We start from the raw sequence: 54441 nt of genomic DNA on the forward strand, positions 1-54441 counted from the left end.
GATGCCGGTCGGCTCCGTCAGCTCGCGGACCTCGTAGTCGCGCCCGTGCGACTCGGCCAGCGGCGCCAACTCCGCTTCGAGGTCGCGCTCGCGCCGGTCGAACGGGCGGACGTACCGGTCGACGTGGCGGGTCTCCGGCGCCAGCTCGTCGGAGGTGAGACCGACGGTGACGTCACCCAGCTCGAACGCCCGCTCGAACAGCTTGCGGTGGCCGTCGTGAACGGGGTCGAACGTACCTCCCAGCGCGACGTTCATGCCTCTCCGTTGCGCGGGTCAAACTTAAAACGTCCCGAACCGCGTCCCGGCCCGGTGAAGTCGGGCGGCGGGGCCGAGTCGTCGACCGGCTCAGTTCTCCGTCTCGTCGTCCGTTCCGTCGCCCTCCGCGCCGTCGTCGGCTTCGCTCACGCTGGCGTCGCCGCCCTCGTCCCCGCCGTCGCCCTCGGCGTCGACGGATATCTGGACGGGTTCGGTGTCGCCGTCGGGCGACTCGCCGCCGAGCCGCCGGTCGAGATTGAAGACGGCGTTCAGCTCCGCCTGAACGTCGCCGACGACGCCGCGGACCAGCTCGCTCGGCGCGATGGCCTCGTACTCGTAGGGGTTGTTGCCCGCCCCCTCCGCCTTTCGCTTGCCGCGCTCGACGGTCCCCTCGTCGTGGAGTTCGGCGAGCGCCTCGCGGACGGTGCTGGGGTAGAGGCCGGTCCCGTCCGCGACCTCGTCGCTCGTGCTGTGGGGGTTATCGCGCAGGTAGACGTAGATGCGCGCCCGAGTCTCGGTGTCGAGCAGCCACGCGAGCAGGTCGACGACGTTGTCGTCGAACCCCTTCACCGCCTGGTCGGCGCCCTCGCTGAGCCGCTCTTTCGTCTTCCGAAGCTCCTCCCGCGTCCGGTCCGTCGGCGACTCCTCCGGGTCGTCGACCGGCTCGGCGGCTGTGTCGTCCGTGGTCATATCCGAAACAGGGGCCCACGCGGGCAAAAGGGTTTCTCGTCGCTTTCGTTCCGACGAAACGCTTCGACGCCGATCGTCCTGAGCGTCGTCAGGGTCTCACGAGGAGGTCCGAACACAGCGCGTCCACGCCCGACTCCTCGCGGATCCGGCGCTGGCGCGCGGCGCCGCTCTCCGCCTCGTACACCTCGCGGATCCCCGAAATCCCGAGTCGGTCGCACTCGGCGTCGACGACCTCGCCGAGCGCGGTCGTTTCCTCGCCGTCGCGGTCGACGAACGCGGCGTCGTGGCCGTGACGGATCGCGCGCCACTTGTTCTCGTCGAGGAGTTCGCGGCGCAGGGAGCGGGGCGACTCACCGTCCTCGTACCGCTCGGCGTAGTCGACGACCAGCGCACGGACGTACTCCGCGAGCGCGAGGGTGATCGCCGGGTCGCGTTGTACATCGGGCGCGCGGACCTCCACGGTCCCGTGCCCGGTGTGGGGGCGCACGTCGAACCACAGCTCGCCGCGGTCCGCGATGGACTCCGTCTCGACCATCCGGCGCTCGTACCGCTGGAAGGCGTCGAAGTCCTCGAAGGCGGAGGGGATCCCGGTGTTCGGGAGGTTCTCGAACACCTTGGCGCGGGCCGAGGCGAGCCCGGTGTCGAACCCGTTCCAGAACGGGGAGTTGGCCGACAGCGCGAGCAGCACCGGGCAGTGCCACCGTAGCCGGTTCGCGACCCAGACCGCCTTGTCCGCGTCGTCGACGCCGACGTGGACGTGGAGCCCCGCGGTCACGTTGCGGTGCTGGGGATACTGGATGCGGTCCAGCTGCGCCTGATACCGCGGCTTCTGGACGTGGTCGAGCTCGCGCCACTTCGCTGTCGGGTGGAGCCCCGCGGCCGCGATCTGGTAGCCGTCGGCGGCGGCGTGGTCGACGAGCGCCTCGCGGACCGTCGCGAGCGCCTCGGCGGGGTCGTCACCCTCCTCGATCGTTTCGGTCTGGGCCTCTATCGTACACTCGAACAGCTCGTGGTCGAACCCCTCCGGCACCGCCGCGGGCGGGTCGCGACCGTACACGAGGTCGTCGGTCCCGGACGTCGGGCGGCCCTCGGCATCGACGATGTAGAACTCCTCCTCGATGCCGAGCGTCCCCATCCGGGAGAACGCGTCCCGTGAACCGAGTTCCATTACCGCTCCGTACCGGTCGCTCGCTCTTATAAGGATTGGAAGGCGGAAGGCGCGGCGCCGTCGCTCTCCGACGAGCGCTCGGGCAGGTGAATCGAGTGGGAAGATAGAATCGGCCGAACCGCACTCCGCGCGTCGAAAACGAGTCGGCGGCGCGCGTTCGCGCGCTGGGGGCTGCGACGCTCGGTCCCGCGTCCCGTTCAGCCGAGGACGTACCGGAGCGCCGGGACCTTCTCGACGAGCGCCTGCCCGCCGACCTGAATCTGCTCGATGTAGGCGTCGAGGCCGAGGACACGGCCCGCGCCGAACGCGGCCACGGTGAGGAACACCATCGCGTACACCAGCGTCGAGTCGAACAGTGCGAGGAAGTCGCCGCTCCACCCGCCGAGGTAGAACAGCGTCATCTGTATCGCCCCGCCCAGCGCGGCCAGGCGGACGAACGCGCCGAGGATCAGCGCCGTGCCGATCAGCAGCTGCGTCGCGGGCACGAACACGTTCGCGAACTCGACGAACCACGGCGTCGACCCCATCGCGGCGTACAGGCCGCTGACCGGGCTCGCCGCGTCGGGCGCGTGGACGAGGTAGCCGCTGGCGTCGAACGGCCACTCCGAGACCTTTCCGAGGCCCGCGAACAGGATCATCCCGCCGATGGTCGCCCGCAGCAGGACGATGAACAGCGCCGACAGCGAGTGCGCCTTCCCCAGTAACGTGATTCCGCCGAACTCGCCGCCGAACTCGTTTGTGGTCTTCGTGGACATTGTGTCTCTCCTCACTTGCGAATACGCCGGACGAGTATATAAACCGGAAAGCGGGTTCCCCTTCGCCGAGACGAATTCGACCTGGCCCCCTATCTGTCGGGTCTTTAAATACAATCCCCGAACTTCATCGGATCGGACCGCTTCTCCGGGCTCACCACGCCTCGCCGCTGGCGAGGTCGACCTCGGCGTCCCCCTTCTCTGAGGGACAGATGTCGGCGAGCACGCAGTCGGCGCAGTCGGGGTTGATCGCGGTACAGGTCGCGCGCCCGTGGTCGATCATGAGGTGAGTGAACTGCTGCCAGTCGCTCTCGGGGACGACGTCCAGCAGGTCCTGTTCGATCGCCTCTGGCCGTTCCTCCTCGGTGACCCCCAGCCGCCGCGTGAGCCGCTGGACGTGGGTGTCGACGACGATCCCCTCGACCACGTCGTGGCCGTGCTGGAGGACGACGTTCGCGGTCTTGCGACCCACGCCCGCGAGGTCCGTCAGCTCGGACATCGTGTCCGGCACTTCGCCGTCGTGCTCCTCCGCGATGTCCGCGCACGCGGAGCGGATGTACTTCGCCTTGTTGTTGTAGTAGGTGATCGAGTTGATCGCCTCGGCCATCTCCTCTTGGGGCGCGTTCGCGTACTCCTCGGGCGTCTCGTACGTCTCGAACAGGTCTGCGCACACCTTGTTCACGCGCTCGTCCGTACACTGCGCGGAGAGGATCACCGCGATGAGCAGCTCCAGCCGATTCGAGTAGTTGAGCGAGATTGTCGAGTCAGGGTACTCCTCGTACAGCCGGTCGAGGACCTCGGCGACCTGCTCCTCACGCGGATCGAGTGGCGTTCCCATACGAATCCCTCCGTCCGGGCGACATTGAACGATCCGACTGTGCGCCCCGCCGCGACGGATCGGCACGCTGCCCGCCCCGCCGAGTAGTAAGACAGTTACCACGCGGCGCGCTGGTGAGCGTATGGACGTACTCGACGTCGCGGCCCGCGCGACAGAGACCGGGCCGGTGTGCGACGCCTGCCTCGGCCGGCTCGTCGCCGACCGGAGCTTCGGGTTGTCGAACGCCGACCGGGGCTCGGCGCTCCGCGTGTCGCTGGCGTTGCGCGACGACGAGGACCACGAAGCGGTCGACACCGCGGACTGCTGGGTGTGCGAGGGTCGCTGCGCCGCGTTCGACGACTGGGCCGACCGCGCCGCCGAGGCGGTCGAGGGCGTCGAGTTCGCCACCTACAACGTCGGCACGCGCCCGCCACCGCTGATCGAGGAGAACGAGGCGCTGCTCCGCGCCGACGCCGGCCTCGACGAGGACGCGGGCGAGCCGTTCAAGTCGGAGTTCAACCGCGAGGTCGGCAAGCGGTTCGGGCGGCTCACGGGCGTCGAGGTCTCCTTCGACCGCCCCGACGTCCAGTTCACGATCGACTTGGCCGAAGACGAGATCGACGCGAAGGTGAACTCCACGTTCGTCTACGGCCGCTACAGGAAACTGGAGCGGGACATCCCCCAGACCGAGTGGCCCTGTCGCGAGTGTAAGGGCTCCGGGCGGCAAGGGGCCGACCCCTGCGACCACTGCGGCGGCTCCGGCTACCTGTACGACGACAGCGTCGAGGAGTACACCGCGCCGGTCGTCGAGGACGTGATGGACGGGACGGAGGCGACGTTCCACGGCGCGGGCCGCGAGGACGTCGACGCGCTCATGCTCGGCACCGGCCGCCCGTTCGTGGTCGAAGTGGAGGAGCCGCGCCGTCGCCGGGTCGACACCGACCGCCTCCAGTCGGACATCAACGCCTTCGCCGACGGCGCGGTCGAGGTGGAGGGGCTCCGCCTCGCGACCTACGAGATGGTCGAGCGCGTCAAGGAGCACGACGCCGCGAAGCGGTACCGCGCCGCGGTGACGTTCGACGCCGACGTGGACGCCGACGCCCTCGCGGACGCGGTCGCCACGCTAGAGGGGGCGACCGTCGAGCAGTACACGCCGAACCGGGTCGACCACCGCCGCGCGAGCATCACGCGCGAGCGCGACGTGTACGAAGCGACGGCCGACCTCGACGACGCGCGTCACGCGACCGTCGAGATCCGCGGCGAGGGGGGCCTCTACATCAAGGAGCTGATCTCCGGCGACGAGGGCCGGACCGAGCCGAGCCTCGCGGGCCTGCTCGGCGTCGGCGCCGAGGTGACCGCGCTCGACGTCCTCGCGGTGGAGGGCGAAGACGAGCCGTTCGAGCGCGACGAGTTCTTCCGGGAGTAGCGCGCTCCGAGGCCCGGCCGATGCCGTCGCATCTCGTCCGGTCCGGTCGATCCGATCCGGCGCCGCCCGCTCCGGTCGGAGGCCCCGACGCACCGTACCGAGCCGGCCGCGGACGCGGAATCAACGGGATTTATCTGACGAGCGTCAGACGTTCGAATATGAACGGGAGCGACGCCGACGGCGGAAACGCCCGAGAGGGTGGCACCCGAAACGGCGCCCCCGGCGGCGAGTCGAACGGTTCGACCGCGGCCGGCGACGCCGGTCGCGCGGGCTCGCCCGCGGTGGGCGACCCCGTGATCCGCCCCGCCGTCGACGACGCGGGGGCGGTTCCGACCGCCGCCGACGTATCGCTGAACGGTGCCGACCGCGCGGAGCGACCCGACCGGGTCTCTTCGGTCCTCGTCGCCGTCGGGGCCGGGCCGCACTCCGGAGCCACCGTCGACGTCGCCCGGGAGATCGCGGACGCCACGGACGCGTGGCTCGAACTGTTCCACGTCGTGCCCTCCGACGCGGCGCTCGCCGACGCGGCACCCGACGACGACGCCTCCGGGACCGTCGCCCCCGCCGGCGCGGCCGACCCCGACTACGCCGCGGCGGGGGAACGACTCCTCGACGGGGCCGAGGACCGGCTCACCGGGTTCGACCGCGCCGACCGGTGGCTCGTCGAGGACCGGACCGCGGCGGGCGCGGTCGTCGAGCAGTCCGCGTACTACGACCTGGTCGTCGTGGGCGCGCCGACGACGGGTACTGTCGGCCGGTTCGTGTTCGGCTCCACGACCGACACGGTCGTCGGCGACGCCGAGGTCCCCGTCGTCGTCGTCGAGGCCGACGGGTCGACCGCCCTCGACGCGGAGTAGGCGCCGACCGCCGTCGTTGCTACGACAAAGGCCCGTTTTCGCCGTTCTCGGCCCCGTTGACTGCGTGTTACCGTCTCACGTCTCGGCGACAGCGTTAAAACAGTGTACATACTTGTACATCATAACGCGGAATACTACATCGGTGGACACAATGAATCTCAACGACACGGTCGAGCGCGTGACGGACGGGGAGGATCTGACCGTAGAGGAGGCGCGCGAGGCCGCGCGGCTCGTCTTCGAGGAGGCGACGGAGGCCCAGATCGGGGCGCTGCTCGCCGCGCTCCGGGCGAAGGGCGAGACCGAGGCCGAGATCGCCGGGTTCGCGCAGGGGATGCGCGACGCGGCGCGCACGATCGAGCCCGACCGCGAGCCGCTCGTCGACACCTGCGGCACCGGCGGCGACGACCACGACACGATCAACGTGTCGACGACCGCCGCCGTCGTCGCCGCTGGCGCGGGCGTCCCGATCGCCAAGCACGGCAACTACTCGGTCTCCTCCTCCTCGGGCAGCGCGGACGTGCTGGAGGTCGCGGGGGCCGACGTCGAGGCGGAGCCGCCAGCCGTCGAGGCGGCGATCGAGGACGACGGGATCGGCTTCATGCTCGCGCCCGTCTTCCACCCGGCGATGAAGGCCGTCATCGGTCCGCGCAAGGAACTGGGGATGCGGACGATCTTCAACGTCCTCGGCCCGCTCACCAATCCCGCCGGCGCCGACGCGCAGGTGCTCGGCGTGTACGACCCCGACCTCGTCCCCGTCATCGCGCGGTCGCTGGCGCACATGCCCGTCGAGCGCGCGCTCGTCGTCCACGGCGCGGGCATGGATGAGATCGGAATCCATTCCGAGACGGTCGCGGCCGAGGTCGACGGCGAGGACGTGACGGAGTTCACGATCGAGCCCGCCGACCTCGGGCTCGACCGCGCCCCGATCGAGGCGGTCGCCGGCGGGACGCCCGCGGAGAACGCCGCGGACCTGCGTGGGATCGTCGACGGCTCGGTCACCGGTCCGAAGCGCGACCTGATCCTCGCGAACGCGGGCGCGGCCGTCTACGTCGCTGGCGAGGCCGAGACCCTCGCCGCGGGCGTCGAGCGCGCCGCGGAGGCGATCGACTCCGGCGCGGCCGCCGAGAAGTTCGCGGCCCTCTGCGACGGCGACGAGGCGCCCCCGGCTGACGCGGGGACGAGCGGAGCGGCGGACGGCGCGACGACCGCGGAGGACGACGACTGATGGCGCGGGTGAAGATCTGCGGGATCACGCGCGAGGCCGACCTCCGCGCCGCGGTCGACGCGGGGGCCGACGCGGTGGGCGTGATCACGGAGGTGCCGGTCGACTCGCCGCGCGAGGTCGACCCCGCCGAGGCGGCGGAGCTGCTCGCGGACGTGCCCGCGTTCGTCACCGCGACGCTCGTGACGATGCCCGAGTCCGCCGAGCGCGCGGTCGAGCTCGCCCGCACGACCGCGCCCGACGCGATCCAGCTCCACGGCGAGTGGACCGTTGACGAGCTCCGCTACATCCGCGCGGAGACGGAGCGCAAGGTGCTGCTCACGGTCGACGCCGACGACCCGGCCCGCGCCGAGGAGTTCGACGGCGCGGTCGACGCCTTCGTCGTCGACTCCACGGACGACTCGGGCGCGGGCGGCACCGGCGAGACGCACGACTGGCGCGCGACCGGCGAGCTCGCCGAGCGACTCACCACGCCCGTCGTGCTCGCTGGCGGGCTCACGGCAGACACCGTCGCCGAGGCGGTCCGCGTCGCCGACCCGTTCGCGGTCGACGTGGCGTCGGGCGTCGAGATCGAGGGCGGCCGGAAGGACCACAACGCGGTGGCCCGCTTCGTCGCCAACGCGGGCCGGGAGATGGAGCTGGCATGAGCGACGCGGCCCCCTCGCTCGACCGCTCGAAGGCCGAGTTCGTCGATCTGGCCGCCGATGCCGAGAAGCCGGTCGTCGTCCGCGCGTCCGCGTCGCTCGACGCCGACGTGACCCCGCTCGGCGCGTACGCGACCCTCGTCGGCGAGGGGCCGTACGGGTTCCTCCTGGAGTCCGGCGAGAAGGTCGCCTCCAGCGACCCTGACGGCGCGTTCACGAACGGCGGGAAGGCGGACCGGCACGCCCGCTACTCGTTCGTCGGCTACGACCCGGAGGCGGTCGTCTCCGTCCACCCGGATCGCACGGAGGTGACCGAGCTCGGCCCGGCGGCCGAGTTCCTCGGCGACGGGCTCGACGGCGACGCGGGGGCCGCGACGACCGTGCCCGGCCTCGGCCCGGACGAAGGCGACGCGGTCGACCGCGTCCGCGCCGCGTTCCCCGACGTGGCCCTGCGCGGCTTCCCCGACACCGACCGCCAGATCCTCTCGGGCGGGTTCGTCGGCTTCCTCGCGTACGAGGCGGTCTACGACCTCTGGTTAGAGGAGGTCGGTGTCGACCGCCCCGAGACCGAGTTCCCGGACGCGGAGTTCGCCCTCACGACCCGGACCGTCGTGTTCGACGAGCGGGAGGGCGGCGCCGAACTCGTGTTCACCCCGGTGATCGGCGTCGACGACGACCCGGCCGCGGTGTACGACGACCTCCTCGCGGAGGCCGAGCGCGTCGCCGCCGAACTGCGAGAGGCCGCCCCGCCAGACCCCGACGGCGTGCGCGTCCGCGAGGAGTCCGCGGACCCGCGCGGGGAGTACGAGGAGGCCGTCCGCACGGCCAAGCGACACGTCCTCGACGGCGACATCTACCAGGGCGTGATCTCGCGCAGCCGCGAACTCCGCGGCGAGGTGGACTCGCTCGGCCTGTACGCGGCGCTGCGCGACGTGAACCCCTCGCCGTACATGTACGTGCTGCGCCACGACGACCGGAGCGTCGTCGGCGCGAGCCCCGAGACGCTCGTCTCCGTCCAGGGCGACCGCGTCGTCTCGAACCCGATCGCGGGGACCTGTCCGCGCGGGACCAGCCCGGTCGAGGACCGCCGGCTCGCGGGCGAGATGCTCGCCGACGGGAAGGAGCGCGCCGAGCACACGATGCTCGTCGACCTCGCGCGCAACGACGTGCGGCGCGTCTCGGAGCCCGGCTCCGTCCGGGTCGAGGAGTTCATGAACGTGCTGAAGTACAGTCACGTCCAGCACATCGAGTCGACCGTGACCGGGACGCTCGCGGCCGACGCCGACGCGTTCGACGCGACGCGCGCGACGTTCCCCGCGGGCACGCTCACCGGCGCGCCGAAGGTGCGCGCGATGGAGATCATCGACGACTTAGAGACGACGCCGCGGGAGGCGTACGGCGGCGGCGTCGGCTACTACTCGTGGACCGGCGACGCCGACTTCGCGATCGTGATCCGGACCGCGACGCTCGACGAGTCGGGCGACGAGTCGGTCGTGGGCGTCCGGGCGGGCGCGGGGCTCGTCGCCGACTCCGACCCGGCCGCGGAGTACGAGGAGACAGAACAGAAAATGGACGGCGTGTTGACCGCGATCGACCGGATCCGCGAGGACGCAGCCGACGAGGGCGGCAACGCCGACCGGGAGCCCGGCGACGCCGACCCGATCGCCACCGGCTCGGAGGCGGAGCGATGAAGGTCGTCGTCGTCGACAACTTCGACTCGTTTACCTACAACCTCGTCGAGTACGTCTCCGACCAGACGATCGACGGCGAGCCGGTCGGCGTCGAGGTGTTCAAGAACACCGCGTCGCTCGCCGAGGTCGAGGCCGCGGATCCGGACGCGGTGATCCTCAGTCCCGGGCCGGGCCACCCGAAGAACGACCGCGACGTGGGCGTGACGATGCCGGTGTTGCGCGACCTCTCGCCGACGGTGCCGACGCTGGGCGTGTGCCTCGGTCTGGAGGCCGCCGTGTACGAGTACGGCGGGACCGTCGGGCACGCGCCGGAACCGGTTCACGGCAAGGCGTTCCCCGTCGACCACGACGGCGAGGGCGTGTTCCGCGGGCTCGACCAGGGGTTCCGGGGCGGCCGCTACCACTCGCTCGCGGCGACCGAGGTCACCGACGCGTTCGCGGTGACGGCCACCACGGACCACGACGGCGAGTCGATCGTGATGGGGATCCGTCACCGCGAACACCCGATCGAGGCGGTCCAGTTCCACCCGGAGAGCGTGTTGACCGGGTCGGGCCACGACCTCGTCCGGAACTTCCTCACTTCGGTCTGAGGGTCCGGGCGTCAGGCCCCGTCGCTCGGCGAATCTTCGTCGCCGTCGGCTTCCCCGTCGGCGTCTTTCTCGTTACCTTCCTCGTCGAGGCCCCGCCCGGCGAGGCCGACGAGGTGGCCGACCTCGGCGAGTATGATCTCGTCGACGCCGAGCTGAACCGCGTTCTCCGAGCCCGGCAGACAGAACACCGGCGTGGCGGAGACGACCCCGGCGGTCGCGCGCGACCCGATCGTCCGCGTGCCGACCGCCTCGTGAGAGAGCCGGCGGAACAGCTCGCCGAACCCGGGGAGCCGCTTCGCGAACAGCCCTCGCACGGCCTCCGGCGTGACGTCGTCCGGCGTGACGCCCGTCCCGCCGGTGGTCACCACCGCGTCGGTGTCCTTCCGGCGGGCGAGGCGGTCGACGGTGCCTTGGACGCTGTCGTAGTCGTCGGGGATCAGCTCGCGGACAGCCACCTCGTGGCCCGCCTCCTCGAACGCGGCCGCGACGTAGTCGCCCGCCGGGTCCTCGTCCGCTGACCGCGAGGAGGACACGGTGACGACCGCGACCGCGACCGACTCGGCGTCGTGGTGGTGATGGTGGTCGCGGCCGTGGTCGTGGTCATGACCGTGACCGTGATCCTCTCGGTCGTCGTGGCTGTGGCCGTGGTCGTCGTGGTCGCTCATGGACCGACGTTCGGCGCCCGCGTGAAAACATCTCCCGGTCGGCGAGCCGCGCATGGCCGTTCCGGGCGACCGCCGGAGGGCCGGAGTCCGCTCGGAGACCCGTCGCCGCTCAGGGCCAGTCGTCTCGGGCCTGCTCTTCCGGCGCCTCGTCGGTCTCGTCCTCGGTCGCGAGCGTCCACTCCGCGGCCTCGGCGGCGTCCTCGACGTGAAGGAACTCCCAGTCGGTCGCCTCGGCGACCGCCTCGTCCTCGTCGTCGATCCCGACGAAGACGTGGCGGTCCGTGTCGAACTGGCCGCTGATGTTCTCTAAGCTCTCCTCGACGCCGCGCGGCCCGGAGAAGAAGTCCTGTCGCACGCGGTGTTTCCGCGTGAAGTTCGTGACGACGTAGGTCGGCTTCTCGCTGACGACGCCGACGTACTCCGTCCACTGTCGGGCGTTGTTGAACACCGCGTTGGGGTCCGCGAGCGCTTTCAGCGCCTTCAGCTCGAACGCCAGCGTCATGTCTGTGGATCCGCCGCTGTCCATGCGCCAGGTTACCCCCGCCCGGCGAAAACAACTTCGCTTCCGCGCAGCCACCCCCTCCGCCGCTCACCGACCGGTCGCGGTCCTCTCGGCGGCCGCGGGGGTCTCACCGCGCTCGCACCCGATAGTAATCGGTGAACTTCACCACGTCGCCGTCGTCGAGGTCGCCGGTCTCCGGCGCCGTCTGCGGCTCGTCGGCTAGCTCCCGCACGATCTCCTGTTCGTCGTCGTCCAGTTCGTCGTAGTGCCGGACCCGCGCGTCGGCCGGAACGCGACCGGTGCGACGCAGCCGTAGCCGCCGTCCGGTGTCTCTAAGTGACATGTGGTACCGTATGACATGGTTAATGATAAACGTTTCGCGGCGGTCGCTGACTCGACCGACGCCGTTCGCCCCGCGTCGCGGGCGCGACGTTCCACCGCCGTTGGCAGCGGTTCGATTGTCGGCGGCTCAGTCGTCCGCTCGGGGGAGCGTGAGCGTGATCGCCGTACCGCGGGGCTCCGCGCTCGCGACGGCGGCCGAGCCGCCCGACTGCCGAACGACCCAGTAGACGAGCCACAGCCCGAGGCCGCTGCCGTGGTACAGCGCGTCGACCGCCGTGCCGTCGACGAGGACGTCTCGGTCCATCCCGGTCAACCCCGGCCCGTCGTCCTCGACGCGGACCTCGACCGCGTCGGGCCGGGCCTCGACCGACACCGCGACGGTCGGCCGGTCGCGGTCGTGATGTTCGACCGCGTTTCGGACCAGTTCGTCGATCGCCCGCGAGATCCACGTCGTCGCGGACGCCGTCGCGTGCCCGTCGTCGGGCACCGAGACGCCGACCGTCGCGTTCGGGAACTCCTCGTCCCGCTCCGCGGCCACCTGTCGGGCGACGCGCCCGATGTCGACGGGTTCGGTCTCCGGCGCGTCGCTCAGCACCTCGGTGATGTGGTGGGACTTCTCGCTCGTCTCCAGCAGGTCGTCGGCCCGCGACACGATGTACTCGGCCGCGTCGGCGGGGTCGACGGCCCCCGCCGCGATCTGCTTCGCCCGTCCCCGGACGACCGTCAGCGCGTTCCGGAGGTTGTGCTGGAGGACTCTGTCGACGACCCTGAGCTGTCGCGCGCGGTTCTCGCTGTCGGTCACGTCCCGAAGCACGCCGACGACCCCGGCGGGCTCCTCGCTCTCGGGGCTGTCGAGGGGGTAGTACCGCACGTCCATCGTCCGCGTCCCGCGGGTCGGGTGCGTCCGGGTCGTCCGGTACTCCACCGACTCCCCCCGGAGCGCGCTCTCCACCTCACGCTCGACCCGCCGGTAGTCGTCGTCGGGGACGATGTCGGCGAGCGTCACGTCCGTCACGTCGCCGTCACCGAGGTCGTGATACTCGCGGTACTGGGGGTTCGCGAACAGGAGTCGACCCCCGCGGTCGACCGCGGCGATGAGGTCGGTCGCGCCGTTGATCGCGCGCTCGTACCGCTCCAAGTCGCGTTCGCGCTCCTTGCGCTCGGTGACGTCCCGACAGATGGCGAACGTGCCGGCCAGATCGCCGTCGGCGTCGTAGTAGGGGTACCGCTGCGTGCTGAACGTCGCCGCCCGGTCGCTCTCGGGGAACGTCGGCGATATCTCGTACTCGGTCATCGCCTCGGTTTCGAGCACCTCTCGCCGCCGCGCGTCGACCTCGGCGGCCGCCTCCGGGTCCATGAACGCGAACTCGTCGCCGCCGTACAGCTCCTCGCGGGGTATCCCGGCGAACTCGCTCACCGCCTCGTTGAGCAGCTCGAACTCGCCGTCGCGGTTCTGGAGGAGGACGGGGTCGTCGAGCTGCTCGACGATGTCCCGGTACTGCTTCAGCCGCCCCGTTGCGGCCTTCCGTTCCGTGATGTCCGTCTGAATGGCGACGAACCGCGTGATCTCGCCGTCGTCGTCGACGACCGGCGCGATGGTCTGGTGGGCGTGGTACGGCGTGCCGTCGCGCCGCCGGTCGACTATCTCCTCTTCCCACACGTCCCCGGCCAAGAGCGTCGACCACAGCGCGTCGTAGTACTCGTCGGACATCTCGCCGGAGTTGAGTATCGCCGGCGTCTCCCCTAGGGCCTCCGCGGTCTCGTAGCCGGTGTTGTCCGTGAACGCCGGGTTGACGTACTCGATCGTCCCGTCGGTGTCGGTGACGTAGATCGCGTGCCCGGCGTGTTCGACGAGGTTGCGGAACGTCTCCGCCCGCTGCCCGCCGATCTCCTCGACGCCGTCGCGGAAGATCCCAGTGTACACCGCGTCGCAGTCGTCCGGACTCGGCTCGCCGTCGCCGCCCCCGCTGCCGTCGTCGTCTCCGTCGCCGTCGCGGCCCTCTCGACCCGGGCCGTGTTCGTGAAAGCGGGCGGAGAACGTCACCGTGTGACCGTCGGCGTGCCGGATCGGCACCGAGACGCTCCCGCTCTCGTCGAGCCCCTCGGCCCGAGCGAGCCGGTCGCGAACCGACCTGCTACCCGCATCGCCCACGTCCGACACGACGACGGAGGCGAGGTCGCGTCCAAGTAGCTCGTCGGGCGCGTAGCCGAACGCCGCTTCGGTCGCGGGGTTGACGTAGACGACGGTCCCCTCGCGGTCGAGTGAGACCACCGGGTCCGAACACTCCGCGACGAAGGCGGCGAAGAACTCGTCGTCGGGGGACCGTCCGGAGCTCATCGGTATGAGGAATACGCGCTCGCGGCCCAAAAGGTACCGGAACTCGCGGCGGTGCCGCGGTCTACTGCTCCGTCGTCGCCGCCAGGTCGTCGACTGAGAACCCGGGCTCCATGAGGAGGTCGGTCTGCCCGCTCACGTCGCGCCCCTCGCGCATCAGCTGCTTGAAGGCGGACTGCGGCGAGAGGTCGCCGATGAGCACGCCGCCCACGACCTTCCCGTCCTTCAGCGCGACGCGGCGCCACTCGTTCTCGCCGGTGGTCGCCTCCACGGAGTCGTCGCCGAGCGTCGGGTGGCCGAACGAGAGGAACGGGAAGTCGAAGTGCGTGATCGAGTACGAGGAGACCCACTCGAACTCCTCGGCGCCGTAGTCGACCATGCTCCGGGCGGCGATCGTCCCCTGCTCTTTCGCGGACCCCCACGAGCCGTTCTTCGCGCGCTCGCCGAGGATGAGGTCGTTGAACGTCGTGATGTCGCCCGCGGCGAACACGTTGTCGACGTTGGTTCGCATGAACTCGTCGACGACGATGCCGTCGTCGAGCTCCAGCGGCGTGTCTTGGAGGAGCTCGGTGTTGAAGTCGAGCCCGATGGCGACGCCCGCGAAGTCGCACTCGTAGCGCTCGCCGTTCGGGTCGACCGCGGCCTCGACGTGGCCGTCGCCGTCGACCTCGAAGTGGTCTACGCCCGAGCCGAAGACGGGCTCGACGCCGCGCTCGCGCATCGCCTCGTGCATGATCTCTGCGCCCTCCTCCGAGAGCGCGTAGCGCCACCAGTTGTCGCCGCGCATGAGGTACTTCGCCTCGACGCCCTGCGCGCCGCAGATGGCCGCGAAGTCGATGCCGAGCAGTCCGGCGCCGACGATGACAGCCTGCTCGGCGCCCTCGACGCTCTCTTTGATCCGGCGGGCGTCCTGGAAGGTCCAGAAGTGGTGGATCCCCTCCGCGTCGGCGTTCTCGACCGGGAGCTGCTGGGGCGTGCCGCCGACGGCCAGCAGGAGGGAATCGTACTCGAACGTCTCGCCCTCGTGGGTGTGGACCGCGTCGTTCTCGATGTCGATGTCGACGACGACCGTGTTGAGCCGGAGGTCGACGTCGTGGTCGTCGTACCACGATTCCTGATGGATCGAGATCGGGGCCTCGGGGAGCTTCCCCTTCGCGTACTCCTTGATCAGGATCCGGTTGTAGAGGGACTCTCCCTCGTCCGTGAGAACCGTGATCTCGGCGTCGGGCACTTCATCGCGGAGGGTCTCGGCCGCGGACGCGCCCGCGATACCGTCACCGACGATCACGTACGAATCGCTCATATCCCGGCGTTCGGATTCACGGTTAATGTGGGTTGTCATCCGCGCCCGCCACTGTGCGGCCGAGACGCACGCCCGCCGGAAACGCCGTACTCGGGGCCTTCTCGCGACGGGGCGAGGGCGGTCGATCGCGGACGCCCGCGGAAAAAGTCGCGTCCCGGTCAGTGGTCCGCGCCGGCCGGCTCCGCGGGGAAGTCCCGCTCGCCGGCCTCGATCGCGACGTCGAGCCAGTTCTCCGTCGGTACGAGCGGGCACTCGTAGGCGTGGCTGTACGCGCACGTCGGGTTGTACGCCAGGTTGAAGTCCACGATCCACTCGCCGTCGACGCGGTCGCGGTCGGGCTCCAGATCGAGGTAGCGACCGGCGCCGTACGTCTCCTCGCCGCTGGTCGCGTCGCGGAACGGCACCCAGAACCGGTCCGCGCCGTCGGCCGGTCGGTACGCCTGAAGCGTCGCCTGCTCGCCGTCGACCTCGAAGCGGAACTCGCCCCAGCGGCTGTACGTCTGCTCACCGTCGGCGGTCGTCTCGACGGTCACCGTCTCCTTCTCGTCGTGCTCGTGGAGCGGGACCACGAACCGGAACGCCGGGTCCGGATCGAAGTACGCCAGTCCGGGGAACGCGTCGCCTCGCATCGAGACCGGCAGCGGCGACCGGGCCGAGTCGCGGAACTGCTCGACCTTCGCCGCTCGCTGCGCCTCCACCTGCGCCGCCCAGTCGTCAGCGTCGTCCATGATCGGCTTAGTATTGCGCTCCACACACAATAATAATTCCGACCACGGAAGCCTCGACCCCGCCGGCGACAGAAGGCACTTATAATCCTCTCGGGGACGTTGCGGCGTGAACAGACGAACTGCCCTCTCCACCTTGGCGGTCGGTGGGTTCGTCGGAGTTGGTGGCTGTCTCGACAACGTGCGCGGCGGCGACGACGAGCGATCGGACAGCGACCGCCCGGACCCCGAACTGAACCGGGAGGTCGAGACGAACGGCGCCGAGGACGGCGCACGCTCGCAGTTCCAGTGGGGGCCGGCGCACGGAGGACGCCGCGAGGAGGCGGGACCGAAAGACGATGTCGACGTGTTCTGGCGCCGGACGCCGTACCGGTACGACCACTCACAGCCGGTCGTCGTGGGCGATCGGGTGTACGTCTCGTTCTCGGGGACCTTGTTTCGTCTCGGTCTCGCGACCGGCGAGGTACAGTGGTCGACGGAGGTCGGTCACGACGGGTCGTCGACGCCGGCGGTTCGCGACGGCATCGCATACGTGACGGTGTGGAACGGCGGAGGCGAGACAGACCGCGGACTGGCGGCCGTCGACGCCGAGAGCGGTGAGGTGCGGTGGCGGCGGCTGACCGACGCGGAGATCACGACGGCGCCGACCGTGACCACCGACGGCGTGTTCGTGGGAGGCGGCTACGAGACGCAGACCGTCGCGGCGTTCGACCGCGACGGGACCGAACGGTGGCGCAACGACCTCGCTGAGTACGCTTCCGCGCCCGCCGTCGCCGACGGAACTGTCGTCTACGGCGCGGGCGGTCCTCGTGTCGTCGCCTACGACGCCGCCTCGGGAGCGGAACTGTGGACGACCGACGTCGACGGCGACGCGACCGCGACGCCGACCGTCGCCGACGGCCGCGTCCTGATCGGAACGCGGGCCGGGACCCTGTACGCGCTCGACCTCGGCGACGGAAGCGTTGAACGGACTGACGACCTCCCGGGGCCCGTCCGGCAATCGGTCGCCGTCACGGCCGACAGAGCGGTTGTTCCGACCGAACTCGGCCTCGTCGCCGTCGGCGACGGCGGCGAGCGCCTGTGGAGCGACGAAGAGATCGCCGGCGCGACCGCGCCGATGGTCGCGGACGGGGTCGCGTACCTCGGCGACGGTCGGACCGTCCGCGCGATCGCGGTCGAAGACGGGACAGAGCGGTGGTCCTTCCGGAGTCGCGAGCGCTCTTACACCGACGTCCTCCTCCAGGGCGTCCGCGCCGCCCCGACCGTCGTCGACGGCGTCGTCCTCGCGGCGACCCATGCGGGTGACGTGTACGCGCTCAGCGAGAGCTGAAACGGTTGCCGGGTCGCGCTTCGACCCGATCAGACGCCACACATTCAAGAGCGTCCCGGCCCAATCGCGGATATGAAAATCCGGCAGAACATCCGTCACTGGGCCGCCAAGAAGGCGCTGACCACGCCGGTCGTCGGCGACGTCGCCAACGACAAGCTCGTCGACCTCCACACGAGCATCTTCCTCAACAAGGCGGACGAGGACCGGCGCGAGGAGCGCCGCGATCACCTCGACAGCTTCTTCGACGCGACGATGGACACCTACGTCGCCGCTTTGGAGGCCGGGTTCCCGGAGGCCGAGGCCCGCGAGATCACCCACGTTCAGGCGAACTTCGACTTCTTCAACCACGGCTGGACGGAGATGATGGAGATCCCGGGCGACGAGCTCGAGGCGCACTACCGCCGGTACGAGTCCTTCTTCACCGACTTCGGGATCACCATCGACGACCCGCTGGGCGAGTTCCGCCCGCCCGAGGGTCTCGCCGAGGCCCCCGAGACGCCGGGGAAGCTCGACGAGCCGGAGTACGAGAACGCGCTAGCCGGCTTCGCCGACGACGTGTACGTCGAGACCGACGACGGCGAGACGGTCGTGGGCGGCGGCGCAGAGGAGCCAGAGGAGGTAGACCCGGCGACCGCGCCCGGCCTCGACGAAGACGAAGCGAGCGCCTGATCGCCGTCACGGTCGGTCGGTAGATCCGCCTTCGCTCTCACGTTCGCCGGCAGACCCGCCGACTGCGTCCGCCTGCCGGGCACGTTTATAATCCGCGGGGGACACCGTGGCGTATGAACCGCGGGCAATCGTTCCTCCTCCTGCTCATGGGAGCGGTCTCGCTCCTCACGCTCTTCGTCATCCTCCCGTTCGTCGAGTACGTGATCGCGTCGGCGATCCTCGCGTTCATCCTCTACCCCTTCCACCGGCGGCTCACGCGCCGGCTCCGCCGTCGCGTCTCGACGCGGTTCGGCGAGATGCTGTCAGCGTTGACGCTCATCCTCTCCGCCATCGTCGCCGTGATCTTGCCGCTTGCGTACATCACGTTGGTGTTCGTCCGCGACCTCACCGCGATCGCGGCGGGCGAGACGTCGATAAACGTGGCCGCGATCGAAGCCGAAATCGCGACGCTCACGGGACAGGATCCCGAGATCGGCGATCTCCTCCAGACCGGCGGCGAACTACTCGTCCAGACGCTGTTCGGCGGGTTTAGCGGTGTTTTGAACACGGCGATCCGAGCGTCGGTCGGCCTGTCGCTCGCGCTCTTTCTGGTGTACTACACCCTTATCGACGGTCCGGCGTTCGTCGGGTGGATCCGAGAGACGAGCCCGCTGCCGGCGGAGGTCACAGCCGACCTCGTCGACCGCGTCAACGTGATGACTCGGGGGGTCGTCATCGGCCACATCTCGGTCGCGCTGCTCCAAGCACTGGTCGCCGGGCTCGGCCTGTGGGCCGCCGGCATCCCCAACGTGGTGTTCTGGACGTTCGTGATGGCGGTGCTGGCGCTTTTACCCCTCATCGGGGCTTTCTTCGTGTGGGGGCCGGCGGCCGCCTACCTCGTGATCATCGACCAGGTGACCGCGGGCGTGTTCCTCGCCGTCTACGGCGTCGCGGTGATCGCGATGGTTGACAACTACGCCCGACCGCTCGTCATCGACCAGCAGGCGCACCTCAACCCCGCGGTCATCCTCCTCGGCGTGTTCGGCGGCATCTACTCGGTCGGGTTCACCGGGCTCTTCGTCGGCCCCATCGTGATCGGCGTGCTCGCGGCCACGCTGGAGACGTTCCGGGAGGACTACGACGCGATCTGAGCGGGATTTAAGCCCGAGCGGGGTCGAGGACGCCCATGGCGACGACCGCGACCTCTCGGCTTCCGGACCGACGCGACGCCCTCCGCATCGCCGGCGCGGCGGTCGCCGTCAACCTGATCGGCGCGCTCGGCGTCCCCTTCACCACGACACAGAGCGCGTGGTTCGCGGCGCTGGAGCTGCCCGCCTTCTACCCGCCCGGCTGGGCGTTCGGCGTCGTCTGGCCGATCCTGTACGCGCTGTGCGGCGCCGCAGCCGCCCTCGTCTCTCTCGCCGGACGCGACGGTGCGGCGTCGGCGGGGCGCGTACGAACGGCGCTCGCGCTGTTCGGGATCCAGCTCGTCCTGAACGTCACGTGGTCGCCGGTCTTCTGGGGGCTCGAACGCGCCGACCTCGGGCTCGTCGTCCTCGCCGTCCTCCTCCCCTTGGTCGTCGCGACGGTCTGGGCGTTCGACCGCGTCGACCGGCGCGCGGCGGCGCTTCTCCTCCCCTACCTCGTGTGGGTCTGCTTCGCGACCGCGCTCAATTACGCGATCTGGGCGCTCAACTAGCCGCCGTCACGCGGGCTCCGGTCGAGTTCCGGAGGCCCGCGCTTCAGCCGCTCGGCGACGAATCGGCGCTCCGCTCGACTCAGTTCCCCGTCAGTCTCGCGAAACGCTTCCAGCCCCTCGCGGTACCGCTCTGGCTCTGCGTCCGCGGGCGCCGCCGCCGGTCGCGCCAGCTCCAACTCGGCGATACCCGTCTGCTCCCCCGTGTACGCGAAGCCGCACTTGTGGCACGCCTCGTATGCGAACGGGTTGTTCACGGCGATCTTCACGCGCTCGAAGCCGGCGGCGGACAGGTCAGCGACGGTCTCGCCGATGAGCCGCGGGCCGACCCCCTCGCCGCGCCGCGCGGCGTGGACGGTGACGTAGCGGAGTCGACAGCAGGAGGGGTCGGTGCGGTCCGCGGAGAATGAGACGGCGGCGATCACGTCCTCGTCGAACGCGTCGGGGTTGACCGTTTCCGGCAGCGGTTCGTCGGGCTCCCACTCCGGCGCGGCCGGGCTCCCGTCCGGCGTCCGGATCACCGACTTCCCCGGCCCGCCGACGACGAACTTCCCGGCGTACGCGAAGGCCCGGTAATCGAGCCGCAGGGTGGTCCCCTCGTCCGGGGGACAGACGAGCGCGTACTCCATGGGTCGTCGTACGGCGTCGAGCGGTTAAACACGGTCGGTGGCTCTTTATCAGTCGCCGGGCTCATTCCGCTCATGTACGGACTCGGCGACGTGGGCTTCTTCGACCGGGTAGCGCCGCTGTACGACCTCGCGATGCCGCCGGCGGACGGCGAGGCGCTCGCCGCGGGGCTCGCCCACGCCGAGTGTCCGATCGAGCGCCTCCTCGACGTCGGCGGCGGGTCCGGACGGGCGGCGGCCGCGCTGACCGGTCCCGACATCACGGTCGTCGACGCCTCCGTCGAGATGCTCTCACGGGCGCGGCGCGTCCGCGGACTCTCTGGCCTCGCCGGCGACGCGGGGCGACTCCCGTTCCGGGACGCCAGCGTCGACGCGGTCACGGTCGTCGACGCGTTCCACCACCTGCCCGATCAGGACGCCGCGCTCGCGGAGACGGCCCGCGCGCTCGTGCCCGGCGGCGCGCTCGTCGTCCGGGAGTTCGATCCGGACCACCCGCTCGGACGGCTCCTCGCCGTCGGCGAACGCGCGATCGGGATGGAGTCGCGGTTCCGCGCGCCGGACGACCTCGCGGCCGCGATGGACGACGCCGGCCTCGACCCGCGGATCGTCGATCGCGGGTTCGGCTATACGGTCGCCGGCGTTCGGCGCTGAGTCGCCGCGAACTCGGCGTTCATACTCGACCGCAGAACCGAAGCCGACGCGTCAGTCCTGCGTCCGTCCCTGCGGCTCGGCGCCGCGGGCCGGGTCGGGTGACCCCTCGTCGGCGTGATCGTGGTCGTGATCCGCGTGGTCGTGGGCGTCGTTCGACCCCGTCTCGCCGAGGACTTCGGCGCCCTCCCCGTCGATCATGTCCATGTTCTTGAGGTTGTCGCGCTCCTCGAAGTCCTCGACCGCCTCCATCACGTCCGCCTGCGTGATCGTCATCCGGTCCTCCGTGAGCGCGCCGAGGACGGCCTCGCGGAGCACCATCCGGAGGTCGGACCCGGTGAGGCCGGTGGTCCGGTCGGCGACCTCCTCGGGGTCGAAGTCGGCGATCTTCATCTCCTTGGTCACCACGCGGAGGATGTCCGCGCGCATGTCGCGGTCCGGCTTGGGGAAGTTGACGATCTCGTCGAAGCGGCGCCACGCGGCGGCGTCAAGCTGGTCCGGGTGGTTCGTCGCGCCGATGAGGAGGACCTCGTCGCGGACCAGCGACACCTCGTCGATCGACTTCAGCAGGGTGTTCACCGCGCGCTTCAGGGCGGCGTGCTCGTCCGAGCGGCGCGTCTTCGCCACCGAGTCGAACTCGTCGATGAAGAGGATACACGGCGAGAGCCGCTTGGCCACCTCGAAGCTCTTCTCGACGTTCTTCGACGTCTCGCCCAGGTACTGGCTCGTGATCATCGAGAGCTTCACCTCGACGAACGGGAGCCCGAGCTCATGAGCGAGCGCGCGCGACACGGTGGTCTTTCCGGTGCCGGGCGGGCCGACGAACAGCAGCTTTCCGATCTCGCGGAGGCCGATCTCCGCGAGGTACTCGCGGTGTTCGATCGCCTTGACGATCTTCTGGATCTCGCCCTCCTGGTCGCCGGTCAGGACGAGGTCCGCCAGCGTCGTCTCGATCTCCTCGGGCGCGCGGACGTTGACGAGGTCGAGCATCTCCCCGTCCTCGTCCTCGTCGAAGTACTGCGAGAGCAGCGCATCGATCCAGACGCGGTCGGCTTGGACCGGCCGCACGTCGTCTCTCGCCGCCTCGCGCGTCACCGGCGCATCGAGGTCGTCCGTGGCCTCCAAGGCGGCGACGAGCGTCGGGTTCCCGGCGATCCGGTCGTCGTCGGCGTGGTCGCGGTACCACTCCAGTCCCATTCCGGGCTGCGTCAGCGATATCTCGCCGGAGAACTCCGTGCGTTGGGTGAAGAGGAGGTCGGAGACCGCGTCCCAGGGTCGCTCGACGCCCGTCGCGGTGCGGGTGGCCTCGTCGGTCGCCTTCAGCGGTCGCTCCACGCCGCCGGGGGCGTCCTCGGCGGCGTCGGCCGACCAGAACACCTGTCGGAACCGCGGGGGCAGGTCGTTCTCGTCGAGGTCGCGGTTCTGCGTGTAGAAGTGCGTCGTCAACACGAACTCGACGACGTCGAGCGCCGGGTCACTCATCCGCGGCTAGTAGCGCCGGGACGCGGTTAAGAGCGTCGAAGCGCCCCCGGGCGGCGGGCGGTAGCATCGGCGGATGGCGGGCCAAAGCGGAACGACCGGCGCGGCGAGGCGACCGTCGTATCGAACCCTTATTAGCCTTGGTCTGCGACGTACCGCGCATGAGTTCCGAAGACGCGGCCGCGCCGGGGGATCCCGCCGGCGACGACGCGACCGGCGAGGCGAGCGACACCGACCACGAGAACGCGCTTCAGGACGTCATCGCCGTCGACCCGGACGACGTCGCGCAGGGAACGGTGAACCGACTCGACGCGCACACCGGCGACGGGATCCGCCACCGCGCGTTCACCTGCCTGGTCTTCGACCGGGACGGCCGGATCCTGCTGGCCCAGCGCGCGCCGAACAAGCGCCTCTGGGACGGCCACTGGGACGGCACGGTCGCCTCCCACCCCGTCGAGGGACAATCTCAGGAGGACGCTACCGAGCAGCGCCTCGAAGAGGAGCTGGGCATCTCGCCCGACCAGTACGACGACCTCCGGGTGACGGACAAGTTCGAGTACAAGCGCTACTACCCGAACGAGGGCGTCGAGTGGGAGGTGTGTGCGGTGCTGAAGGTGACCCTCGACGACACCGCCTTGGACCCGGACGACGACGAGATCGGCGGGATGCTGTGGGCCGACTACGACCACCTCCACGAGAACCCCGAGCTGTACCGGCAGCTCCGCCTCTGCCCGTGGTTCGAGATCGCGATGCGCCGCGACTTCTCTTGACCGACCGCCGCATCTCCCAGATCGGTCCGCGCGTCCGGGCTCCCCTTCCTCGGACCGAAACGGCGACTTGAAGGCGCTCCCGCGCCGCGATCCCGTATGACCGTCGTCGTCCTGCTGGCGAATCCGCCCCGCGAGGGGCTCGTCGGAACCGCGATCGCCGAGTCGACGCCGCTGTCGGCCGCCGAGGCGGCTGACCTCTACGAGGCGCAATTCCGTGACGCCGTCCTCGCGGTCGACCGCTCCGGCGGCGAGCTCCTCGTCAACTATCCCGACGACGAGGACCTCCCCGCCGAGCACCGGACGGAGACGAGTCCGGAGGCGGAGCTGCGGACGCTCGTCGCGGACACCCTCGGCGGCACCGACGAGGTCCGCTTCGAGCGGCAGGTCGGTTCGTCGTTCGGCGCGCGCGCCGGCAACACCGTCACCCACCTTTTGCGCGAGGAGGGCGCCGACTCCGTCGCGGTCGTCACCCCGACCGCGCCGTTGCTCTCGCGGACGAGCGTCGACTCCGCGGCGATGAAGCTCCGGACGACCGAAGTGGTCCTCGGGCCCTCGACGGACGGCCGGGCGTACTACGCCGGGTTCACGGAACCGATCGACTTCGACGGCGCTTTCGAGGCGCCCGCGCTGCCGACGCTCGCGGAGCGCGGCCGCGACGCCGACCGCTCCGTGGACTTCGTCGAGCCGTCCCCCTCGCTGGAGACCGGGGCGGACCTCCTCGACGTGGTCCCGATGCTCCGCGGGCGGTTCGCCGCGGAGCGCGTCGTGCCGGACTACACGGCCGCGTTCGTCCACGAGAAGGGGTTGGACGTGGTCGTCGAGGACGGCGAGCAACGATTGGTTCGGGACTGAGCGTCTCGTGCGCGGCGGCGGGGCCCGGTGCGTCGGATCCGACACCACTTAGTCGTCCGACGCCGAGCAGTCACGTGTGGTGGGATGGCAGAGTGGCCCATTGCGCCTGCCTTGAAAGCAGGTAGCCTCACGGCTTCCTGGGTTCGAATCCCAGTCCCACCGTAGGTGCGCGGCGCAGCTCGCGCCGCGCGCGTCTCGTGCGGGATTGAATCAGTGAGCGACCGCGAAACCGAATTCAGTTACTCGGTTCTCTCGACAGCCGATTCGGATCGGTCTCTCGTCTCGCGCTTTCGACCGCCGGAACCGCAATCACATCGCTGCTGGCCTGAAACGCCCGGTAACACTCACGTCCGGTGACGCGTGGTACCACGTGCCGCATTATCTTTAACAGGTTTCCGGCACATGTTCGTGATAGGTGATACAAGCATGAGTTACGAACTCGATCCGCTTCCGTACGATTACGACGCGCTGGAACCGCACATCTCCGAACAGGTACTCGAATGGCACCATGACACCCACCACCAGGGGTACGTCAACGGCTGGAACTCCGCCGAGGAGACGCTCGAGGCCAACCGCGAGGACCACGACTTCTCCTCGTCGGCCGGGGCCATCCGCGACGTGACCCACAACTCGTCGGGCCACATCCTCCACGACCTGTTCTGGCAGAACATGTCGCCGGAGGGCGGCGACGAGCCCGAAGGAGACCTCGCCGACCGTATCGAGGAGGACTTCGGCTCGTACGAGGCCTGGAAGGGCGAGTTCGAAGCCGCCGCGGGCAGCGCGAGCGGCTGGGCCCTGCTGGTGTACGACACGTTCTCGAATCAGCTTCGCAACGTCGTGGTCGACAACCACGACGAGGGCGCGGTCTGGGGCGGTCACCCGATCCTCGCGCTCGACGTCTGGGAGCACTCCTACTACCACGACTACGGCCCGGCTCGCGGCGAGTTCGTCGACAACTTCTTTGAGGTCGTCGACTGGGACGAGCCGTCCACCCGCTACGAGCAGGCCGTCGAGCTGTTCGAGTAAGCGCGTCTCCGGACGCGTTACGCGCGTCGAGATCCGCATTTTTTCGCAGCGTGTTGCCCGGTGAGCGACGGGTTCGCGTAGGCGGTGTGGGTCATGACTGGTCGCCGGCGAAGCGATGACGAACGCCTCCGAAGCCCCAGCCGCGCTCGACTCCCACAGCTTCGCCGCGCTCCGCGGTCGTCCGCCGTGCTCACTCCCTGCGGTGCTTGCGTCGCTGGGATTCGGCGAGCGCGGCTGCCCGTTTGAGCCCCGTCCCGCACGGCACCGCACCTCTCACCGCCCCAGCCTCGTCGGCCTCCCTCCAGTCGGCCGACTCTCTCGCACGCGCTCCTCGCGGCCGCCTCCGGCGGCCACTCGAAGGCGCGCGCCACCCCACGGAATGAGGTTCGAACCGTATCGGCAGCGTTTACGGACGCCGTCGCGTACGCTCGCGCATGCCCGAACCGAAGTCGGCGTTCGACGCCACCTACCCGTGCGACTTCTACGAGCCCGCGGAGCTGTTCGAGCCGGACCAGATGTACACGATCCCGGAGATCGGTCGCCTGCTTCAGGGGTTAGAACCGGACGCCGAGGTCGACCCCGACACCGAGGCCGTGCTGGTCGACTGGGCCGTCCCGTGGGTGATGGTCCACGCCGACGACATGGTCGTCGCCGAGCCCCTGACCGAGGACGGCCCGGGATACTACGGGCTCGCCACGGACGAGGACCACAGCGGGGCGTCCGACACCGACGCCGAGTCGGACGCTGACTCCGACGAACTCGACGAGTCGGCGTGACCGGGGACCGATCCGACCCGCCGACGTACCTCGTCGCCGGCGGCGCGCGCGTCGACGCCGGCAAGACCACCTTCTCGGCGGGGCTGGTCGCCCACCTCGCCGACCGCGCGGGCGACGCGGTCGGCGTCAAGCCCCGCGCCGGCAACGACCTCTGGTTCGACCACGACGACTATTTGATCGCGACCGACGCGGCCCGACTCTACGGGAAGGACGCCCGCACCCTCGCGGCCGCGAACACCCGCGCGCTCGCGGCGGCCGACGACGGTTCCCCGTCGCCCTCGGCGGTCACGCCGGAATCGATCAACCCCGTCCACCGGCTCTGGCGACCGACGCCGGGACGGACGGGCATGCTCGGCGACGCAGAGCGCACGTTCCTCTGCGACCGCGTCACCACCGCGTCCGGCACGCGCTTCGTCGTCAACGGCGCGGCCGAGGAGGCGGGGCTGCTCCCCGACGCGCTGACCGACCGCCTCCCCCTCGCGGAGGCGACTCGCGTGCGCGACGTACCGGCGTTCAACGAGGTGATGGCCGAGGCGCACCTCCCCGCGATCGAGCGGCTCGCGGACCGCGTCGCGCGGACGCCAGTCCCGGTCGTCGTCGAGTCGTACGCCGACGTGGCCGGGACCCTTCCCCGCGACGGGCCGGTCGCGCCCGACGCGGTCGCCGTCGTCGACCCCGGCCGCGCGCGGCTATACGCCGGCGACCGCTACGCCAAGGCCCGCGCGGTCGCGGCCGGGAGCCCGCGAGAGGGGAGCCGCGAGGAGCACGTCGACGCGGTGACGGAGATGATCGAGCCGCTCGCGACCGTCTCGCTGCCGGCGCTGTCCGGCGACGTCCGCGGCGATCCCGACCGGATCGCGGCGGCGTACGAGCCGGCGTACGCGACGCTCACGGATTCGGTCGAGAACTGAAGGAGCGACGGAGCGTCGCGTGCGGCCCGGGCTCAGGCGTTCCGCTTCGTGTAGTGTTCCAGCGCGGACTCGATCGACGAGAGGTCGGCGGTCACGCGGCTGTCGGCGACGCGCATGAAGCCGGGCGTGTACGACGACGAGTAGTCGAAGATCCGGTTGACTGCGCGCTTGGGCGCAGCGACGGCGCCGAAGTCGGTGACCGTGTACACCCGCGTGGTGGGGAAGGCGGTCCAGAAGGTCCCGCTCACCCAGCGGTCCTCGTCCGCGAACGCCTCGCCGACGCGGCCGGTCGCGACGTACTCGTCGTCCGCGTAGAACAGCAGGAGGTCGCCCGACGCCATCTTCTCGAACGTCGACCCGTTGCCGCTGTCGTCGTCGACGGCCCACAGGCGCGTCTCGTCGAGGTCGGCGAGGGGTTCGGGGCGATCGGGGTAGTCGGTGAGATCGACCGGGGACCGGACGGTCCGGTCGAAGTTCTCCGGGTCGATCGGGACCAGGAAGACGTTCTCGCTCATTACCCGTCGTTTCGCCGGGAGGGGTTTAAACCCGTTTGTTGATGTGTCAGGTCAGGACGGGTGCGGTCACTCGCCGTCGGCGGCGTACAGGCGGTCCATCCGCGCCGCCATCACGAAGTCGGCGCGGGTGAGGCCGCCGACCTCGTGGCTCCACATCTCAATCCCGACCTCGCCCCACGACAGCGAGATGTCCGGGTGGTGCCACTCCGCCTCGGCGAGTTCGCCCACGTCGTTCGTGAACGCGAGCGCCGTCTCGAAGTCGGGGAACTCGTAGCTCGCCTCCAGGTGGTGGTCGTTGACGACCTCCCACGCGTCACCCAGTTCGTCGAGGTGGTCGGCGCACTCGTCTCCGTCGAGCGGCTCCGCGTCGTCGCCGGCCGGTTCGACCGGCTCGTCCGCGAGCGGTGAGGACATACTCCACGTTAGGCGACGAACGGTTTGTACCTTCCGCGGTCGACCCCGGAGGACGACGGGCGACCGAAGAGCGCGGACCGAGGCCTCACCGGAGCCGCGAGATCGCGTCGCGTACCGCGCGCCGCAGCCGGCCGAGGCGCCCCCTCCCGCGCTCGTCGTCAGTGGCGCCCCCGTCCGCGCCGGTCGCGCTCGGGTCAGAGAGCTCCCAGCCGGCCTTTTCGGCGGCCTCGTCGACGCGCAAGAACTCGTAGCCCGTCTCGGTGGCGACGCGCTCGTCCGCGCGGGTCGTGCCGACGAACACGCACCGCGGGGCGGCGCTCTGCTCGCGGATGTCCGCGAGGGTCCCCCATTTGTCCCACTTCGTGAGCGCGTAGTCGTTGTCGATCCCGTAGTCGCCCGCGAACTGCGCGACCCGGTCCGCCTCGTTCGCGACGATGCCGACGTGGCGGCTCCACTGGCGCGCGTCGGCGAACGCCGCGGCCGGGTCGGCGAGCGACCGCGCGGCGCCGAGCGAGAAGACGAGCGTCACGTCGCCGTCGCCGGTCGTCGTCGCGTCGATTCCCATCTCGACCGGATCCAGGTGGCCGGCGGCCTAAACGCTGTGGGGAGGCTTTTGTCCGAGGCCCTCCTCGTCCCCGAGAATGGAGTTCGAATCCACCTTCGACACCGCTGCGCCGCTGCTCGGCATGGTCCACCTCCCGCCGCTTCCCGGTGCCCCGAACGCGCCCGACGACGGCCGCGAGGCGATGCGCGCGGCGGTCGACCGGGCCGCGAGCGACGCGCGCGCGCTCGACAGCGGCGGCGTCGATGGGATCGTGATCGAGAACTTCGGCGACGCCCCCTTCTACCCCGACGAAGTCCCGCCGCACGTCGTCGCCGGCGTGACCCGCGCCGCGACCGCGGTCGCCGCCGAGACGGACCTCCCGCTCGGGGTCAACGTCCTCCGGAACGACGCCGAGGCCGCCCTCTCGGTCGCCGCCGCGGTCGGCGCCGACTTCGTCCGGGTGAACGTCCACACCGGCGCCCGCGTCACCGACCAGGGGATCGTCCAGGGGCGCGCCCACGAGACGCTCCGCCTGCGCGACCGCCTCGGCGTCGACGTCGGCGTCTTCGCCGACACCGACGTGAAACACTCCGCCCCGCTGACGCCCGCGGGGTACACGGCCGAGTCGTTCGCCGACACCGCCGAGCGCGGCCTCGCCGACGCCGTGATCGCCTCCGGGCCGGGGACCGGCGAGGCGGTCGATACCGACGCCCTCGGGTCGGTCGTCGCCGAGCGCGAGCGCCACGGCCTCGACACGCCCGTCCTCGTCGGCAGCGGCGTCACGCCGGAGACGGTCGCCGACCTGCTCGACGTCGCCGACGGCGCGATCGTCGGCACCGCGCTGAAACGGGGCGGCGAGACGACCGCCCCGGTCGACGCCGACCGCGTCGCGGACCTCGTCGACGCCGCCGACGCGGTTCGGTGAGCGGGGCGCGGTGATCGGGAGGAGGGTCCCCTACCGGCCGACGTCGACGCCGCGGTCCGCGAGGAACGCCTCGACCTCGCTCCGCGTCGGGAGCCCGGGCTGCGTGAACCGGCTCGTACAGTTGATCGCGGCGATCGCGGCCGCGAACCGGACGCCGCCAGCGACGCCGTCACGGTCGGCGGACGGCCCCGCGGGGGCTCCAGCGATCCACCGGTCGATCAGCCCGGCGGTGAACGCGTCGCCGGCGCCGGTCGCGTCGACCGTCTCGACGTCGAACGCGTCGAACTCGGACACCTCGCCGCCCGCGATCGCCGTCATCCCGTCGGCGCCGTGCGTGAGGACGGCGCGGGGCCACGTCGGGCCACCCCGCGACCGCGACTCGGGCCCGGGTGAGGGCGCCGACTCGGCCGCTCGGGTATGCGCGCTCGCGACCCGCTTGACCGCGGCGTTCGCCGACGCGAAGAACGCCGGCGCGGCGACGCCGTCCGCGACGAACAGGTCGGCCTCATGGAGAAACCGGTGGACCGTCGCCGGCTCCGTGCCGCGCCCGACTAGCTCCTCGACGGATCCCGAGAGGTCGAAGACGAGCGCGGGCGGGTCGCTCCCTGACTCGCCTGATTCGGCGGCTTCGCGGAGCGACCGAACCCGGTCGAGGGCCCGCCGCGCCACGCTGTCAGGCGTGTAGGCGGTGAGGAAGACCGCGTCGGCGTCGGCCATCGCGGTGAGCGCGTCGCCGTCGAGGCGGAGCCCGCGGAAGCTCTCGCCGGCGGTGACGATGGCGCGCTCCCCATCCGGGTCGCGGAGGATCAAGGACCGGGTGTGGGCGTCGTCGCCGACCGCGACGTGCGTCCCGTCCACGCCCGTCTCGCCGAGGTACTCCAGGGCTCTCCGGCCGTACTCGTCGTCGCCGACGCGGCTGACGAGCCCCGCGTCGCGGCCGAGGCGGTCGAGCGCGACCGCGACGTTCGCGCCCACGCCGCCGAACGCGGACGTGACCTCCCGGGCGAACGCGCCGCCGTCCGGCTCCGGGAGGTTGCTGACCGCGTACCACTCGTCTATCGCGGCGGCCCCGACGCAGAGGACGGCCGGCGAACCACCGCTTCCGCCGTCGCTCGCATCTGACTCCGCCGTCACGACTCGCCGAAGAAGGGGCGGTGAACGGCCATCGCGGCGTCGACGGCGATCGGTCCCTCGACGCTCGTCTCCCCGCCGCCGCGCCGGACCACTTCCTCGCAGGGGATCGGCACCACGCCGCCGGAGAGCTCGCCGAGCGTCTCGCCGTCGACGCCGAAGACGACCCGGTCGATCCCCGCGTAGTGGATCGCGGTCGAACACATCGGGCACGGCTCCGTGCTGGCGTACATGGTACAGTCCGCGAGCTCGTCGGCGTCGAGCTCCCGCGCGGCCCACCGCGCGAGCGTCAGCTCCGGGTGCGCCGTCACGTCGTCCTCGGTCCGCGTCTCGTTGCGCGCCTCGCTGACGACCTCGCCGTCGACCACGAGCAGGGCGCCGAACGGGGTGTTTCCGGCCTCGACCGCCTCCTTGGCGAGCCGGATCGTTCGCTCCACGTACTCCCGGTCGGTCGGGTCGTCCGGCAGGTCGTCGAGGTCACGGAACTCACTGGGATCGCCGGCGTCGTCCGCGTCGGTCATACGTCCCCGTTCGCCTCCGGGAACCTAACGGTTGGTACCGCCGGCTGCGTGCGGTCGTCGTCCGGCGAGCTCGGTTCCCCATCGAGGCGTCTCGGTCCGCGTCGTCTCCGTCGCCGACGCGCGTCGGGGTCACGCTCGGCGTTCGCGTCGGACGCTCCGCCACGCTCTTGACCGCCACGAGCGAAGCAAGAGTAATGCTGGACAGGCTGCGAGCGAAACTCGGCGCCGCTCGCCGACGGGCACGTCGGATCGAACGCCGGGAGTTCGCGGAACTCCGGCAGTGGGCCGAGGACACGAGCAATCTGCTCCACCTGACGACGCTGTTGCTCGTGCCGATGCTCATCGCGCTCGTCACTCAGATAACGAACCTGACCGACCTCTCGTTTCTCCTCTTCCCGCCGCTGGCGTCGGGAGCCTACACGCTCTTCTCCGACCCGCAGGGACAGTACTCCTCGCCGAGAACGTTTGTCGGTGGGCTCGTGGCGGGGGCGCTCGCGGGGTGGGCCGCGCTGGAGCTCTCGCTGCTCGGTGTCGGCGGCGTCTCGACCGGCGCGATCAGTCCGCTCAGCGCCGGGCTGTCGATCATGCTCTGCGGCGGCCTGACGTGGCTGGCCAGCGTCGAGGAACCGGCCGCCTTCTCGACTGCGCTTCTGGTCCTCGTGAGCGCGCGCGGCGACGCGGTGTTCGTGTTCGGCACCACCGTCGACCCGGCGGCGGCCTACGTCGTGGCCGTCGCGGTCTCCGGCAGTCTCGTCGCGGGCGCGTTCACCGTCTGGCGCACGCGGTTCTACGAGGAGCGCGCTCGCTACCTCTACGGGACCACGCAGGCTGACGACCACGTCCTGGTGCCGATGCGGGGGGAGACGAGCGAGGCGACCGCGTTCTTCGGCGCGCGGCTCGCGGCCGCCCACGATGCCGGGAAGGTCGTCCTCCTCGACATCGTCGACGACGCGGAGATGGCGGTCGCGGAGCGGGCAGTGTCCGCCGACCACGGCGCCGCGACGCCCGGAGACCTCCCGGACTCGGTGCGGGCGTCGTTCGACGGCGACTTCGAGGAGGAGGTCTCGGACCGAGCGGCGGCGGCGGCGGTCGAGCGGCTCGAACCTCACGCCGCGGAGATCCGAGCCCGGTTCGACGTGCCGTGCGAGGTGGTCGTCGCGGCCGACGGCGATCCGGCCCGGGTCGCCGTCGAGACCGCCCGCGCGACGAACTCGGACCTGATCGTGACGCCGTACGAGACCGAAGACGGCCTCCTCTCGCCGTTCGGCCGGGAGGTCTTCGCCGGTCCACTCGACGCCGTCGCGTTCCGGTCGACGACGGGCGTCCACACCTGGCGGCGCGTCCTCGTACTGGTCGCCCGGCCCGGCGACTCGGCGCACGCGATGATCGACTTTGCAGAGCGACTGGCCGGCGAAAGCGGCGGGGTGAGCGTCTGTACCTGTATCGACGCCGAGTCCGAGCGCAGACGGGCCGAGACGAAGCTGGCGAACCTCGTCGAGACCACGACAGGGCCGGTCGAGACGCGGGTCGCGCGGTCGGAGGTGACGGCGTTTCTCGGCGCGAACGCGGACGCCTACGACCTCGTCCTCATGGGGTCGAGTGGGGACCGCTCCGCGGCCTCGCGGCTCGTCTCTCCGCCGACCTTCGAGCGCATCCAGGACGTCCAGTGCGACGTGGCCATCGTGGACCGCGGGAACGCGGACCACGAGGTGCGGGTGTTACGAGAGGGGTGAGACCGTCGACGGCGCGCGCGACGGATCCCTTCTCGGCCAACCGCCGCCGCTCCTCCATTTATATACCTCCCGCCGCGTAGTTCGGTCGTGTCCCGCGTCACCGTCAGCATCGACCCGCACGTGCACTCCGAGGACAGCTACGACGGGCACGAGCCGGTCGATCTGATCTTGGAACACGCGGCCGAGATCGGGCTCGACGCGGTCGTTATCACCGACCACGACGTGATCCGCGAGTCGAAACGCGCCGCGGAGACCGCCGCCGAGTACGGGCTGATCGGCATCCCCGGCGTGGAGGTGTCGACCGCGCACGGCCACCTGCTGGCGATCGGCGTCGATCGAATGCCGCCGCGCGGCGAGCCGTACGCCGAGACGGTCCGGCGGATCCACGAGCAGGGCGGCGTCGCGATCGTTCCCCACCCGTTTCAGCGCTCGCGCCACGGCGTCCGTCAGCGCGACATCCCGACGCCCGGATCGGGCGACGGCTCCGGCGGGGAAGCGCCGGACGCCGAAACGTCCGGCGTGGACGCGGAACTGCCGGACAAGGACGCGGTCGACGCGGCCGGGGCCGCCGCGCCGGGCGTCGAGGTCGACGCCGTCGAGGTGTTCAACGCGTGGCTGTTCACGGGGTACCGCAACCGACGCGCGCGGCGGTTCGCGGCGACCCACGGCTACCCGGGGGTCGCCGCGAGCGACGCGCACCACCTCCAGTACGTCGGCCGGGCGTTCACTGAGCTGACGATCGAGGGGCGAGAGTCGGTCGGCGAGGTCACCGCGGACGACGTGCTGACGGCGATCCGCCGCGGCACGACGACCGTCGACGGCCGGCGCGCGCCGATCCGAATGGCGGCGAAACACTACGTCGGCGCCGCCGGACGCCGGTCCGGGTACTACGCGCGGACCGGCGCGGCCCGGGGCGCTCGGGCCACCAGGCGGACGACCCTCGGCGCGCTCACGGCCGCGAAGGTCGCCGCCCTCCAGTCGGTCCACCGGACTCGCCGGTTCCTCTCGTGGTTCGCCTGACCGGGCGCGTCGGCGGCCGGGGGCGTCGGCGAGCGGCCGCGACCGAGGATCCGAACGACGGCGCCCGCGGAGAACGGGGTTTTTGCCCGCGGCCGCGAATGTGTGAGCATGAGCCACGACAGACGGGAGTCCGGGTTCAAGCGGCGGACCCGGGTCGCGGACGCGAGGGCGACGCTGCTCGACGCCGTCGCGCCGAACGACCGGACGGAGACGGTCCCGGTCGAGGCGGCCGACGGCCGCGTCGTCGCCGAACCGATCGACGCGCCGGCGCCGGTGCCGGGGTACGACCGCGCCGCGATGGACGGGTACGCCGTCCGCGCGAGCGACACCTTCGGCGCCGGCGACCGATCGCCGGCGGTCCTGACCGCCAAGCCCGCCGAGGCGGACGCGGTCGCGCCCGGCGAGGCCGCTCGGGTCCACACCGGCAGCGCAGTCCCGGAGGGCGCGGACGCGGTCGTGATGATCGAACAGGTCGAGTCGGTCGGCGGCGAGGTGGAGGTGTTCGAGGCGGTCGCGACCGGCGAGAACGTCGGCGAGGCCGGCGAGGATGTCGCCGACGGCCAGCGCCTCTACGAGCCCGGCCACGCCCTGCGCCCCTCCGACCTCGGCCTGCTGCGCTCGGTGGGCTTCGACACCGTCACGGTCCGGGAGCCGCCAGAGGTCGCCGTGATTCCGACCGGCGAGGAGCTGGTGGAGTCGGATCCCGGCCCCGGCGAGGTGATCGAGACGAACGGGCTCACCGTCTCCCGGCTCGTCGAGCGCTGGGGCGGCGAGGCGCGCTACCGCGACGTCGTCACCGACGACCCGGAGGCGCTGCGCGAGGCCGTCGCCGCCGACCTCGACGCCGACGTGGTCGTCACCACCGGCGGCTCGTCGGTCGGGGAGCGGGACCTGATCCCCGAGGTCGTCGGCGACCTCGGCGAGGTGCTGGTCCACGGCGTCGCGCTGAAGCCCGGGCACCCAGTCTGCCTCGGCCGCGCCGAGGGGACGCCGATCGTGTCGCTGCCCGGCTACCCGGTCGCGTGTATCGTCAACGCGGCGCAGTTCCTCCGCCCCGCGATGAAGCGCGCGGGCGGGGCCGACGTAGAGCCGTTCCCGACGCGGCGCGCGACGCTCGGCCGGAAGGTCGCGAGCGAGCCCGGTGTACGGACCTTCGCGCGCGTGTCACTTTCGGGTCCCGACGACGGCCCCGACGGGGACGCGGCGGTCGACGACGCGCTCCCGACCGCGACGCCGACCCGCGCGAGCGGCTCCGGCATCCTCTCCAGCGTCGCGCTCGCTGACGGCTGGGTGGTCGTGCCCGAGCCGCGGGAGGGGCTCGACGCCGGCGAGTCGGTCGACGTCGAACTGTGGGAGGTGACGGAATGAGCGACCGCAAGGAGTTCCGGGACCTCGCGACCCCCGAGGCCGCGCGCGAGGCGATCGAATCGCTCGACCTGTCGCCGACCCCGGAGACGGTCTCGCTGGCGGACGCCCGCGGTCGCGTTCTCGCCGAGCGCGTCGACGCCGCGATCGACGTGCCCGGCTTCGACCGCGCGTCGATGGACGGGTACGCCGTCCGCGCGCGGGAAACCTTCGGCGCGGACGAGGCGGATCCCGCCGAACTCGACCTCGTCGGCGCGGTCCACGCGGGCGCCGCGCCCGACGTGACCGTCGAGCCGGGGACCTGCGCGGAGATCTCCACCGGCGCCGTCATGCCCGACGGCGCCGACGCGGTCGTGATGGTCGAGCGCACCGACGAGCTCGGTTCGGGCGGGGACGGGGTCGACGACGACGGTCCCTCGCGGATCGCTGTCCGCACGTCGGTCGCGCCGGGCGATCACGTGATGACAGCCGGGACCGACATCGCCGCCGGCGCCCGCGCGCTCGGACCGGGCACGCGGCTGACGCCCCGCGAGATCGGGCTGCTGTCGGCGCTCGGCGTCGACGAGGTCCCGGTCGAGGGGCGGCCGCGGGTCGGTATCGTCTCGACCGGCGACGAGCTGGTCCGCCCGGGCGAGGCGCTGAACCCGGACCGCGGGGAGATCTACGACGTGAACTCGACGACGATCGCCGCCGGCGTCGAGGAGGCGGGCGGCGAGCCGGTCCTCTACCCGCACGCCGGCGACGACTACGACGAGATGGAGCGGCTGCTGCGCCGGGCGGCCGACGAGTGCGACCTCGTGCTCTCGTCGGGGTCGACCTCGGCGAGCGCGGTCGACGTCATCTACCGCGTGATCGAGGCGCGCGGGGAGCTCCTGCTCCACGGCGTCGCGGTCAAGCCCGGGAAGCCGATGCTGATCGGCCGGCTCGACCGGGGCGGCTCCGACGGCGGCGACGGCGACGGCGACGAAGGCGTCGGCGAGGACGCCGCCCGGAACGATGCCTCGGTCGGCGAGTCCGCGTACGTCGGCCTCCCCGGCTACCCGGTGTCCGCGCTCACCATATTTCGCACGTTCGTCGCGCCCGCGATCCGCGACGCCGCCGGCCAGCCCGAGCCCGCGACGGCGACCGTCGAGGGGCGGATGGGCGTGAGCGAGCGCTACTCGGAGGGCCGTCTCCGGCTGATGCCCGTCGGCCTGCTCGACCTAGACGACGACGCCCCCCCGCTCGTCTACCCGGTGGACAAGGGGTCCGGCGCGACGACGAGCCTCGTCGAGGCTGACGGCGTCGTCGCGGTCGACCCGGACACGGAGGTCCTCGACGCCGGTGAGGCGGTCGAGGTACAGCTGTTCTCGCCGGACGTGCGCCCGCCGACGCTGCTCGGCGTCGGCGAGGACGACCCCGCGCTCAACCGCCTGCTCGACCGCCTCGCGAACCCGCGGTACCTCGCCGTCGGCTCGCGCGAGGGGCACCGCCGCCTCCGCGACGGCGTCCCCGACGTGGCGGTGACCGCCGGACCGACCGACCGCGAGGTCGGCGCCGAAGCCCTCGGCGGCTGGACCCGCGAGTGGGGGCTTGTCGTCCCCGACGGCAACCCGGAGGCGGTGACCGGGATCGCGGACCTCGTCGACCGCGACCTCCGCTTCCGGAACCGGCCGACAGTCTCGGGCCTCCGTCGGAGCCTCGACACGGCGCTCGACGACCTCGCGGACGAGCGCGACGCCGACCGCCGGGACCTCGCCGAGCGGATCGACGGCTACGAGCGGACCGCGAAGGCGTTCGAGAGCCCGGCCCGCGCGGTCGTCGCGGGCGACGCGGACGCCGGGCTCGGGCTCCGCGAGACGGCGGAACGGCTGGGCTGTGCGTTCGTCCCGCTCGGCGAGCAGTCGGTCGTCGTCAGGGCGGCCCCCGATCGCGCCGGCCGCGAGCCGGTCGCGGCGCTGGCGGCCGCACTCGACGGCGACGGCGGTCGCGGCGGGATCAACGCGATCCTCGCCGACCTCCCGGGCTACTCGCGGAACAGCCGAAACGATCCCTGACCGACGACGACCTCGCCGCGGTCCCCGTCGACGCCGCTGGTGACGGTCATCTCGCTGACGCCGATGGAGCCGCCGGCCCGGATCACTTCGGCCTCCGCGCGGAGGTCGCCGGTCGCGGGGCGGAGGTAGTTCGCGTTGAGGTTCACCGTCGCGACGCCGCCGTCGAGCGGGTCCTCGAACGTCGTGCGCTGCGCGACGCCGCCGGCCGTGTCAATCAGCGTCGCCGCCACGCCGCCGTGGATCGTCTGCCCGTCCGTGTTCGTGAGCTTCTCGTCGAAGGGGATCGAGAGCACGACGCGCCCGCGCTCGACCGTCTCGACCGACGTGTTCAGCCACGAGAGGTAGCCGTGTTCGTCCTCTAACTTTTGCTCGACGAACCGCGTCGCCGCGTCGGGGAGCGGGTCCATCTCCGCGATGTCCGTCTGATCCATGTCCCGCCGGTCGTCCCGGGACGGCTTGTACCCCCCGGAAACGGGCGACAACCGGCGATCGATTGACGGCCTCGCTCACCCGACGCCGAGCCGGATCGGGTCGTCGCTTGGCACGAGCTCGACCGTCACCGACTCGCCGATCGCGAACGACCGGTCCGGACAGACCAACTTGACGCCGAAGCGCTCGCCGCGCGCGGCGAACAGGGAGAGCCCCACGATGCGATCGCCGTTCGCGCGGACGTCGACCGCCCCCCACTCGACCCGTGGCGCCCCGGACGACCCCCCGCCGTGGGCGGCCGCGGTTCCGATCCGGGTCCCGAGGAGGGACACCGCGTCGCCCGACCGCGGGCGTCGCTCGTCTCTTCCGTCCTCGCCGGGCGTCGCGTCGCTCGCCGCGAACGTCCCGCCGCCCGCGTAGTGCGTCAGCCCGCCGTCGAGCGGGACCCCCCCGTCGCTCGCGAGCGCCGCGAACGACGGTCCGGGCTCGGTCCGCCGCGGGCCGGCGAGCACGACGTGGGTCGGCCCCCGCTCGACGACGGTTCCGGTCCCGTCCCACGCGACCGGCTCCACGGGGAGGTCCGCGGCGACCGGGAGCGACCCGCTCGCTCGGAGGGGGTTCGCGTCCGGCGGGCGGAACCCGAGGTGGACGTGGTCATCGACCCACTGGCCGAAGAAGCCCGAGCGGGTCGTCGGGCCGAGCGCGTCGCCGACGGTGACCCGGTCGCCCGGCGCCACCGCCGGGATCACGTGGAGGATCCGCGCGACGGTGCCGGAGGGCGCGCCCGCGCGAGCACACCACTCGTCGTCGAGGCCGACGACGATCAGGTGGTCCTCGTCGGCCGCGTACGGGCGGTCCGGACAGCCGACGGTGCGGACCGCGCTGACGGTCCCGGCGACCGGAGAGCGGCCGACCCCGTCGCCCGGGTAGAGGTCGACGGCGCGACCGCGTTCGTGGGCGGGGTACGGGGAGTTGAACCGCGAGAACTTCTCGTATTGCTCGACGACCTCCGCGGGGAGCGTGACGGTCGCCTCCGGCGGGTCGGTCACGGGTCGGCGACCTCCATCCCCTCGATCACGAACCGCGCGCCGCCGGCGTCGGACTCGGTGACCGAGAGCGTCCAGCCGTGCGCCTCGGCGATGTCGCCGACGATCGCCAGCCCCAGCCCGGTGCCGCCGCCGAGCGACACGCCGCGCTCGGTGACTCGCTCGCGCTCCTCGGCCGGGATCCCGGGACCGTCGTCGCCGATCGAGAGCGCGGCCCGGTCGCCGCCTCGGGTGATAGCGACCGTGACGGCCACGTCCTCTCCCGCGTGTTCGATCGCGTTGCGGAACAGGTTGGAGGTCAGCTGTTCGAGCCGGTCGCGGTCGGCCAACGCGGTCGCGTCGCCCTCGACGGTCAGCGTCGCGTCGGCGGTCTCGAGCCGCGACCAGACGCGTCTGACCGTCCCGTCCAGCGAGACCCGGTCGAGGTCGTCGACCGTCTCCCCCGCCGTCGCCAGCGCGAGGAGCCCCTCGATCATGTCGTCCATCCGCTCGTGGGCGTTCGCGGCCCGCTCTAAGGCGCCGTCGGGGTCGCCGTCGCGCTGGCGGGCCAGCTCGACGGCCGCAGACGCGGCGGCGAGTGGGTTTCGCAGGTCGTGCGAGACGACGCCGGCGAACTCCTCTAACCGCTCGTTCTGCCGTTCGAGCTCCGCCTCCCGGCGTTCGAGTTCCGCCTGTCGCTGCTCCCGCGCGGTCACGTCGCGGAGCAGGAAGACGTGGCCGCGGTCGGTCCCGCGCGGGTCCGTGATCGGGTTCTCTTGGATGTCGAACTCGCGGTCCCCGATGGCGATCGGGTGTTCGACGCCGGACTCCAGCCGCGGGAACACGTCCGACAGCGACGAGCCGACCGCGTCGGGCGGGAGGAGCGACTCGGCGGCGGGGTTGAGGTCGCGGATCCGCCCGTCGGAGCCGGAGACGATCACCGGGTCCTGCATCACCTCGACCGCGGTGTCGCGCGCGACGACCGCGGCGTCGAGGGTGCCGAGCCAAAAGACGGTGCCGTAGAGGAACACGCCGTGGATCACGAACGCCGTCGGCAGCCACGAGAGGTCCCCGTAGCTCCCGACGTCGACGAACGTCACGGCCCCCGCGAGGAACGGGAACAGCGTGCCGAGCAGCACGACGAACGTCTGGAGCCGGTAGCGGTTCCCGGTCCGGTCGTAGAGGTCGACGACGAGGGACGCGCCGGCGAGACACAGCGCGTACGCGAAGAGGACGAACGCGCCGCCGGCGGGACCCAACCCGTATCCGAGCAGCGTGAACGGGCCGTCGGCGACGGGGGCGACGGAGCGCCGGGCCAGCCCGTGGGTCCCGCTCGACCACGCGAGGAGGACCCAGACGAACGCGGGGGTCGCGAGCGCGACGATCCGGTTCTCCGTCCGCCAGCGTTCGCGCCCGGTGAACGCCAGCGCGAACGCCATCCAGAGGACGGGAAGCGCGCCGAGGAGCGGCGTCGCGAGGCTGAGCGCGACGCGCATCGCGAGCTCACCGGACGCGGCAATCTGGAGGCCGTACAGCAGCGACGCGCCGCCGCCGCTGAGGAGGTACAGCGCGACCTCGAGGCCGCCGGGCTCGTCGCGCTCCCGCCACGCGACCCGACCGAGCCAGAGCCCGATGACGCCGGCCAGCAGGCAGGCGGTCAGGTACGCCTGAACCGGCAGGGCGCTCAGGTCGCTCATCGATACCGGTACCACTTCCAGCGCCGACAAAACTGTTGTGTCACGCGCCGGCGCCCCCCGGGGCCCTCGGTTTCTCCCCGCCCCGAGCGACCGCGCTCGGCGCAAGGGGCTTGTGTGCCGCCGCCGTCGGCACGTCCATGCGCGTGTACAGGGGCGAGTTCGCGACCCCGGCGGCCGACCGGGAGCCGGCGGGCGACCTGCTCGCGTCGGCCGCGGAGGGGGTCCCGGCCGTCCGCGTCACGGCGCCGCCGAAGCAGGTCGCCTTCGGCCGGCGGGACGCCCGCGAGCCGGGGTTCGACCGGGCGAAGCGGGCGGCGCGCGCGGCCGGATTCCCTGCCGTCGAGCGCGACGTGGGCGGTCGCGCGGTCGCGTACACCGGGTCGACGCTCTCGTTCGGCGTCGCAGTACCGACCGGCGGCGACCGGGGGTCGATCGACTCGCGGTACGAGACCGCGACCGAGACGCTCCGCGACGCGCTCCGCGACCTCGGCGCCGACGTGGTCCGCGGCGAGCCCCCGGCCGCGTTCTGCCCCGGCGAGCACTCCCTGCGCGTCGCTGGGGCCGGTGCGACGGAAACCGGCGGGGCCGCGGGCGGCGGGAAGGTCGCCGGGCTCGCGCAGCGCGTGCGCGCCGACGCGGCGCTTGTCGCCGGCGTCCTCGTCGTCTCGGCGGCGGACGCCGCGCCGATCGCGTCGGTCACCGAACCGGTCTACGACGCGCTCGGCCTGCCGTTCGATCCCGGCTCGGTCGGGAGCGTCGCCGACGCCGGCGGTCCGGACGACCCCGACGCCGTCGCCCGCGCGGTCGAGACCGCGTTCGTGGAGGGGCCGTGGGGCGACGGCGAGCGCCGGATCGTGCGCGTCGGCGGGGCAGCCGACTGAGCGCTGCGCGGCGCGCGGTTCCGACGTTTCGACGTGCTTTTTATGCGCGGGGGTCTGCGTTCGGGCATGGCCGAATTCAAAGTCGTCGTCGCCGACCCCGAGACCGGCGAGACGTTCCAGCGAGAGGTCGACGGACAGGACGCCAACCGATTCCTCGGTCGCGAACTCGGCGACGAGATCGGCGGCGACGCCGTCGGGCTCTCCGACCATACGATCGAACTCACCGGCGGCTCCGACGAGACCGGGCGCCCGATGCGCGAAGACGTCTCCGGCACCCGCCTGAAGGAGCTCCTCCTCGAGGGTGGCGTCGGCTTCGAGCCCTCCCGCGAGGGCGAGCGCAAGCGGATCACCGTCCGCGGCCGCGAGGTCGACGACGACATCGCGCAGATCAACGCGAGCGTCGTCGACGGCGACGGCGACGTGGCGGCCGCGCTCGGCGAGGGCGACGCCGACGCCGACGAGTAACGGCGCTTCGATGCCTCGCGTTCCCTCCGACGGCGAGGACGTTTCCTCGGTTCGCGTCTCGCTCGCCCGGAGCGGCGGCACTCGCCGCCCCTGCGTCAGACTTCCCGACGACGACGCGCTCGACGGGCGCGTCGAGTCCGGGACCTGCGACGCGCTCGGAGTGAGTCAGGGGGACCTGATCCGCGTCGCGATCGGTCGCGACGAGTACCACGCGCGTGTCGCGGCCGACTCGCGCGGGCGGCTCCTCCGCGGCGCGTTCGACAACCGGCGGCTGGCGCGCGAGTCCGGCGAGGGGACGAACCGGCTGGTCGAGTGGCTCGACGCGAACGGCCGGGAGCCGGGCGAGAGCGTCGTCCTCGACGTGGTGGTGTCCGGCGAGCTGTACGGGCTGCGGATCCCCGGCGAGCGGACCGTGTACGACGCGGACCGCGGGCCGCGGTCGTCGCTCGCCGACATCGCCCGCGACGTGGACGGGTAGCCCCCGGAGCGCGCCGGGCGTCGACGGTCACCCTCCGCCGCGGCGGCGCGGCGTCAGGTCGGATCGCTTATTCTCGCGCGGCCCCGAGATCGGTCCATGCAGGAGGTCGACGCGGACCTGACGGCGCTCGACCGCGCGATCATCAACGCGTTCCAGGGCGGCTTCCCGGTCGCGGAGCGCCCCTTCGACGCGGCGGCGGCCGCGCTCCGCGAGCGCGGCGTCGACGTGACGGGACCGGAGCTGTGCGAGCGCGTCCGTGAGCTCGACGAGGAGGGGATCCTCTCGCGGTTCGGCGCGCTCGTCAACGCCGAGGAGATCGGCGGCGCCGCCTCGCTCGTCGCGATGCACGCGCCCGAGGACCGCTACGACGAGGTCGCGGAGACGGTGAACGAGTTCACCGCGGTCGCACACAACTACGAGCGGGAACACCCGCACCTCAACATGTGGTTCGTGGTGAGCGTCGCGGACCACCCGGACCCCGACAAGGACGGGAGCGACCGCGTCGAGGAGGTGCTCGCGGAGATCGAGGACGCGACGAGCCAGGAGACGTACAACCTCCCGAAGCTCCGGGAGTTCCACGTCGGCGCGAAGTTCCTCGTCGACGGGCCGGTCCCCGACGGCGACGTGGACCTCTCGGGGCTCGGGCCCGACGTCTCGCCCAGCGACCGCGGAACGTTGACGCCCGACGAGCGCGACCTCGTCGTCGAGATCCAGGGCGGGCTCCCGGTGATCGAGACGCCGTACGCGGACGTGGCCGCCGCGGTCGGCGCCGACGTGGACTGGGTGATCGAGACGATCAAGCGGTTCGAGCGGGAGGGGAAGGTGCGCCGCGTCGGCGTCATCCCAAACCACTACGCGCTCGGCTACACGGAGAACGGGATGACCGTCTGGGACGTGCCCGAAGACGCCCTCGACGAGGTCGGCCCCGCCGTCGCCGACCTAGGCTTCGTCACGCACTGCTACGAGCGCCCGCGCCACGCCGGCGTCTGGGAGTACAACTTCTTCGCCATGACGCACGGCCGCACCGAGGCCGAGAGCGAGCGCCGGATCGCCGAGGTCAGGGAGCTGATGGACGACTACTGGGACGTCGGCGCGGACGACTGGGACACCCTGTTCTCGACGCGCATCCTGAAGAAGACCGGTATCCGCATCGCGGACCGGGCGGACAGCAACACGGCGTGACTCCCCGAATCGCGGGGACCGGAGGCCGTCCGTGACGCCGCTGTACCACGACTTCGCGGGCGAGACGGTGGTCGTCTTCGGCGGCGGCGCCGTCGGCTCGCGGAAGGCCCGCGGCTTCGACGAGGCCGCGCGCGTCGTGGTCGTGAGTCCCGACTTCGACGAGCGATTGCCCTCGCCCGACGACCCTGCGGCGGAGCGCGACACCGCGATCGAACTGCTACGCGCCGCTCCGGACGCCGACGCGGTCGCCGGCTGGATCGATCGGCTCGGTCCCGCGCTCGCGGTCGCCGCGACCGACGACGCCGCGGTCAACGCCGCCGTGGAGTCGGCCGCGCTCGACCGCGGGATCTTGGTCAACCGGACCGACGTCTCCGGGGGTCGCGACCCCGGGAGCGTCGTGGTGCCCGCGACGGTGGAAGACGAGCCGGTGACCGTCGCGCTCTCGACGGGCGGGACCAGCCCCGCGCTCGCGAAGGCGTTACGCGAGCGGATCGAGGCCGAGATAGAGGGGGCGGGCGAGATGGCGGCGCTCTCTGGCGAGATCCGCGAGGAACTGAAATCCGAGGGTATACCTCCCGAGAAACGCCGGGAAGCGGTTCGCCGCGTTGTCAGATCCCGGGGGGTTTGGAAGGGTTTACAAAAGGGGAGATCCAACGGACGGCAAGAGGCCGACACCGTGATCGAGGAGGTACTCGACCGATGAGAGAGACGGGTGCGATCGCCGGCGTGAGCGTCGCCCACGCCGACGCGACCGTCGACGAGATCGAGGCCGCCGGCGGCGACGGCGTCCGCGCGACCGTCTCCGACCTGCTCGCGCGAGAAGGGGTCGAAGAGGCGTTCGCGGTACAGACGTGTAACCGCTCGGAGGCGTACGTCGTCACCGACCGGACCGTCGACGGCACGACGGCGCTGTCGACGTTCGCGCCGGACGTCCGCGGCGGCGCGGTCCGCCGCCTCGACCACGAGGAGAGCCTGGAACACCTGATGCGCGTCGCCTCCGGGCTGGAGTCGCTCGTGCTCGGCGAAGACCAGATCATCGGGCAGCTGCGGGAGGCCTACGAGGAGTCGAAGTCCGCCGGCGGCATCGGCCCCGTCCTCAAGGACGCCGTGACGAAGGCGCTCCACGTCGGAGAGCGGGCGCGGACGGAAACCGAGATCAACGAGGGCGTCGTCTCGCTCGGTTCCGCCGCGGTCCGGCTCGCGGCGGACGAGATCGACCTCACCGACGGCTCGGCCGTCGTCGTCGGGGCCGGCGAGATGGGGACGCTCGCGGCCCGGGCGCTCGACGACACGCCGGTCTCGGACATCGTCGTCGCGAACCGCACCGTCCCGCACGCGGAGTTCGTCGCCGAGGAGGTCGACACGCCCGCGGAGGCGGTGCCGCTCGCGGACCTCCCCGCCGTGGTCCCCGACGCCGACCTCGTCGTCACCGCGACCGGCAGCCCCGACCTCGTCGTCCACCCGTCGTACGTCGACGGCGCCGGCCGGGTCGTCTGTATCGACATCGCGCAGCCCCGCGACGTCGACCCGGCGGCCGGCGCGCGCGAGGGCGTGACCGTCTTCGACATCGACGACCTCGAAGACGTGACCCAGCGGACTAGGGAGAGCCGCGCCGCGGAGGCGCGCGAGGTCGAGTCGATCATCGACGCGGAGCTCGACCGCATCCTCGAGGCGTACAAGCGCAAGCGCGCCGACGACGCCATCTCGGCGATGTACGCCGGCGCGGACCGGGTGAAGGCGCGCGAGCTCGACCGCGCGATGTCGAAGCTGGAGGCGCAGGGCGACCTCACGGACGAGCAGCGTCAGACGGTCGCCGACCTCGCCGACGCCCTCGTCGGCCAGCTGCTCGCCGCCCCGACGCGCTCGCTCCGAGACGCGGCCGGCGAGGACGACTGGGAGACGATCCGCACGGCGCTCCGGCTGTTCGACCCCGACTTCACGCCGAAGACGGGCGACTCGGTCGAGTCGGACGCTCCCGACGCCGGGGTCGGCTCCCCGGACGCGGTTCCGGACTCCGTCGCCGAGGAGCTCGACGACTGACCCCCGACCGCCGGCCCCGACGTTCTCGACCGCGCCCGCTCCGCGCCCTTTATTCGCCGACGCGCACACCGACCGGTATGAGGCTCTCCGAGTACGTCGACCGACTCGACGAGGAGCTCGACACGGCCGCGTACGCCGACGTCGACGCGAGCGCGAACGGCCTTCAGGTCGGCCCGGGCGGCGAGGCCGCTAGCCCGGGCACCGGACCCGCCGAGGTCGAACGGGTCGCCTTCGCGGTCGACGCCGCGACGGCGACGATCGAGGCCGCCGCGGACGCGGGCGCCGACGTCCTCGTGGTCCACCACGGGCTCTCGTGGGGCGGCATCGAACGCGTGACCGGTCGCGTCCACGACCGGATCGCGGCGCTCATCGAGCACGACATCGCGCTGTACGTCTCGCACCTCCCGCTCGACGGCCACCGGGAACTGGGCAACGCGGCGGGCGTCGCCACCGAGATCGGACTCGAAGACCGCGACCCCTTCGGCGAGATCGGCCCGGTGACGATCGGCACGATCGGGGAGACGGCGGCGCCGCGCTCGGCGGACGCGCTCCGCGAGACGCTCGACGGGTTCGAGGGCCAACCGGACGGCGAGCCGTCGCCCACGCGCGTCCTGGACTTCGGGCCCGACGAGGTCGAACGGGTCGCGGTCGTCACCGGCTCCGGGGTCGACTGGCTCGACGAAGCGGTCGCGGCGGGCGCGGACGCGCTGATCACGGGCGAGGGGAAACAACAGGTGTACCACGACGCCCGCGAGGCCGGGGTGACCGTCTTCCTCGCCGGCCACTACGCGACGGAGACGTTCGGCGTTCGGGCGCTGGAGTCGCTGACCGCCGACTGGGGCGTCGAGACGACGTACCTCTCGCATCCGACCGGGCTCTGAGCCCCGCCCGCGCCGGGCGGCGGCCCCTGTGGGCGCGCTCGCCGCCGAACGCAACCCTTACCGCTCGCGTCCGCGCAGTCCGGGTATGCGCGATCACTTCGAGATCCGGGACCACGACGCCGCCGGGCGGATCGGTCGGCTGACGGTCCCCCGCGCCGACGTCACGGTCGAGACGCCGGCGCTCCTGCCCGTGGTCAACCCCAACGTGCTCACGATCGAGCCGGAGCGGCTCCGCGAGGAGTTCGGCGCGGAGATGCTGATCACGAACTCCTACATCATCCGCAGCACGGACCGCATCCGCGACCGCGTGCTCGACGAGGGGCTCCACGAGTTCCTCGGCTTCGACGGCGCGATCATGACCGACTCGGGCTCCTTCCAGCTGGCCGAGTACGGCGACATCGACGTGACGACCGAGGAGATAATCGAGTTCCAGCGACAGATCGGCAGCGACGTGGCGACGCCCGTCGACGTGCCGACGCCCCCGGACGCCGACCGCGAGCGCGCCGAGTCAGAGCTCGAGACGACGAAGCGGGCGCTCGCAGATGCCGAGGCCGCCGAGACCGGCGAGATGCTCGTCAACGGGCCGGTCCAGGGGGCGACGTACGCCGACCTCCGCGAGGAGGCGGGGCGCCACGCGGCCGCGACCGACCTCGACGTGTTCCCGGTCGGCGCGATGGTGCCGCTGCTCAACTCGTACCGCTACGCCGAGGTGGTCGAGGCGGTGCGCGCGGCGAAGCGCGGGCTCGGGCCGGGGGCGCCGGTCCACCTGTTCGGGGCCGGCCACCCGATGATGCTGGCGCTCGCGGTGGCGGCTGGCTGCGATCTGTTCGACTCGGCCGCGTACGCGCTGATGGCCCGCGACGGCCGCTACCTGACGGTCTCGGGCACCGAACACCTCGAAGCGCTCGACTACTTCCCCTGCTCGTGTCCCGTGTGCGCCGACCACGAGCCGGCGGACCTCCGCGGCTTCGACGACGGCGAGGCGGAGCGGCTGCTCGCCGAGCACAACCTCCACGTCACCTTCGAGGAACTGCGCCGCGTGAAGGAGGCGATCCGCTCGGGGACGCTGCTGGAGCTGGTCGACCGCCGCGCCCGCGGCCACCCGGCGATGCTCGACGGCTACCGCGCGCTGCTCGACCACGCCGACGAACTGGAGCGGACCGACCCCGGGTCGAAGGACGCGTTCTTCTACACCTCACGGGAGGCGGCCCGTCGCCCCGAGGTGATGCGACACCACGACCGACTCGATCGGCTGGCGGCGCCCGACGACCTCCTGCTCACCGAGTCGAAGGCCCCCTCGAATCACGCGTACGACGCGGTGTGGCGCGTGAAGCCACCGTTCGGGCCGTATCCGCCCGCGCTCTCGGAGACGTACCCGCTCACCGCCGAGGTTCCGGAGCGGACCGACGATGCGGCGCAGGTCGCCGCGGCGGCGGGTGTGGCCGCGCTCGCGGCGGCGAACCCGGAGACGACGCTCACGCTCGGGCACGACGCGTGGTGCGACGCCGCGTTGGCGCGGCTGCCGGACCGCGTCGAGACGGAGAACCTCCGGACGCTCGGTTGAGCCGGCGCTGGCGCGTGGATTCCGACGCGGCGAAAACCGCAGCCGTGACCGGAGTCGTCGGTCGGTTCGGCGGCGTCGAGCGACTCAGTCGCGCCGGTGACCGAGCGGTTTCTTCTGGCCGACCTCGACCTCGACGTGGATCGAGTCGGGGAAGCCGCGCGCGACGACGGACCGCGCGATGTCGTCGGCGCCGTGGATCTCCATCGAGCGGTGATACACGTCGTAGCGCCACGGCGAGAACTCGTCGCCCGGTGAGAGGTCCTTGTACAGCGGCACGGTGACGCGCTCCGAGGGGCTCGCGTGCGGGCCCTTACACTCGGCGCCCTTGCGTTCGAGCGTCTCTTTGAGCTCTTGGACAGTCTCGGCGAGCACGTCGCGGTCGCCGGACGCGAAGTGGAGTTTCGTGACGAAGGTCATGGCTGGGGGTCGTGCGTGAATGACCGCCGGAGCGGTAAAAACGCACCTACCCGCGGTCGCCGCGCGAGACCCCGCCGCGAATCCGGCCGAAGACCGGTCGACGCGGCCGAGCCGTTCGGATCCGTTCGGGAGTCCGACACGCTCTTTAGGGGTGATCGCTTACCTGCGGCCAATGACGGTCGAAGCGACCAGTGCCGGAGCCATCCTCTTCCGCGATACCCGCGGCGAACGGGAGTACTTGCTCCTGAAGAGCCGACCGGGGGACTGGGAGTTCCCCAAAGGCGGGGTCGAGGGGGACGAGGAGCTCCAGCAGACGGCGATACGAGAAGTCGGCGAGGAGGCCGGGATCGAGGATTTCCGGCTGATCGACGGGTTCCGCGAGGAGTACGACTACGTGTTCGAGGCGAACGGCAAGACCATCCACAAGACGGTCCACCTGTTCATCGCCCGCTCGTTCGAGGCGAGCGCCGAACTCTCGAAGGAGCACCGCGACCTCCAGTGGCGCGACTACGACCAGGCGCTCAACACGATCACCCAAGACGGCCCGCGCGAGATCCTCGAGGAGGCCCACGTGTACCTCGACGAGCGGAAAGACGAGGAGGACGGGAAGTACGTCTGATCGGGGGGCGGGGACGGGCGCGCGATCGATCGGCCGACAGGGGGCGCCCCCGCCCCGAGCGTTTCGCTTTTGTCCGCGCCCCGCGACGGTGTGGACAGTGACGCCCGACGCCGAGTTCGGCTACGAGCTGTTGGTCTGTCGGTACGCCGAGCTGGAGTGGCACCCGAGCGAGGGACGCCGTCCCGCGCTCGTCGCCCGCCAGCTCGGCACGCAGGCGCGCCGCTGGGACACCGTCGTGATCGAGGTCGACCCCGCGGCGTTCGAACGGCGGCGCGCGTTCGGCGACCGGGCCATCGACTCCGACCTCCTCCACGTCGTCCGCGGCGCGCCCGCCGCGTGGGCGTGGTACCGCGACGCGCTGCCCGACCCCGGCTACCCGTGGCGCTACGTTCGACAGGCGGTCCACCGGGCGGCGGGCCGCGGCCTGATCGAGAAGCGGCGCGACGGGAACCGGATTCAGATCCGCCGCAAGCGACCGTATCCGGACTGGGTCGAGCGGATCGTCGCGGTCGAGAACAAGCCGGACCTAGACGCCAGCGCGGCCGACAGGCTCGCCGACCAGCTCGAACACGACGTCGAGACCGCGCTCGCCGACGAGGTCTGGCTCGCGACCGAGACGACCGGTGAACGCGTCGAGCCCGCCCTCCTCCGCGAGATGCCCGTCGAGGCCGGGGTCCTCGCGACCGACTTCTCCGCGGGCGTCGACGCCGACGCGGTCGACGTGGCGTGGCACCCGAGCGCCCTCTCTCCCGGACCGGGCGAGCGACGTGACGCCGCGACGGAGACGCTCCGCCTAGAGATCGCCGAGCGCGCTTACGGGAAGGGGTGGCGCACCTTCTACGACACGATGCGGCCGGACTGCCGACACTTCGAACTCCGCCGCGAGGGGTGCGCGCTCGTCCCCTACTGCGCGGCGAAGGGGAAGGTCCCCACCGCGCGGGAGTGTTCGGGGTCCTGTCCGGAGTTCTCGCCGGAACCCCCGCAGTGGCGCACGAATGGGTGGCCGATCGAGGGCGGACCGGGGAAGGGTATCGAGCGGCTGCTGGCGCGGCGTCGCGAGCGCGAACGAGATCGGGTCGAAAGCGTTGAGTGACCGAGGGCGCCAGCAGGTCGCATGCGGTTCCCGAACCCTCCGCTCTCCGAGTACGCGCTCAACACGGCCGTCGTGGTCCTCACGCTTGGGGTCCTCCAGTACACCGGTTGGCTCTCCGAGGACCCCGGCGGGCTTGACCCGGCGTTTCTCGCCGTGGTCGCGGTGACGTTCCCGGCGTTCTCGTACCTCATCGCGCTTGCCGGGGCGAACGTGTGGTCTGACGCCGGGTGACCGCCCGAACGAGCCGTCTTCCTACGCCAGCGCGGCCGCCAGCTTCTCCACGGGATGCGACGGCTCCGGCACTTCGCCCGGCCCCTCCTCCAGCTGCGTCCGGCAGGACGTTCCGGGGGCGACGAGACCGTCGCCGTCGCTGGCGTCCACCTGCTCGAAGAGGTTCTCGCCGATCGCCTTGCTCATCGAGTAGTGCTCGGCCTCGTAGCCGAACGAGCCCGCCATCCCACAACAGGAGGAGTCGAGCGGGTCGACGCCGTAGCCCGCGCGCCGGAGGACGCCGACCGCGTGGTGGTCCTTCTTCGTCGCCTTCTGGTGACAGTGACCGTGGTAGGTGAGCGACTCCGTCGGGGCGTCGAGGGAGAGAGTCTCGTCGAGCCGGTGGGCGTCGACGTACTCCATGACGCCGTAGGCGTTCTCCGAGACGGCGGCCACGTCCTCGTCCGGCACGTCGCTGGCCTCGCCGTCGAGCAGGTCGTGGTAGTCGGACTGGAGCATCACGGCGTCGGACGGTTCGACGACGACCACCTCCCAGTCATCCCGGACCCGGGGGGCGAGCGTCTCCACGGCGTCCCTTGCCGTCGCGCGCGACACGTCGAGCATCCCCTTCGAGTGTGGCGGCCGCCCGCTCCCGTCGACGTCCGGGATCTCGACGTGGCAGTTCGCGGCCTCCAGCACGCGCACCGCGGCCTTCCCCGCGCCGGGGTTCGTGTAGGTCGTGTACACGTCGGGGAACAGCAGCACGTCGCGGTCGGCCTCCTCGCGCGAGACGCCCGCGCCGCCGCGGGCTTCGAACCAGTCGACGAGGGTCTCAGAGCGGAACTCGGGGAGGTCCCGCTCCCTCGCGATCCCGAGCGCCTTCTCCGCGATGAGCCCGCTCCCGGGGATCTTGTTCGGGAGGTTCGAGAGCGGCGCGAGCTTCGAGGCGAGCGGCGCGAGCGACTCGAAGCGTCCGAGCAGCCGCGTCCGCAGATCGATCCCGTGCTCCTCGTGGTGGGCGTGCTCGACCTCCGCCTTCAGCTTCGCCATGTCGACGCCGCTCGGGCAGTCCACCTTACACCCCTTACAGCCGACGCAGAGGTCCATCACCTCGGTGACGAACTCGTCGTCCGTCGGGTCGTCCGGGAGCTCGCCGGAGATGGCCCCGCGGAGCATGTTCGCCCGCCCGCGGGTCGACTGGACCTCCTCTTCGGAGGCGCGGTAAGTGGGACACATCACGCCGCCGGTGGTCTCCTGCGGGCCGCGGCAACCGCCGCAGCCGTGGCAGAGCTCCACCATCCCCTGCATCCCGTTGTCGACCGCCCACTCCATCGCGGGGTCGAACCCGGCGTCGTACTCGTAGTCGGCGTCGAACCGGAGGTTCTCGCCCATGTCGACGTCGCCGCAGACGTTGCCCGGGTTGAGCAGCCAGTCGGGATCGAACGCGGTCTTGAGGTCGCGGAACGACTCCCAGAGGTCGTCGCCGTACAGCTTCCGGTTCCACTGGGTCCGCGCGCGGCCGTCGCCGTGTTCGCCCGAGACGGAGCCGCCGAGTCGGACCACCGCGTCGGTGACGCGGTCGGCGATGTCGAGCATCGCCTCCACGTCGTCGACCTCCTTCGTGTTGATGAGCGGACGGATGTGTAACACACCCGGGCCGGCGTGCGCGTAGAAGGTGGCGAAGGTGTCGTTGTCCTCCAGAATCTCTTGGAACTCGCGGGTGTACTCCGGGAGGTGTTCCGGCGGGATGGCGCAGTCCTCGATGAAGGAGATGTGCTTCTCGTCGGTGGTGCGCGAGAGGAGGATCGGTAGCCCCGCCTTCCGCATCTTCCAGAACCGGTCGCGCTCGTCCGGGTCGTGCGCCTCCAGCGCGTCGACTGCGCGGCGAGGGTGGCTCGTCGTCTCTGCGGCGCCCGCGCTCGGGTCTGTCGTCGTCTCGACGCGGGCTCCCGCGGCGCCGTCGGCCGCGCCGACCCGGTCCGCGATCAGGTCCGCGACCGTCTGTTCTCCCGTCGCGTCGTCCTCGGCGTAGAACTCGATGAGCAGCACGGAGTCGGTGCCGTCGGGTAACATCCCGACGACGTCCTCGAACTCCGGCGTGTCGGCCGCGAGCCCGAGGAGGACGTCGTCCATTACCTCGACGGCGGCGGGGTCGTGTTCGAGGCACGCGGCGACGTCCTCCATCGCGTCGAGGAGGTCCTCGTAGGTCAGCAGCGCGACCGCCTTCGTCTCCGGGATCTCGACGAGCGAGACGGTCGCCTCAGTCACGGTCGCGAGCGTCCCCTCGCTGCCGGCCATGAGGCGGCCGAGGTTGACGACGCCCTCCTCGCCGTGCTCGCCGCGGTACTCGGCGAGCAGGCGGTCGAGGTTGTAGCCGGAAACGTTCCGCTTCAGCTCCGGGAAGCGCTCGTCGATCTCGTCGGCCTCCTCGTCGAGGATCCGCACGACCTCGGCGTGGATCCTCGGGAGGAGCCCGTCGGCGTCGGGGTCCGCTGACTCGCGGAGCTCCTCGACCGCCACCTCGCCGAACGTCGTCACGGTGCCGTCGGCGAGGACGACCTCCAACTCCTCGACGTAGTGGTCCGTCTTGCCGTACTTCAGCGAGTGCGCGCCGGTGGAGTTGTTGCCGATCGCCCCGCCGACCGCGGACTTGTCGCGCCACGCCGGGTCGGGTGCGAACTTCAGCCCGGCCGGTTCGACCGCGGCGTTGAGGTCGCCCACGTACGCGCCAGCCTGAACGCGGGCGGTCTCCGCGTCGGGGTCCGTCGACAGCACGCCGTCCATCTCGTCGGTCAGGTCGAGGACGACCGCCTCGTTCACGGTCTGGCCGGCGAGCGAGGTACCGCCGCCGCGGGGGAGGACGGGGATCCCCTCCTCGAAGCAGTACTCGTGGACCGCGGCCACGTCCGCGGTCGACTCCGGGATCACGACGCCGATCGGCGTGACCTCGTACGCCGAGGCGTCGGTCGCGTACAGCCGCTTCGAGTAGTCGTCGAACCGCACGTCGCCGTCCACTCGGCGATCGAGCGCGTCGACGAGATCCGGCCGTTCCACCGTCCCGCCGGTGTAGTCGAAGTCCCCGCCGTCTGTCGGGTCCGGCTCCGAGGTGTTCGTCGCCATACGAATCCCTCACGGTCGAATTATGAAAAACCTCCTGCCGTCGGCGCGCGGCGGGAACCCGGGCCGCGGGACCAGCCCGCGCTCACCGTCCGACGCGCGTCGTTCGACAACGAACGCTTAATAGGCGCGCTCGTGACCGTACCGAGTATGAACGCAGCCCCCGAGGAGATCACGTCGCTCGTCGGTCGCGAGGTGTACTCGAGCAACGGCGTCTTCGTCGGCGAAGTCGAGGACATCCAGCTCGATCTGGACGCCCGCGCCGTGACCGGACTCGCGCTCGCCGAACTCAACCACGAGCTGTTCGCCGGGCAGGTGGGCGGCTCGACCGGCGTCATCGTTCCGTACCGCTGGGTCCGCGCCGTCGGCGATGTCGTCCTAATCAACGACGTCATCGAACGATACGACGCCGGCGAGCCCGACGAGGAGGCGCCGGAGGTCGAGGCGCGCTCGGAGGCGCGCTAGGCGCGGCCGGCCGCTCCCAGACCCCCTTGGCTCCCGCTCAGAACGGCAACGCGTCGCGGAGGCTGGCGATCACGCCGCGCTCCTCGCGGCGCGCCTCGTCGAACACCGGGTACAGGGCGTCGAGGAACTCGGTCTCGTTCTCGAACTTCTCTTGCGGCACGCGGTCGAGCGCGTCCGCGAGCGCGAGGGAGCGCCCCTGCGCGTCGTAGGGAACCTCCTGATCGCCCAGCGCGTCGCGGAGCTCCGCGGTCGTCGCGGGGAACGACACGTCCGCCTCGTCGAGCCGGGCGTCGAGCGCGGCGATACCGAACTCGATAGCCTCGGGCTCTTTCGTGTCGCCGCCGCCGGGTGGCCGTGCTGCCATTACGCCGGGGTATTCCCTCCGACGGCTTGAAACCCCTGTTCTCCGCTCACTCCGGCACGGATTCGCTCGGCGGAGCGGCGTCGACGACCGCCAGTTCGACTCCCGTTCCGGAGCGGTCGAAGGCCGCGACAGAGTCGCCGTCGTACGGCGGGACGGCGACGATCACCACGGCCGCGAGGTCGTCGGTGCGCGACACCCCGAGGAACCCGTCCGGGTGCGAGAGGAACCGCGCGCCCCCCTCGCCGGCCGGCGTGCCGAGGTCGACGCCGAACACGGAGTTGACCGAATTCCCGACCGACGGCAGCGTGAAGTGAGTCACCACCGGCGTCTCCGGGTCGAGCCCGATGTCGGCCTCGAACTCGCCGGCCGGCGTCGCGGAGAGTCGGACGTTCACACCGTCTGGGTCCTCGCTCGCGGCGCGCTCGCGGAGTACGGCCAGTAGGTCGCGGGTGACGTAGATCACTGTTCGACCTCCGCTATGGGATGGATTGGCAAAAGGACACGCACGGGTCGTCCCGCTCGGTCGCGTTCAGAACGGCAGCGCGGACGCGAGCGTCTTCGCGT

At 71.5% G+C, this 54441-nt stretch carries 59 protein-coding genes and 1 tRNA gene (2 of these 60 only partly in view); 34 read left to right on the forward strand and 26 right to left on the reverse strand.

Annotation, left to right across the window (positions count from 1 at the left end; all coding sequences use genetic code 11):
• From EXE51_RS00295 to nth, 5 genes are all read right to left on the reverse strand, one after another.
• On the reverse strand, positions 1-255 hold the 5' portion of the coding sequence (locus tag EXE51_RS00295) for a phosphopantetheine adenylyltransferase (protein WP_094579638.1). 240 nt of this gene lie to the left of the window's left edge; 255 of the gene's 495 nt are visible here — the first part of the coding sequence; the start codon lies at positions 253-255; its stop codon lies beyond the left edge, outside the window.
• Positions 256-345: 90 nt separating this feature from the next.
• Positions 346-945, reverse strand: coding sequence for a winged helix-turn-helix domain-containing protein (locus tag EXE51_RS00300; RefSeq protein ID WP_137691835.1), 600 nt, complete (start codon positions 943-945; stop codon positions 346-348).
• An 88-nt stretch (positions 946-1033) separates the two neighbouring features.
• Positions 1034-2113, reverse strand: coding sequence for a glutamate--cysteine ligase (locus EXE51_RS00305; protein WP_094579636.1), 1080 nt, complete (start codon positions 2111-2113; stop codon positions 1034-1036).
• A gap of 197 nt (positions 2114-2310) precedes the next feature.
• Positions 2311-2868, reverse strand: a complete 558-nt coding sequence (locus EXE51_RS00310; protein WP_049929816.1) for a DoxX family protein — start codon at positions 2866-2868, stop codon at positions 2311-2313.
• Between the two features lie 151 nt (positions 2869-3019).
• Positions 3020-3703: an endonuclease III gene (nth, locus tag EXE51_RS00315; protein WP_049929815.1), complete on the reverse strand. Its 684-nt coding sequence runs from the start codon at positions 3701-3703 to the stop codon at positions 3020-3022.
• A gap of 121 nt (positions 3704-3824) precedes the next feature.
• On the opposite strand from nth, the gene EXE51_RS00320 reads away from it, so the two are divergent.
• From EXE51_RS00320 to trpG, 6 genes are all read left to right on the forward strand, one after another.
• Positions 3825-5108, forward strand: a complete 1284-nt coding sequence (locus tag EXE51_RS00320; RefSeq protein WP_086219375.1) for a tRNA pseudouridine(54/55) synthase Pus10 — start codon at positions 3825-3827, stop codon at positions 5106-5108.
• Between the two features lie 158 nt (positions 5109-5266).
• Complete coding sequence (locus EXE51_RS00325; protein ID WP_137691836.1) at positions 5267-5965, forward strand: universal stress protein; 699 nt, start codon at positions 5267-5269, stop codon at positions 5963-5965.
• 151 nt (positions 5966-6116) lie between these two features.
• Complete coding sequence (gene trpD, locus EXE51_RS00330) at positions 6117-7190, forward strand: anthranilate phosphoribosyltransferase (RefSeq protein WP_049929811.1); 1074 nt, start codon at positions 6117-6119, stop codon at positions 7188-7190.
• The gene (locus tag EXE51_RS00335) at positions 7190-7834 is read left to right on the forward strand and encodes a phosphoribosylanthranilate isomerase (protein ID WP_086219377.1); all 645 of its coding nucleotides are present in this window, start codon (positions 7190-7192) and stop codon (positions 7832-7834) included. The genes trpD and EXE51_RS00335 overlap by 1 nt, the downstream gene beginning before the upstream one ends.
• Entirely contained in the window at positions 7831-9522 is a 1692-nt protein-coding gene (gene trpE / locus EXE51_RS00340) for an anthranilate synthase component I (protein ID WP_094519523.1), read from the forward strand. The genes EXE51_RS00335 and trpE overlap by 4 nt, the downstream gene beginning before the upstream one ends.
• Positions 9519-10112 (forward strand): anthranilate synthase component II, encoded by a 594-nt coding sequence (trpG, locus tag EXE51_RS00345; RefSeq protein ID WP_137691837.1) that lies wholly within the window; start codon positions 9519-9521, stop codon positions 10110-10112. Before trpE ends, trpG begins: the two co-directional genes overlap by 4 nt.
• Positions 10113-10123: 11 nt before the next feature.
• Here the strand turns inward: trpG and EXE51_RS00350 are convergent, their stop codons facing one another.
• The 6 genes from EXE51_RS00350 to EXE51_RS00375 all read right to left on the reverse strand — a co-directional run bounded on the left by EXE51_RS00350 (position 10124) and on the right by EXE51_RS00375 (position 15987).
• On the reverse strand, positions 10124-10777 hold the full coding sequence (locus tag EXE51_RS00350) for a molybdenum cofactor biosynthesis protein B (RefSeq protein ID WP_137691838.1): 654 nt from the start codon (positions 10775-10777) through the stop codon (positions 10124-10126).
• Positions 10778-10886: 109 nt separating this feature from the next.
• A complete protein-coding gene (locus EXE51_RS00355) occupies positions 10887-11303 on the reverse strand; it encodes a hypothetical protein (RefSeq protein WP_049929803.1) in 417 nt (138 codons plus the stop codon).
• A 103-nt stretch (positions 11304-11406) separates the two neighbouring features.
• A complete protein-coding gene (locus EXE51_RS00360; RefSeq protein ID WP_049929801.1) occupies positions 11407-11622 on the reverse strand; it encodes a hypothetical protein in 216 nt (71 codons plus the stop codon).
• A 126-nt stretch (positions 11623-11748) separates the two neighbouring features.
• The gene (locus tag EXE51_RS00365) at positions 11749-13959 is read right to left on the reverse strand and encodes a PAS domain S-box protein (protein ID WP_137691839.1); all 2211 of its coding nucleotides are present in this window, start codon (positions 13957-13959) and stop codon (positions 11749-11751) included.
• Between the two features lie 61 nt (positions 13960-14020).
• Positions 14021-15259, reverse strand: a complete 1239-nt coding sequence (locus EXE51_RS00370) for an NAD(P)/FAD-dependent oxidoreductase (RefSeq protein WP_094494932.1) — start codon at positions 15257-15259, stop codon at positions 14021-14023.
• A 158-nt stretch (positions 15260-15417) separates the two neighbouring features.
• Positions 15418-15987 carry a DUF1684 domain-containing protein gene (locus EXE51_RS00375; RefSeq protein ID WP_137691840.1) on the reverse strand — a complete coding sequence of 190 codons (570 nt, stop codon included), beginning with the start codon at positions 15985-15987 and terminating at the stop codon, positions 15418-15420.
• A gap of 106 nt (positions 15988-16093) precedes the next feature.
• Between EXE51_RS00375 and EXE51_RS00380 the strand changes: the two genes are divergently transcribed.
• The 4 genes from EXE51_RS00380 (at position 16094) to EXE51_RS00395 (ending at position 19661) form a co-directional block, all read left to right on the forward strand.
• A complete protein-coding gene (locus EXE51_RS00380; RefSeq protein WP_241990567.1) occupies positions 16094-17314 on the forward strand; it encodes a PQQ-binding-like beta-propeller repeat protein in 1221 nt (406 codons plus the stop codon).
• Between the two features lie 72 nt (positions 17315-17386).
• A complete protein-coding gene (locus tag EXE51_RS00385) occupies positions 17387-17983 on the forward strand; it encodes a DUF6149 family protein (protein WP_049929791.1) in 597 nt (198 codons plus the stop codon).
• Between the two features lie 113 nt (positions 17984-18096).
• Positions 18097-19113, forward strand: a complete 1017-nt coding sequence (locus tag EXE51_RS00390) for an AI-2E family transporter (RefSeq protein ID WP_086216545.1) — start codon at positions 18097-18099, stop codon at positions 19111-19113.
• A 35-nt stretch (positions 19114-19148) separates the two neighbouring features.
• Positions 19149-19661, forward strand: a complete 513-nt coding sequence (locus EXE51_RS00395) for a TspO/MBR family protein (RefSeq protein WP_137691841.1) — start codon at positions 19149-19151, stop codon at positions 19659-19661.
• Here EXE51_RS00395 and EXE51_RS00400 read toward each other — a convergent pair.
• Positions 19658-20287: a GNAT family N-acetyltransferase gene (locus tag EXE51_RS00400; RefSeq protein WP_049929784.1), complete on the reverse strand. Its 630-nt coding sequence runs from the start codon at positions 20285-20287 to the stop codon at positions 19658-19660. The genes EXE51_RS00395 and EXE51_RS00400 overlap by 4 nt on opposite strands.
• 72 nt (positions 20288-20359) lie before the next feature.
• Between EXE51_RS00400 and EXE51_RS00405 the strand changes: the two genes are divergently transcribed.
• On the forward strand, positions 20360-20935 hold the full coding sequence (locus EXE51_RS00405) for a class I SAM-dependent methyltransferase (protein ID WP_049929783.1): 576 nt from the start codon (positions 20360-20362) through the stop codon (positions 20933-20935).
• Between the two features lie 51 nt (positions 20936-20986).
• On the opposite strand, the gene EXE51_RS00410 is transcribed toward EXE51_RS00405, so the two are convergent.
• Positions 20987-22414, reverse strand: coding sequence for an ATP-binding protein (locus EXE51_RS00410; protein ID WP_137691842.1), 1428 nt, complete (start codon positions 22412-22414; stop codon positions 20987-20989).
• Between the two features lie 158 nt (positions 22415-22572).
• Here EXE51_RS00410 and idi point away from each other — a divergent pair, with 158 nt between their 5' ends.
• The 6 genes from idi to EXE51_RS00440 all read left to right on the forward strand — a co-directional run bounded on the left by idi (position 22573) and on the right by EXE51_RS00440 (position 26746).
• The gene (gene idi / locus EXE51_RS00415) at positions 22573-23181 is read left to right on the forward strand and encodes an isopentenyl-diphosphate Delta-isomerase (RefSeq protein ID WP_049929779.1); all 609 of its coding nucleotides are present in this window, start codon (positions 22573-22575) and stop codon (positions 23179-23181) included.
• A 96-nt stretch (positions 23182-23277) separates the two neighbouring features.
• Positions 23278-24033 carry a DUF2064 domain-containing protein gene (locus EXE51_RS00420; protein ID WP_137691843.1) on the forward strand — a complete coding sequence of 252 codons (756 nt, stop codon included), beginning with the start codon at positions 23278-23280 and terminating at the stop codon, positions 24031-24033.
• A gap of 78 nt (positions 24034-24111) precedes the next feature.
• Positions 24112-24195: transfer RNA gene (locus EXE51_RS00425), tRNA-Ser, on the forward strand.
• A 264-nt stretch (positions 24196-24459) separates the two neighbouring features.
• Positions 24460-25059 (forward strand): superoxide dismutase, encoded by a 600-nt coding sequence (gene sod, locus EXE51_RS00430; protein WP_049929776.1) that lies wholly within the window; start codon positions 24460-24462, stop codon positions 25057-25059.
• 434 nt (positions 25060-25493) lie between these two features.
• Entirely contained in the window at positions 25494-25835 is a 342-nt protein-coding gene (locus tag EXE51_RS00435; RefSeq protein WP_049929775.1) for a DUF5827 family protein, read from the forward strand.
• On the forward strand, positions 25832-26746 hold the full coding sequence (locus EXE51_RS00440) for an ATPase (protein WP_094593490.1): 915 nt from the start codon (positions 25832-25834) through the stop codon (positions 26744-26746). Before EXE51_RS00435 ends, EXE51_RS00440 begins: the two co-directional genes overlap by 4 nt.
• 32 nt (positions 26747-26778) lie before the next feature.
• On the opposite strand, the gene EXE51_RS00445 is transcribed toward EXE51_RS00440, so the two are convergent.
• The 3 genes from EXE51_RS00445 to EXE51_RS00455 all read right to left on the reverse strand — a co-directional run bounded on the left by EXE51_RS00445 (position 26779) and on the right by EXE51_RS00455 (position 28240).
• The gene (locus tag EXE51_RS00445) at positions 26779-27261 is read right to left on the reverse strand and encodes a hypothetical protein (RefSeq protein ID WP_049929771.1); all 483 of its coding nucleotides are present in this window, start codon (positions 27259-27261) and stop codon (positions 26779-26781) included.
• 66 nt (positions 27262-27327) lie between these two features.
• Positions 27328-27675, reverse strand: a complete 348-nt coding sequence (locus tag EXE51_RS00450) for a 4a-hydroxytetrahydrobiopterin dehydratase (protein WP_049929769.1) — start codon at positions 27673-27675, stop codon at positions 27328-27330.
• Positions 27676-27760: 85 nt separating this feature from the next.
• Positions 27761-28240 carry a hypothetical protein gene (locus tag EXE51_RS00455; RefSeq protein WP_086219383.1) on the reverse strand — a complete coding sequence of 160 codons (480 nt, stop codon included), beginning with the start codon at positions 28238-28240 and terminating at the stop codon, positions 27761-27763.
• A 76-nt stretch (positions 28241-28316) separates the two neighbouring features.
• Here EXE51_RS00455 and EXE51_RS00460 point away from each other — a divergent pair, with 76 nt between their 5' ends.
• A complete protein-coding gene (locus EXE51_RS00460; protein ID WP_094494927.1) occupies positions 28317-29144 on the forward strand; it encodes a BtpA/SgcQ family protein in 828 nt (275 codons plus the stop codon).
• A gap of 30 nt (positions 29145-29174) precedes the next feature.
• Here EXE51_RS00460 and EXE51_RS00465 read toward each other — a convergent pair whose 3' ends face one another.
• A complete protein-coding gene (locus EXE51_RS00465; RefSeq protein WP_137691844.1) occupies positions 29175-30278 on the reverse strand; it encodes a carbohydrate kinase family protein in 1104 nt (367 codons plus the stop codon).
• Positions 30275-30796, reverse strand: coding sequence for a nucleoside deaminase (locus EXE51_RS00470; RefSeq protein ID WP_049929764.1), 522 nt, complete (start codon positions 30794-30796; stop codon positions 30275-30277). Before EXE51_RS00470 ends, EXE51_RS00465 begins: the two co-directional genes overlap by 4 nt.
• A gap of 194 nt (positions 30797-30990) precedes the next feature.
• Between EXE51_RS00470 and EXE51_RS00475 the strand changes: the two genes are divergently transcribed.
• The 4 genes from EXE51_RS00475 to EXE51_RS00490 all read left to right on the forward strand — a co-directional run bounded on the left by EXE51_RS00475 (position 30991) and on the right by EXE51_RS00490 (position 36950).
• Positions 30991-32529, forward strand: a complete 1539-nt coding sequence (locus EXE51_RS00475) for a universal stress protein (protein WP_137691845.1) — start codon at positions 30991-30993, stop codon at positions 32527-32529.
• 87 nt (positions 32530-32616) lie between these two features.
• The gene (locus EXE51_RS00480; RefSeq protein ID WP_137690331.1) at positions 32617-33549 is read left to right on the forward strand and encodes a PHP domain-containing protein; all 933 of its coding nucleotides are present in this window, start codon (positions 32617-32619) and stop codon (positions 33547-33549) included.
• Between the two features lie 108 nt (positions 33550-33657).
• Complete coding sequence (gene glp / locus EXE51_RS00485) at positions 33658-34917, forward strand: gephyrin-like molybdotransferase Glp (protein ID WP_094593458.1); 1260 nt, start codon at positions 33658-33660, stop codon at positions 34915-34917.
• Positions 34914-36950 (forward strand): molybdopterin biosynthesis protein, encoded by a 2037-nt coding sequence (locus EXE51_RS00490; protein ID WP_094521274.1) that lies wholly within the window; start codon positions 34914-34916, stop codon positions 36948-36950. The genes glp and EXE51_RS00490 overlap by 4 nt, the downstream gene beginning before the upstream one ends.
• Here EXE51_RS00490 and EXE51_RS00495 read toward each other — a convergent pair.
• The 3 genes from EXE51_RS00495 to EXE51_RS00505 form a co-directional block, all read right to left on the reverse strand.
• Positions 36920-37381, reverse strand: coding sequence for a PaaI family thioesterase (locus EXE51_RS00495; protein ID WP_049929759.1), 462 nt, complete (start codon positions 37379-37381; stop codon positions 36920-36922). The genes EXE51_RS00490 and EXE51_RS00495 overlap by 31 nt on opposite strands.
• Positions 37382-37456: 75 nt before the next feature.
• On the reverse strand, positions 37457-38428 hold the full coding sequence (locus tag EXE51_RS00500; protein ID WP_137691846.1) for a hypothetical protein: 972 nt from the start codon (positions 38426-38428) through the stop codon (positions 37457-37459).
• Complete coding sequence (locus EXE51_RS00505) at positions 38425-40101, reverse strand: histidine kinase N-terminal 7TM domain-containing protein (RefSeq protein ID WP_137691847.1); 1677 nt, start codon at positions 40099-40101, stop codon at positions 38425-38427. Before EXE51_RS00505 ends, EXE51_RS00500 begins: the two co-directional genes overlap by 4 nt.
• Positions 40102-40238: 137 nt before the next feature.
• Between EXE51_RS00505 and EXE51_RS00510 the strand changes: the two genes are divergently transcribed.
• From EXE51_RS00510 to tgtA, 8 genes are all read left to right on the forward strand, one after another.
• On the forward strand, positions 40239-40982 hold the full coding sequence (locus EXE51_RS00510; protein ID WP_089307742.1) for a lipoate--protein ligase family protein: 744 nt from the start codon (positions 40239-40241) through the stop codon (positions 40980-40982).
• Positions 40983-41048: 66 nt separating this feature from the next.
• Positions 41049-41447 carry a 30S ribosomal protein S6e gene (locus tag EXE51_RS00515; RefSeq protein WP_094521268.1) on the forward strand — a complete coding sequence of 133 codons (399 nt, stop codon included), beginning with the start codon at positions 41049-41051 and terminating at the stop codon, positions 41445-41447.
• Between the two features lie 10 nt (positions 41448-41457).
• Positions 41458-41925, forward strand: coding sequence for a hypothetical protein (locus EXE51_RS00520; protein ID WP_086220169.1), 468 nt, complete (start codon positions 41458-41460; stop codon positions 41923-41925).
• Positions 41926-42021: 96 nt separating this feature from the next.
• Positions 42022-43107 carry an Lrp/AsnC family transcriptional regulator gene (locus tag EXE51_RS00525; protein ID WP_137691848.1) on the forward strand — a complete coding sequence of 362 codons (1086 nt, stop codon included), beginning with the start codon at positions 42022-42024 and terminating at the stop codon, positions 43105-43107.
• 31 nt (positions 43108-43138) lie between these two features.
• The gene (locus EXE51_RS00530; protein WP_049929752.1) at positions 43139-43810 is read left to right on the forward strand and encodes a bifunctional precorrin-2 dehydrogenase/sirohydrochlorin ferrochelatase; all 672 of its coding nucleotides are present in this window, start codon (positions 43139-43141) and stop codon (positions 43808-43810) included.
• Entirely contained in the window at positions 43807-45147 is a 1341-nt protein-coding gene (gene hemA, locus EXE51_RS00535; RefSeq protein WP_049929751.1) for a glutamyl-tRNA reductase, read from the forward strand. The genes EXE51_RS00530 and hemA overlap by 4 nt, the downstream gene beginning before the upstream one ends.
• A gap of 77 nt (positions 45148-45224) precedes the next feature.
• Positions 45225-46028, forward strand: a complete 804-nt coding sequence (locus EXE51_RS00540; RefSeq protein WP_094521263.1) for a Nif3-like dinuclear metal center hexameric protein — start codon at positions 45225-45227, stop codon at positions 46026-46028.
• An 85-nt stretch (positions 46029-46113) separates the two neighbouring features.
• Complete coding sequence (gene tgtA, locus EXE51_RS00545) at positions 46114-47592, forward strand: tRNA guanosine(15) transglycosylase TgtA (RefSeq protein WP_049929749.1); 1479 nt, start codon at positions 46114-46116, stop codon at positions 47590-47592.
• Between the two features lie 84 nt (positions 47593-47676).
• Here tgtA and EXE51_RS00550 read toward each other — a convergent pair whose 3' ends face one another.
• Positions 47677-48009, reverse strand: coding sequence for an uS10/mL48 family ribosomal protein (locus EXE51_RS00550; protein ID WP_049929748.1), 333 nt, complete (start codon positions 48007-48009; stop codon positions 47677-47679).
• A 172-nt stretch (positions 48010-48181) separates the two neighbouring features.
• On the opposite strand from EXE51_RS00550, the gene EXE51_RS00555 reads away from it, so the two are divergent.
• From EXE51_RS00555 to EXE51_RS00565, 3 genes are all read left to right on the forward strand, one after another.
• Positions 48182-48628: a bis(5'-nucleosyl)-tetraphosphatase gene (locus EXE51_RS00555; RefSeq protein WP_049929747.1), complete on the forward strand. Its 447-nt coding sequence runs from the start codon at positions 48182-48184 to the stop codon at positions 48626-48628.
• A gap of 97 nt (positions 48629-48725) precedes the next feature.
• Positions 48726-49721 carry a DUF5787 family protein gene (locus EXE51_RS00560; RefSeq protein ID WP_137691849.1) on the forward strand — a complete coding sequence of 332 codons (996 nt, stop codon included), beginning with the start codon at positions 48726-48728 and terminating at the stop codon, positions 49719-49721.
• Positions 49722-49742: 21 nt separating this feature from the next.
• Positions 49743-49952 (forward strand): hypothetical protein, encoded by a 210-nt coding sequence (locus EXE51_RS00565; protein WP_049929745.1) that lies wholly within the window; start codon positions 49743-49745, stop codon positions 49950-49952.
• Between the two features lie 21 nt (positions 49953-49973).
• On the opposite strand, the gene EXE51_RS00570 is transcribed toward EXE51_RS00565, so the two are convergent.
• Positions 49974-53051, reverse strand: coding sequence for an FAD-binding and (Fe-S)-binding domain-containing protein (locus EXE51_RS00570; protein WP_137691850.1), 3078 nt, complete (start codon positions 53049-53051; stop codon positions 49974-49976).
• A gap of 147 nt (positions 53052-53198) precedes the next feature.
• Here EXE51_RS00570 and EXE51_RS00575 point away from each other — a divergent pair, with 147 nt between their 5' ends.
• Positions 53199-53513, forward strand: coding sequence for a PRC-barrel domain-containing protein (locus tag EXE51_RS00575; protein ID WP_049929743.1), 315 nt, complete (start codon positions 53199-53201; stop codon positions 53511-53513).
• 37 nt (positions 53514-53550) lie between these two features.
• Here EXE51_RS00575 and EXE51_RS00580 read toward each other — a convergent pair whose 3' ends face one another.
• From EXE51_RS00580 to EXE51_RS00590, 3 genes are all read right to left on the reverse strand, one after another.
• Entirely contained in the window at positions 53551-53877 is a 327-nt protein-coding gene (locus EXE51_RS00580) for a hypothetical protein (protein WP_049929742.1), read from the reverse strand.
• A gap of 46 nt (positions 53878-53923) precedes the next feature.
• A complete protein-coding gene (locus EXE51_RS00585) occupies positions 53924-54340 on the reverse strand; it encodes a hypothetical protein (RefSeq protein WP_049929741.1) in 417 nt (138 codons plus the stop codon).
• Between the two features lie 66 nt (positions 54341-54406).
• Positions 54407-54441, reverse strand: the final stretch of a protein-coding gene (locus EXE51_RS00590) for a hypothetical protein (protein WP_049930102.1). 661 nt of this gene lie beyond the right edge of the window; only the last 35 of its 696 coding nucleotides appear in the window; its start codon lies beyond the right edge, outside the window; the stop codon is at positions 54407-54409.

This window comes from Halorubrum sp. CGM5_25_10-8B (genome assembly GCF_005435095.1).
In the GTDB taxonomy this organism is placed as follows: Archaea; Halobacteriota; Halobacteria; order Halobacteriales; family Haloferacaceae; genus Halorubrum; species Halorubrum ezzemoulense.

Coding starts and splice junctions, on each gene's coding strand:
- EXE51_RS00365 (WP_137691839.1), bottom strand. CDS start 13,959: ATGAGCTCCGGACGGTCCCCCGACGACGAGTTCTTCGCCGCCTTCGTC.
- EXE51_RS00475 (WP_137691845.1), top strand. CDS start 30,991: ATGCTGGACAGGCTGCGAGCGAAACTCGGCGCCGCTCGCCGACGGGCA.
- trpE (WP_094519523.1), top strand. CDS start 7,831: ATGAGCGACGCGGCCCCCTCGCTCGACCGCTCGAAGGCCGAGTTCGTC.
- EXE51_RS00385 (WP_049929791.1), top strand. CDS start 17,387: ATGAAAATCCGGCAGAACATCCGTCACTGGGCCGCCAAGAAGGCGCTG.
- EXE51_RS00550 (WP_049929748.1), bottom strand. CDS start 48,009: ATGACCTTCGTCACGAAACTCCACTTCGCGTCCGGCGACCGCGACGTG.
- EXE51_RS00320 (WP_086219375.1), top strand. CDS start 3,825: ATGGACGTACTCGACGTCGCGGCCCGCGCGACAGAGACCGGGCCGGTG.
- EXE51_RS00490 (WP_094521274.1), top strand. CDS start 34,914: ATGAGCGACCGCAAGGAGTTCCGGGACCTCGCGACCCCCGAGGCCGCG.
- idi (WP_049929779.1), top strand. CDS start 22,573: ATGAGTTCCGAAGACGCGGCCGCGCCGGGGGATCCCGCCGGCGACGAC.
- EXE51_RS00575 (WP_049929743.1), top strand. CDS start 53,199: ATGAACGCAGCCCCCGAGGAGATCACGTCGCTCGTCGGTCGCGAGGTG.
- EXE51_RS00360 (WP_049929801.1), bottom strand. CDS start 11,622: ATGTCACTTAGAGACACCGGACGGCGGCTACGGCTGCGTCGCACCGGT.
- EXE51_RS00405 (WP_049929783.1), top strand. CDS start 20,360: ATGTACGGACTCGGCGACGTGGGCTTCTTCGACCGGGTAGCGCCGCTG.
- sod (WP_049929776.1), top strand. CDS start 24,460: ATGAGTTACGAACTCGATCCGCTTCCGTACGATTACGACGCGCTGGAA.
- EXE51_RS00580 (WP_049929742.1), bottom strand. CDS start 53,877: ATGGCAGCACGGCCACCCGGCGGCGGCGACACGAAAGAGCCCGAGGCT.
- EXE51_RS00355 (WP_049929803.1), bottom strand. CDS start 11,303: ATGGACAGCGGCGGATCCACAGACATGACGCTGGCGTTCGAGCTGAAG.
- EXE51_RS00335 (WP_086219377.1), top strand. CDS start 7,190: ATGGCGCGGGTGAAGATCTGCGGGATCACGCGCGAGGCCGACCTCCGC.
- EXE51_RS00515 (WP_094521268.1), top strand. CDS start 41,049: ATGGCCGAATTCAAAGTCGTCGTCGCCGACCCCGAGACCGGCGAGACG.
- EXE51_RS00410 (WP_137691842.1), bottom strand. CDS start 22,414: ATGAGTGACCCGGCGCTCGACGTCGTCGAGTTCGTGTTGACGACGCAC.
- EXE51_RS00470 (WP_049929764.1), bottom strand. CDS start 30,796: ATGACCGACGCGGACGACGCCGGCGATCCCAGTGAGTTCCGTGACCTC.
- EXE51_RS00505 (WP_137691847.1), bottom strand. CDS start 40,101: ATGAGCGACCTGAGCGCCCTGCCGGTTCAGGCGTACCTGACCGCCTGC.
- EXE51_RS00495 (WP_049929759.1), bottom strand. CDS start 37,381: ATGGATCAGACGGACATCGCGGAGATGGACCCGCTCCCCGACGCGGCG.
- tgtA (WP_049929749.1), top strand. CDS start 46,114: ATGCGCGATCACTTCGAGATCCGGGACCACGACGCCGCCGGGCGGATC.
- EXE51_RS00305 (WP_094579636.1), bottom strand. CDS start 2,113: ATGGAACTCGGTTCACGGGACGCGTTCTCCCGGATGGGGACGCTCGGC.
- EXE51_RS00450 (WP_049929769.1), bottom strand. CDS start 27,675: ATGTCCTCACCGCTCGCGGACGAGCCGGTCGAACCGGCCGGCGACGAC.
- hemA (WP_049929751.1), top strand. CDS start 43,807: ATGAGAGAGACGGGTGCGATCGCCGGCGTGAGCGTCGCCCACGCCGAC.
- EXE51_RS00445 (WP_049929771.1), bottom strand. CDS start 27,261: ATGAGCGAGAACGTCTTCCTGGTCCCGATCGACCCGGAGAACTTCGAC.
- nth (WP_049929815.1), bottom strand. CDS start 3,703: ATGGGAACGCCACTCGATCCGCGTGAGGAGCAGGTCGCCGAGGTCCTC.
- EXE51_RS00390 (WP_086216545.1), top strand. CDS start 18,097: ATGAACCGCGGGCAATCGTTCCTCCTCCTGCTCATGGGAGCGGTCTCG.
- EXE51_RS00370 (WP_094494932.1), bottom strand. CDS start 15,259: ATGAGCGATTCGTACGTGATCGTCGGTGACGGTATCGCGGGCGCGTCC.
- EXE51_RS00350 (WP_137691838.1), bottom strand. CDS start 10,777: ATGAGCGACCACGACGACCACGGCCACAGCCACGACGACCGAGAGGAT.
- EXE51_RS00565 (WP_049929745.1), top strand. CDS start 49,743: ATGCGGTTCCCGAACCCTCCGCTCTCCGAGTACGCGCTCAACACGGCC.
- EXE51_RS00395 (WP_137691841.1), top strand. CDS start 19,149: ATGGCGACGACCGCGACCTCTCGGCTTCCGGACCGACGCGACGCCCTC.
- EXE51_RS00325 (WP_137691836.1), top strand. CDS start 5,267: ATGAACGGGAGCGACGCCGACGGCGGAAACGCCCGAGAGGGTGGCACC.
- EXE51_RS00435 (WP_049929775.1), top strand. CDS start 25,494: ATGCCCGAACCGAAGTCGGCGTTCGACGCCACCTACCCGTGCGACTTC.
- trpG (WP_137691837.1), top strand. CDS start 9,519: ATGAAGGTCGTCGTCGTCGACAACTTCGACTCGTTTACCTACAACCTC.
- EXE51_RS00510 (WP_089307742.1), top strand. CDS start 40,239: ATGCGCGTGTACAGGGGCGAGTTCGCGACCCCGGCGGCCGACCGGGAG.
- EXE51_RS00400 (WP_049929784.1), bottom strand. CDS start 20,287: ATGGAGTACGCGCTCGTCTGTCCCCCGGACGAGGGGACCACCCTGCGG.
- EXE51_RS00460 (WP_094494927.1), top strand. CDS start 28,317: ATGGAGTTCGAATCCACCTTCGACACCGCTGCGCCGCTGCTCGGCATG.
- EXE51_RS00310 (WP_049929816.1), bottom strand. CDS start 2,868: ATGTCCACGAAGACCACAAACGAGTTCGGCGGCGAGTTCGGCGGAATC.
- glp (WP_094593458.1), top strand. CDS start 33,658: ATGAGCCACGACAGACGGGAGTCCGGGTTCAAGCGGCGGACCCGGGTC.
- EXE51_RS00520 (WP_086220169.1), top strand. CDS start 41,458: ATGCCTCGCGTTCCCTCCGACGGCGAGGACGTTTCCTCGGTTCGCGTC.
- EXE51_RS00375 (WP_137691840.1), bottom strand. CDS start 15,987: ATGGACGACGCTGACGACTGGGCGGCGCAGGTGGAGGCGCAGCGAGCG.
- EXE51_RS00555 (WP_049929747.1), top strand. CDS start 48,182: ATGACGGTCGAAGCGACCAGTGCCGGAGCCATCCTCTTCCGCGATACC.
- EXE51_RS00420 (WP_137691843.1), top strand. CDS start 23,278: ATGACCGTCGTCGTCCTGCTGGCGAATCCGCCCCGCGAGGGGCTCGTC.
- EXE51_RS00570 (WP_137691850.1), bottom strand. CDS start 53,051: ATGGCGACGAACACCTCGGAGCCGGACCCGACAGACGGCGGGGACTTC.
- trpD (WP_049929811.1), top strand. CDS start 6,117: ATGAATCTCAACGACACGGTCGAGCGCGTGACGGACGGGGAGGATCTG.
- EXE51_RS00525 (WP_137691848.1), top strand. CDS start 42,022: ATGCAGGAGGTCGACGCGGACCTGACGGCGCTCGACCGCGCGATCATC.
- EXE51_RS00455 (WP_086219383.1), bottom strand. CDS start 28,240: ATGGGAATCGACGCGACGACGACCGGCGACGGCGACGTGACGCTCGTC.
- EXE51_RS00300 (WP_137691835.1), bottom strand. CDS start 945: ATGACCACGGACGACACAGCCGCCGAGCCGGTCGACGACCCGGAGGAG.
- EXE51_RS00540 (WP_094521263.1), top strand. CDS start 45,225: ATGAGGCTCTCCGAGTACGTCGACCGACTCGACGAGGAGCTCGACACG.